Source organism: Burkholderia sp. LS-044 (assembly GCF_004803625.1).
In the GTDB taxonomy this organism is placed as follows: domain Bacteria; phylum Pseudomonadota; class Gammaproteobacteria; order Burkholderiales; family Burkholderiaceae; genus Burkholderia; species Burkholderia cepacia.
Map to the genome: position 1 here is coordinate 394,389 of NZ_SSWO01000004.1, position 56,066 is coordinate 450,454.

Consider the following 56,066-nt stretch of genomic DNA (forward strand, 5'->3'; position numbering starts at 1 on the left):
GCTGCACGAGGCCCGAGTCGAGCACGCGCGGCGTGACGTTCAGGAACAGCCAGCCGTCGCCGATGCCCTGCGCGACGAAATTGGCCGTATGCAGGCAGCGCGCGAGCCGGTCGAGCAGCAGCGCGTCGGCGTCGGCGCGCGTCTTGTCGAACAGGGCGGCGGGCGAGATCAGTGCGCCGTTCGCGTCGACGACGCGCAGCAGCGCCTCGTAACCGACGACCCGCTTGTGCGTGATCGACAGCACGGGCTGGAACACGCTGCGCAGCGTCGTGGTGCGATAGGTGGCGACCCAGCCGCCGGGCGTCGGCGTGAGACGGTCGAGCAGGGAGTCGAGCGAGAGGTCGCGGGCGGGCTTCATGTCAACGGAGCCCGGGGGCGAGCGGCGGGGCGGTAGCGCGCCGCCGCGCTGAAGCGGTCGCACGCGCCGGCGGACGCGAAAGGACGTGAGACATCGAGGCCGCCTTCTGCGGGTAAGTGTTCGGAGTGTAACGGGAATGGGGCCGCTCGCGTATCAGGGAAACTCCAGACGCACGCGGGTATGCGGCTGCCGCCGGCGCCGCCCGCATACGTGCCGCGCATGACCGCCGCGGCGCGAAGGGCGCCGCCGCCGCACGTGACAACCCGTCGGCATGGTGCGCACGATGAGGCGAGGCGGGAAATCCCGGCGGCCGGCAGGGCTGCGAGCGCATGTCGCCGTCAGACGAATGCCGGCGGCGCAGCGGCACCCTCCCCGGCGGCGCGGAGAACAGCCGGTACCCGGTCGGAAGGCATCACGGCCCGGCCGATGGCGATACGTGCACCCGGATGAATCGTCAGGTCGCTTCGCCGCTGCGCGGCCGGATCCCGGGAATCCGCTTGATCACGCCGGTCGCGAGCGCGGTGCCGACGAGCACGATCGCGCAGCCTTCGATCATCACGGCCGACACGTGTTCGCCGAGGAACAGCGCGCCCCACAGCAGGCCGAACACCGGAATCACGAACGTCACGGTGATGGCGCGGGCGGGGCCGACATGCGCGATCAGGTAGAAGTAGATGAAATACGCGATGCCCGTGCAGGCGACGCCGAGCGCGAGCACCGAGCCCCACGCGTGCGCGCTGACCGGCGCGGCCGGCCAGGTGGCGATCGCGAACGGCAGCAGCAGGACGGTCGAGCCGATCATGCTGCCGGTCGCGTTGACGAGCGGATCGACGCCGGTCAGCTTGCGCTTCGTGTAATTGGCCGCGATGCCGTACAGCAGCGTCGCGCCGAGTGCCGCGGCGGCGGCGAGCGCAGTCGCGGCGGCGCCCGTTTCGCCATGCGCATTCGCGATCTGGTTCCACACGAGCGTGAGCACGCCGGCGAACCCGATCACGAGGCCGAGCGCACGCGGCAGCGACAGCTTGTCCTTCAGCCACAGGTAGGCCACGAGCGCGCCCCAGAGCGGCGTCGTCGCGTTGATCACCGACGTCACGCCGGCCGACAGCGTCAGCTCGGCGAACGCGAACAGGCAGAACGGGATGCCCGAGTTCAGTGCGCCGACGACGAACAACGGCCACGCGTGACGGCGCAGCCGGGTGCCGAGATCGGCGGGTTGGAAGCGCGTCAGCGCGAAGCCGGCGAGAAACAGCGCGCCGATACCGACCCGCAACGCCATCAGCGGCGCCACGCCGAGATCGACGACGCCGATCCGGATAAACAGGAACGACGCACCCCACAGGGCGGCGAGCACGGTCAGCAGAAGGGCGTTCTTGGGCGACATCGAGTGTGTAGGGCGGGGAAGGGATGCGGGAATCTTACACCCCGTTACCAGGCCGTCGTTTCACGTTTCGATGAAATGGCAAGAAACGGGAATGTCGCCGGTTCCCGGCACGCGATGGCCGCGTGCCGGCGGTCGAGCCCGGTCAGTGATGGCGCCAGCCGCCGTGTCCGCCGTGTCCGCCGAAGCCGAAATTGAGCGATACCGCCGGTCCCCAATAGCCGCCCCATGCGGGCGCGTAGGCAGGTGCCGGATAGTAATAGGCGGGGCCCGGATCGACATAGACCGGGGCCGGTGCAGCCGTGTAATAGCCGCCGGGATAATAGCCGTACGGGTAGTAGCAGCCGGCGAGCGTCACGCAGGCGAGCGCCGCGGCGACGAGGGTCCTGTTCATGATGTCTCTCCGGCGGAGCCGGCAATCGGCAGATGCTTAAGCTTAGGCCGCGCGCCGATGACACGGTGTGCAAAACGGTAACGGATCATTTCCGCACGGCTGCCGGCTACGTTGCGGCGCCGCATGCGAAAACGGCGCTTCCGCACCGCGAAAACGCCGTCTGGCCGACTGTCGCGGCGCGTTGCGCCGCCTTTTACTTGCCGACCTGGTTGCCGATGATGCCGCCGGCCGCTGCGCCGCCGAGCGTCGACAGCGCGCTGCCGCCGATCGCCGCGCCGGCAACGCCGCCGACACCTGCACCGATTGCCGTATCGCGCTGGCGTCGTGACATCGAATCGCAGGCCGACAGGCTGGCCACCGTCGCGACGAGCAGAGCGCATACCCCAAAACGCCGAATCGAGTTCATGATCGTTGTCCTTGTGGTAGTGAACGGAGGTCGCGCGACCGCTGGCGACCGCGCATGACCCCAATCTACGCGCCGTCCCATGGCGCTGCTGTAAGGACTTGTTAAGGCTCGGGCGGTTTCGTAATCATTTGTTTCCCTCGCGCCGGCAGGCACGCGGTGTGCACACGCACAAAAAAGCCCGCTCGAAAGCGGGCTTGCGCAGCGCCGAAGCACGAGACGCGGCGGTCCGGGCGGACCGCCGCGCGTGCTTATTGACGGTGATAGATCTCGGCGCCGGTCTTGACGAACTCGACCGCCTTGACTTCCATCCCCTTCTTCAGCGCTTCGGTTTCCGACACGCCCTGCTGCGCCGCGAACTCGCGCACGTCCTGCGTGATCTTCATCGAGCAGAAGTGCGGGCCGCACATCGAGCAGAAGTGCGCGACCTTCGCGGAATCCTTCGGCAGCGTTTCGTCGTGGAATTCGCGCGCCTTGTCCGGATCGAGACCGATGTTGAACTGGTCTTCCCAGCGGAACTCGAAGCGCGCCTTCGACAGCGCGTTGTCGCGCACCTGCGCACCCGGGTGGCCCTTCGCGAGGTCGGCGGCGTGAGCGGCCAGCTTGTACGTGATGATGCCTTCCTTCACGTCGTCCTTGTTCGGCAGGCCGAGGTGTTCCTTTGGCGTCACGTAGCACAGCATCGCGGTGCCGAACCAGCCGATCATCGCGGCACCGATGCCGGACGTGATGTGGTCGTAGCCCGGCGCGATGTCGGTGGTCAGCGGCCCGAGCGTGTAGAACGGCGCTTCCTTGCACCAGTCGAGCTGGAGATCCATGTTCTCCTTGATCAGCTGCATCGGCACGTGGCCGGGGCCTTCGATCATCACCTGCACGTCGTGCTTCCACGCGATCTGCGTGAGCTCGCCGAGCGTCTTCAGCTCGCCGAGCTGCGCTTCGTCGTTCGCGTCGTAGATCGAGCCGGGGCGCAGGCCGTCGCCGAGCGAGAAGCTCACGTCGTACGCCTTCATGATCTCGCAGATCTCTTCGAAGTGTTCGTACAGGAAGCTTTCCTTGTGATGCGCGAGGCACCACTTCGCCATGATCGAGCCGCCGCGCGACACGATGCCCGTCATCCGGTTCGCGGTGAGCGGCACGTACTGCAGGCGCACGCCCGCGTGGATCGTGAAGTAATCGACGCCTTGCTCGGCCTGCTCGATCAGCGTGTCGCGGAAGATTTCCCAGGTCAGGTCCTCGGCCTTGCCGTTGACCTTTTCCAGCGCCTGGTAGATCGGCACCGTGCCGATCGGCACCGGGCTGTTGCGGATGATCCACTCGCGCGTTTCATGGATGTGCTTGCCGGTCGACAGGTCCATCACCGTGTCGCCGCCCCAGCGGATCGCCCACGTCATCTTGTCGACTTCCTCGCCGATCGACGACGTGACGGCCGAGTTGCCGATGTTCGCGTTGATCTTCACGAGGAAGTTGCGGCCGATGATCATCGGCTCGGATTCCGGGTGGTTGATGTTCGCGGGGATGATCGCGCGGCCGCATGCCACTTCCGAGCGCACGAATTCCGGCGTGATCTCGGCCGGCGCGTTCGCGCCGAAGGCCGCTGCGCCGAACGCCTGGCCCGGGTGCTGGCGGCCCATCATCGCGGCGAGCTTCGCGCCGTTCGGGCCGCTCGCCTTCAGGCTCTCGAGGTACTCGGCGCGGCGCTGGTTCTCGCGAATCGCGATGTATTCCATTTCCGGCGTGATGATGCCCTGGCGCGCGTAGTGCATCTGCGTGACGTTCTTGCCGGCCTGTGCGCGGCGCGGGTTGCGGTGCAGGCCCGGGAACCGCAGGTCGGCGGTGGCCGGGTCGGCCGCGCGCTCGAGGCCGTACTGGCTCGACAGGCCGCCGAGCACTTCGGTGTCGCCGCGTGCCTCGATCCAGCCCTGGCGCAGCGCGGCCAGGCCCGCGCGGATGTCGATCTTCGCGTCCGGATCGGTATAGGGGCCCGACGTGTCGTACACGTAGATCGGCGGATTCTTTTCGCCGCCGAAGCCGGTCGGCGTATCGGCCTGCGTGATTTCACGCATCGGCACGCGGATGTCGGGCTGCGAGCCGGTTACATAAACCTTGCGCGAATTGGGCAGCGGGGCGACAGCGGCGGCGTCGACGTGTGCGTCGGCGGACAGAAACTTCGGATTGGCGTTCATGCAATCTCCTGTATGAGCGCCGGACAGGCGCTTCGGCGCTTGCCCGGAGCCCTTGACGAATGTGGGGCTCGAGCTAAGCAGGAGACGAGGCTTGGTGAGGCGGCGGATTTCGTCAGAAGGATGGCGGCGAAATCCGTACGCTTCCCTGCGCTGGCATTATCCAGATCAGGTTCAAAGGGTATTTCTCACCCGCAATGCCGGTTGTTTGACCGCGCGCATTGCAGGACCCCCGCGTTAGCAGCGCACACGATACACTGGCTTCGCGGCGGTTTCAACCGGGAGAGAATCGGCTGCCCCGGTGCGGCCGCAGCATGGCGGGCGGTGCGATGGCCCGTCGAAATGGCAGCGCGCGTCGCCGCCGCATGGCCCCACGGCTTGGCCGGCCGGGGCGAAGCGGTGCAACATGGCGCGCTTTCGCGCAACCTCAAAAAAATTTTCGCAGCGGCTGTCATTTCCCGCGACGTCGTCCGTCTATTCGGCTCCTTAAACCCATGTGTTGGAGAGATGTCATGAAAAAAGTACTGATCGCCGCTTGCGTCGCCGCTATCGCCACGATTGCCACGGGCGCGTATGCGCAGAACGACGCGATGTCGCAGCCGGGTTCGTCGATGTCGAAGGACGCGATGGGCCACGACGCGATGGCCAAGGATGCGATGGGCCATGACGCGATGAAGAAGGACGGCATGAAGAAGCATGCGATGAAGAAAGACGCGATGAAGAAGGACGCGATGTCGCACGACGAGATGGGCAAGCCGTCGGGCGACAAGATGGCGCCGTCGAACTGACGGAGGCGGACGCGGCGCGGCCGGCGCGTGCGTCGCACGGCGGCCGCCCGCATCGCATCCTGTCTCGTCGACTCATTCCCGGAGTCTTCATCATGCAAACCGTTCCCGCTACCGGGCGCGCGACCGCCACGCCGCCCGCGCGCCCGATTCATCCGCTGTGGGTGCGCGCGAGCCACTGGCTCAATGCGCTCGCGGCGATCCTGATGGTGCTGTCCGGCTGGCGCATCTACGACGCGTCGCCGATCTATCCGCCGTTCGTGTTTCCGCACGGCATCACGCTGGGCGGCTGGCTCGGCGGCGCGCTGCAATGGCATTTCGCGGCAATGTGGCTGCTGGTCGGCAACGGGCTGTTCTACCTCGCGATGTCGATCGCGACGGGGCGCCTCGCGCGCAAGATGCTGCCGGTCACGCCGGCGTCGATATGGCGCGACGTGCGTGCCGCGCTGGGCGGACGGCTGTCGCACGACGACCTGAGCGTCTACAACGCGGTGCAGCGTGCCGCTTACCTGACCGCGATCGTCGATCTCGTCGTGCTGGTGCTGTCGGGGCTCACGATCTGGAAATCCGTGCAATTCCCGCTGCTGCGCGAATTGTTCGGCGGCTACGACAACGCGCGTGTCGTGCACTTCTGGGCGATGTCGCTGCTCGTCGCATTCGTTGTCGTTCACGTCGCGATGGCGCTGCTGGTGCCGCGCTCGCTGCTCGCGATGCTGCGCGGCCGCTGACCCGCGAGCCGCGGGCGAAGGAAATCATCATGTCGGAATCCGAATACAAGCGCGACGGTTCGCGCTGGACGCTCGACCGGAAGTCGCTCGAGCTGGACGTGCGTCGCGAGCTCGAGATGCCGTCGCGGCGCCTCTTCAACCGGCGCATCCTGACGCTCGGCGGCCTGACGATGCTGACCGGCTGCACGTTGAAGGACGACGCGTCGGTCAACACGTTCCTCGAGACGGTGTCGCGCATGAACGACCGCGTGCAGGCGTGGCTGTTCAGCGGCGAACGGCTCGCACCGACCTACACCGAAGCCGACATCACGCGACCGTTCCCGTTCAACGCGTATTACGGGATCGACGACGTGCCGCACGTCGATGCGTCGACGTACCGGCTCGTGCTGTCCGGCCGCGTGACGGGCAAGCGCGTGTGGACGCTCGACGAACTGTATGCGCTGCCGCACGCGGAGCAGATCACGCGACATATCTGCGTGGAAGGGTGGAGCGCGATCGGCCGCTGGGGCGGCACGCCGTTCGGCGCGTTTCTCGCACGGGCCGGCGCCGATACACGGGCGAAGTACGTGGGCTTCAAGTGCGCGGACGATTACTACGAGAGCATCGACATGCCGACCGCGCTGCATCCGCAGACGCTGCTCGCGTTCGACTACGACGGCCGCCGGCTGCCGCCGGAATTCGGCTTCCCGATGAAGCTGCGGATGCCGACCAAGCTCGGCTACAAGAACCCGAAGCACATCATGGAAATCTTCGTGACCGATACGTATCCGGGCGGCTATTGGGTCGATCAGGGGTACAACTGGTTCGGCGGATCGTGAGCGGTGCGCGGCATGCGGTGGCGGCGCGTGCCGCGATGCATCAGGCGGATTCACGCACCTGGAGGTCGACGCGCAGGCCGACAGCCGCCGCCATGTTGACGAGCGCGTCGAGCCCGAACAGGTTGATCTTGCCGCGCAGCAGGTCGGAGACGCGCGGCTGCGTGACCCCCAGCTGTTTCGCGGCCTGGGCCTGGCTGAGCTCGAGCTGCGCGATGCGCTGCTTGAGCGCGATCATCAGTTCGGAGCGCAGCTTCATGTTCTCGGCTTCGGCCGGCTGGCCTTCGATTGCGTCCCAGACGCTCTCGTAACGTTCGTTGGTCATCGTTTCCTCTCCATCATCAGCGCGCGATAGCGCCGGGCGGCCAGTTCGATATCGGCCCTGGTCGTACGCGCCGATTGCTTCCGGAAGCAGTGAAGCACGTAGACGGCGTCGGCGAAGGTCGCGACGTAAATGATCCGGAATGCACCACTCGCATCGCGCAGGCGAATTTCCCGCACGCCGACGCCGACGGTGCGCATCGGCTTCCAGTCGTCCGGCGCCAGGCCGCGTTGCACCTGGTCGATCTGGTGGCCGGCTTCGCGTCGCGCGGGCAGCGGAAAGCCGCGAAGATCGGCGAGGGCGCTGCCGACGAAAACAACCGGCTTCGGCGGAAGAATGGTCGGATTATACAAAATTTTGTATGGGTGGTGCGGGTTTTGAAGGAAGGTCGCGCAGGGCGCGCGGCGCGTGAGTCGACCGTCACGATAAGGGGGAAGCAGCGGCCGGCGTGCAGGACTGGCCGTTCGGCCGATGCCTGGTTCGGGCGCGCTGGATCGCCGTTGGCGGTGGGGGCGAGCCGGCACCGGCAGCGCATGCGCGCGGCGTATCAGGCCCCCGATTCACCCTTCCGCCGACCGTAAAATGTCGCGCGGAAACATCATTCGCGATCCTTTCAGACAGGTCCGATGATGCTTTCGAATCCTTGATGCCATAATGCCGAGCGTGCGCAGCCGAAGCGGTTGCGCGCATTTTTTTTGTCCCTCTGCCGCCGCCTGCCGGTTCTCTTTCGTCGCCGTTCGCACTGCCATGTCGTTCCGCACGTTCGCTCTGCCTTCCCGGTCCCGCCAGGACCGTTTGCCGGCATCGCCGGCGTCTTTCAGCGGAGCACGCGGCGCGACGTGCGGGCAGGCTGCGCGATGACGCCGCTCGACCGTCTCCTCGATTTCCTCGCCCGCTTCTCGTTCCGGATCCGCCTGCCGCAAAGCCGCGGCGGCCGCGTCGCGCTGGCGCTCGTGTTCATCTATTTCGTCTGGGGTTCGACCTACAGCGGCCTGCATTTCGCGCTGCAGTCGTTCCCGCCGCTGCTGCTGTCGGGGCTGCGCAACCTGCTCGGCGGGATCGGCCTGTTCATCTTCGCGCTGCGGCGCAAGCCCGAATGGCCGACGCCGCTCGAAATCCGCAATGCGGGGATCGTCGGCACGATGCTCGTCGCGCTGTCGTCCGGCACGATCGCGCTCGGGATCAGTTCGGTCAGCAGCGGCTCGGCCGCGGTGATGGTGGCCACGGTGCCGCTGTTCGCGACCGTGATCGCGGCGGTCGCCGGGCGGCCGGTCACGAAAGGCGAGTGGGCGGCCGTCGCGCTAGGGATGGTCGGCATCGTCGTGCTGAATTCGGGCGGCGCGGCCGCGCAGAATTCGGCGCTCGGCACGATCTGCGTGCTGGCCGGCGCACTGTTCTGGGCCGGCGGCGCGCATCTCGCGACGCGGCTCAAGCTTCCGTCCGACCTGTTCCTGTCCACGTCGCTGCAGATCGGCCTGGGCGGCATGATCTCGACGCTCGTTGCCTGGCTGATCGGCGAGCGCATCGAGCACGTGATGGTGGGGCCGGTGTTCGCGTTCCTGTACCTGATGGTGTTCTGCACGATGGCCGCGTACGTTGCGTACGGCTACCTGATCCGCCACACGAGCCCGATCATCGCGAGCAGCTGCATGTACGTGAACCCGATCGTCGCGGTCGCGCTCGGTGCGCTGCTGCTGGGCGAGCCGGTGACGATGGCGACCGTGGTCGCGACCGTCGCGATCCTCGGCAGCGTCGGGTTGTCGTTCGTGTTCGATCCGGCGCGCCGGCCCGCGGCGCGCGCGGCAGCCGCCGGTTCGGCGGCCGCGGCGGCCACGTCGGCGGCGGAGGCTGCGTCCGCACCCGAGCAGATCGCGTTGCCGGATGCGGCGCCGATCCTGGCGCCTTCCGCCGTTCCGCTGGCCGTGCCGACCCCGGCTGCCGTGATGGACCCCGCCGGGGTCGTGGATCCGGCGCCGGCGTTCGCGCCGCCGCCCGCCGCCGAGCCGGCAGCGCCCCGCACCGACGCGTGACGCTGCCGTGGCCGGTCGCGTTCAGTCGCGCCGGCCGCCGCGATGGTGGAACCAGCCCGCCAGCGCGGTGAACGCCAGCCCGGTCGCGCACAAGCCGATCCAGCCGAACGCGTGCCATGCGGCCACACCGGCCGACGAGCCGAGCGCGCCGCCGATGAAATAGCACACCATGTACACCGTGTTCACGCGGCTGCGCGCCTCGGGCTTCAGCGCATAGATGCGCGACTGGTTCGAGATCTGCGCGGCCTGTACGCCGACGTCCAGCACGATCACGCCGATCACGAGCCCGACTAGGCTCGAGCCCGACACCGCGAAGATCACGAACGACAGCGCGAGCAGCGCGATCGCGAGCGAGATGATCGCGCGCGGGCCGCGCTTGTCCGCGAAGCGGCCCGCGTAGGGCGCCGCGAGGGCGCCGGCCGCCCCGACGATCCCGAACAGGCCGGCTGCCTGCGGGCCGAGATGGAACGGCGCGCCGGCGAGCAGCAGCGTGAGCACGGGCCAGAACGCGCTGAATGCCGCGAACAGCGCGGCGCCCGTCAAAGACGCCTCGCGCAGCCCGCGCAGTTCGACTGCCAGATGCCACATCGAGCCGAGCAGCTTGCCGTACGACAGCGTCGACGTCGGCGAGCTGCGCGGCAGCCGCAGCACGATCACGGCGGCGAGCGCGACGAGCGCCGCGACCGACGCGGCGAACACCGCGCGCCAGCCGAAATATTCGGCGACGAAGCCGGCGGCCGTGCGCGCGAGCAGGATGCCGAGCAGCAGGCCGCTCATCACGGTGCCGACCGCGTGCCCGCGCTCGGCCGGCGGCGCGATCTCGGCGGCGAACGGCACGGCCTGCTGCGCGATCGTCGCGAGTACGCCGATCGCGAGGCTCGCGACGGCGAGCACGGCCAGCGACGGCGCGGCGGCCGCGACGATCAGTGCGACCGACAGGCCGGCGATCTGCATCAGGATCAGCCGGCGGCGGTCGAAGCGGTCGCCGAGCGGCGCGAGCAGGAACATGCCGGCCGCATAGCCGAGCTGCGTCGCGGTCGGCACCGCGCCGATCCACGAAGCGCCGTCGGGAAACGCGGAGCGGAAGCTGTCGAGCAGCGGCTGGTTGTAATAGATGTTCGCGACGGATACGCCCGCGATCGTCGCGAGCAGCAACAGCAGGCTGCGCGAATAGTGGGGCGAGGCGGCGTCGGTCGGATGGTCGGTGGGGGCGGTGGACATGGCTGCGCGGACGGAGTGGGGCGGCGCGGCGCGCGGCGCACGCGTCGGGTGCGCAGGCGCGCGGGGCGCCGGTCAAGGCTGCCGATCATACCGGAGCGGCGTGAATCCTGCCGGGCGCGCGGCGGACCGGCAAAGCCGGCAAAGTCGGCAAACCGGCAAACCGGCAAACCGGCAAACCGGCCGTCCGCCGCCCGTCATCGCGCGCGCTTCACCCCGTCAATCGACCAGCTCGCCCGTCGGCTCGTAGAACGGATAAGGCCCGGCGCCTTCATCGACGTACACGTGATGCGACGTCATCCCCGTATCGGGCGCATGGCGGTGGACCGCGAACGCCGGCGGCTCGAGCCGGAATGCGGACGGCGCGTCGGTTCGCAGGTCGAAGGCGACCTGATGCGCGGGCGACGGCACCGCGGACGCGAGCGTGCCGCCGAAGCGCGTGAACATCGTGCGATGCACGTGGCCGCACAGCACGCGCTCGACGTTCGGATGAGCGCGCAGCAACGCGTCGAGCTTCGCGGCGGCGGCGGGCGCGAGGCGCAGCTTGTCCATGTGGCCGATTCCCGCCGCGAACGGCGGGTGATGCAGCGCGACGATCACGGGCCGGTCGCGCGCGGCGTCGAGCTGCGCGGCGAGCCACGCGAGCCGTGCGTCGCACAGGTCGCCGTGGCTTGCGCCGGGCACCTGCGAATCGAGCGCGAGCACGCGCACCGCGCCGACGTCGAGCGCGTACTGCACGAATTCGCCATCCTGCAGCTCGGCGCGATCGGCAAACGCGCGGCGCAGCCCGGCGCGGTCGTCGTGATTGCCGATCATCAGGTAGTACGGAATCTCGAGCGCCGCGAGCAGCCCGCGCAGGTTGCCGTACTCTTCATCGTGGCCGAAGTCGGTGAGGTCGCCGGTGACGAGCACGGCATCGGGGCGCGGCACGAGCGCGTTCAGTCTGTCGATGCAGCGCGCGAGCGCGGCCGCCGTGTCGACGCGCCGGTACGCGAGCTGGCCCGGACGCTTGATGTGGAGATCGCTGATTTGAGCAAGCAGCATCGTCGTTCCTCGGAATCGTCTGGTTGTTGTCGTGGCGGCGTCGCGCGCCGCGGTGGGGGGCTGCATGAATGATGCCCGAACGATGGATTACGCACCGAGCGCGATCAGGCCTTCCGGTGCGATCGCGAGGCCGACCGCCGTACCGCGTGCGAGCGCGATGCGGCCCGGCACGTCGATCACGAGTGCATCGGGGGCCGCGTGCTCGATCGTGAGCCGCGTGCGTTCGCCGAGGAACGCGCACGCGCTGACCGCGCCGCGCAGCGGCGCATGCGCGGGATCGGCGAGTTGCGCATCCTCGGGGCGGAAGAACCATTCGTCGGCCGCGTGCGGCGTGGCGACCGCGCCGCCCGTGGTCACCAGCGTGCCGTCGCGCCACTGCCCGGCGAGCCGGTTCAGCGTGCCGATGAACTGCGCGACCGTGCGGTTCGCCGGGTGGTAGTAGATGTCGCGCGGCGTGCCGATCTGCTCGATGCGGCCCGCGCCCATCACGACGATCCGGTCGCCGAGCTCCATCGCTTCGGCCTGGTCGTGCGTCACGTAGACCGTCGTCACGCCGAGCTCGCGCAGCAGCGCATTCATCTCGCGACGCAGCACGTCGCGCAGCTTCGCGTCGAGCGCGGTCAGCGGCTCGTCGAGCAGCAGCACGCGCGGCCGCACCGCCAGCGCGCGGGCCAGCGCGACGCGCTGGCGCTGGCCGCCCGACAGCTGGTCGACCGGCTTGTCCGCATGCGCGTCGAGCCGCATCATCGCGAGCAGCTCGTCGACGCGCGCGCGCAGCGCGCGCGGCTCGGTCTTGCGGATCTTCAGCCCGTAGCCGACGTTGCCGCGCACCGTCAGGTTCGGAAACAGCGCGTAGTTCTGGAACACCATGCCGACCTGCCGGCGCTCGATCGGCAACGCGGTGACGTCGTCATGGCCGAATGCGATCGTGCCGCCGGCGTCCGGCGTGTCGAGGCCCGCGATCAGGCGCAGCGTCGTCGTCTTGCCGCAGCCCGACGGCCCGAGCAGCACGAGCGTTTCGCCCGCGCCGATCGACAGGTCGAGCGGTTCGAGCACGCGCGTGCCGCGGAAGGTCTTCGCGCAGCGGGTCAGGGTGATGGGAGTGGAATCGAGTTTCATGTCTGCGAGAAATTCAGCGCGGGCGCTTCTTGAGCGCACGCGTGCCGGATGGATCGACGCCGAGCCACTGCATCGCGACGAGCAGCGGCAGCGTCATCAGCAGGAACAGGATCGTGTACGCGCTGCCGACTTCGAGGCGCAGCGACGCATAGGTATCGGCGAGGCCGACCGGCAGCGTCTTGGTGTCGGGCGTGTGCAGCATCCACGTGAGGTTGAATTCGCCGATCGACAGCGTGAGCACCGCGAGCGCGCCCGCGACGATGCCGGGGCGCAGGTTCGGCAGCACGATCGTGACGAAGCGCGTGACGAACGATGCGCCGAGGCTGGCCGCACCTTCCTCGAGCGTGCGCAGGTCGGCACCGGCCGCGACGGCAGCCACCGCGCGCACCATGAACGGCAGCGTGAACACGACGTGGCCGGCGACGATGAACCACAGGCTCATCCGGAACGCGGTGAAGCCGCCGTAGACGACCAGCAGCGCGAGCGCCGACGCGAGGCCGGGCAGCGCGACGGGCAGCACCAGCGCCTCCTCGATCGCGCGTGCGACGCGGTGCTTGCTGCGCGCGAGCGCATAGCCGGCCGGCACGCCGACGACGAGCACGATTGCGAGCGTCGCGAACGCGACGTAGAGCGACAGCGCGACCGAGCCGTGATACTGCTGCCACACTTGTTCCAGCCAGCGCAGCGTGAGGCCGCTCGACAGGCCGCGAAAGTAGTTGACGGTGAGGCCCGCGAGCACCGACATCACGACGGGCACGATCAGGAACGCGCACAGCAGCAGCGTGACGCCCCATTGCAGCGCGGCGATCATGCGCGCGCCGGTGACGCGCGGCGCGCGGCGGGCGATGCCGTTCGCCTGCGCGGGAGCCGGTGCCGGCGAAGGTGCCGGCGAAGGCGACGGTGCGGAAGAGCCGGAAAGCGATTGCATGCGGGAATCCTCAGGCCGCGGCGGCGGTGTGGCCGGTGAAGCGGCGCGCGAGCGCGAGCACGGCCCAGGTGACGATGCCGAGCACGATCGACAGGCCGGCCGCCGTCGCGATGTTCGCGTTCAGCGTGAACTCGGTATAGATCGTCATCGGCAGCACGTTCAGGTCGGTGGCGAGCGTGAATGCGGTACCGAACGCGCCCATCGCGGTCGCGAAGCAGATCGCGCCGGCGGCGATCAGGCCCGGTGCGAGCGCCGGCAGCACGATGTCGACGAAGATGCGCCAAGGCGACGCGCCGAGCGAACGCGCGGCTTCCTCGAGCGACGCGTCGAGCTTCGATGCGGCCGCGATCACGGTGACGATCACGCGTGGAATCGAGAAGTACAGGTAGCCGACGAACAGCCCGGCGACCGAGTACGCGAACACCCATTTGTCGCCCGTGAGCTTCGCGGACAGCATGCCGATCAGCCCCTGCCGGCCGGCGAGCATGATCACCATGAAGCCGACCACGACGCCCGGGAACGCGAGCGGGAACGTGAGCAGCGCGAGCAGCACGCGCTTGCCCGTGAATTCACGGCGCGCGAGCAGGAGGCCCGAGACGGTCGACAGCGCGAGCGTCGCGAGCGTGACACCGGCGGAGAGCGCGACGGTCTCGCCGAGGCTTTTCATGTAGCGTGCATTGCCGAGCAGGGCCGCGTAGTGCGGGAAGAACGCGCCGTCGGCGGACACCCGGACGAGCGCCGCCATCGGCAGCAGCCAGAGCGCGGCGAACACCGCGAGCGCCGGCGCGACGAGCGCGACGCGCCAGCGCAGCGGGAAAGTCAAGTCGAGCATCGGTTGCGTCCTGGCGCTTACTGCATCACTTGCAGGTACTGCTGGCCGAATGCCTGCTGGCCGGCCGCCATCTTGCCGAAGTCGACCGATTTCGCGCGGGCGTATTCACTCGCCGGCAGGAACTTCGATGCGACGTCGGCGCCGAGCGCCTGTGCGCGCACCGGGCGCAGATACGCGTTGGCCCACAGCTTCTGGCCTTCGTCGGACAACACGAAGTCGAGCACCTTCCTGCCGTTCGCGTCGTGCGGTGCGCCCTTCACGAGACTCATCACGTACGGCACCGCGATCGTGCCTTCCTTCGGAATCACGAACTCGACGTTCGCGCTGTCCTTGTACTTCGCGCGATACGCATCGAAGTCGTAGTCGAGCAGGATCGGAATCTCGCCCGACAGCACGCGCGCATACGCGGTTTGCTTCGGCACGATCGGCGCGTTCGCCTTCAGCTTGCGGAACCAGTCGAGCGCCGGCTTGAAGTTGTCGAGGCTGCCGCCGAGCGCCTGGTTCACGGCGACCGCGCCCGCATAACCGACGAACGCGCTCGACGGGTCGAGATAGCCGACCATGCCCTTGTATTCCGGCTTCAGCAGGTCGGCCCACGAGCGCGGCACCGGCTTGCCGTCGAGCGCGTCCTTGTTCACGAAGAAGCCGAGCGTGCCCGAGTGGATCGCGAACCAGTAGCCTTGCGGGTCCTTCAGGTTCGCGGGGATGTCGTTCCAGTGCGCGGGCTTGTACGGCGCGATCACGCCCTTGTCCTTCGCCTGGAACGCCGACGACACGCCGAGGTAGACGACGTCGGCCACCGGGCTCTTCTGCTCGGCGATCAGCTGCGCGATCGACTGGCCCGAGTTCTTGTTGTCGAACGGCACGCGGATGCCGGTCTTCTGCTTGATCGCCGCGATCTGCGCGGCCCAGTCGGCCCATTCGGGCGGGCAGTTGTAGCAGATCGCCGTTTCGTCGGCGTGGGCGGCGGGCGCGCCGGCGACGAGCGCGGCGCAGGCTACGGGAGCTGCGAGCGCGCGCAGCAGCGAGGTCAGGCGAAAGGACACGGTAGGTCTCCGGGCGAGTGTGAGGCGCTGGGGTGAGGCGGTTAGGGGCGGTGCGCGCGTTCAGGCCTTGCGCAGTTGCAGGTCGGTGGCCGGCGGCGCGACGGTTGCGCCGTCGCGCACCACGTGCGGCAGGATCAGCGACGACCGTTCGATTGCCGTGCCGCCGATGCATTCGACGAGGCGTTGCCACGCGTGGCGGCCGATGTCGCGGTTCGGCGTCGCGATGCTCGCGAGCGGCGGCGCGAGCAATTCGCCGATCGCGATCCCGTCGAAGCCGAGCACCGACAGGTCGTCCGGGATCGAGAAGCCCGCGCGGCGCAGGCCGCGCATCACGACCATCGCGAGCAGGTCGTTGCTGCAGAAGAGGGCGGTCGGGCGCGTCGCGTGTGCGGTGAGATGCGCGAGCACCGCATCGGGCAGCTCGGGCGCGTTGAAGTCGACTTCGACCGGCGGCAGCGTGGCGACGCCGCTTTCCTCGAGTGCCTGCGCATAACCGAGATGGCGCTGGCGTGCGCGATCCGACGCGGCGAGCGAGCCGGCCAGCATCAGCACGCGGCGGTGACCGCGCGCGGTCAGCAGCCGCACGCCGTCATAGGCGGCGCTGCGGTTGTCGACCGATACCGACGGGCGGCGCTGCGTGTCGTTGTGCATCAGCACGTAATGCGGGCCTTCGTGGTCGAGCATGTCGAGCAGCGGGTGCGTGTCCGCGTCGGCGACGGTGAGGATCAGCCCTTCGACGCGCTGCTCGCGCAGCGTTTCGATCGCGTGACGCTCGCGCGCCGCGTCGTATTCGGTCGTCATCAGGATCAGCTTGAAGCCGGCCGCGGTCGCGAGCTCGTCGATGCCTTGCAGGCAGTCGGCGAACACGGGGTTCGACAGCGTCGGCACGACGACGCCGACGAGCCGCGTGCGCTCGCCGCGCAGTTGCCGGCCGAGCGGGCTCGGGCGGAATTGCAGCGTGTCGATCGCGGTGCGGATGGTCTGCAGCGTGGCGGGGCTGACGGTATGCGGTGCGTTGATCGCGCGCGAGACGGTGGCGATCGAGAAGCCCGCGAGGGCAGCGACGTCCTTGATGGTCGAGGTCATTAACTAGCGCGATGTAAACGTTTTCGGCAGGGAAATTATCGAAAACGTTTGTGACTTCGCGATGACGCAAGCGATGCCTGTTTCGCAAAAAAGCACGACACAAACATCGGACGGATTGGGGGCCGCCGGACGACGCGGGTTCGATTGTATCGGGGATGTTGCGGCGCGGGAGAAAATCGCGGGCGGCGCTGTTACGGCGTCGATTGCACGGGATGAATCGGTGCGGCGCCGGGAGATGTCGCCATGCGGCGGTGCAGAATAAGGGAACGCATGCGCAAGCAATGGTAGAATCGCGTCCGCCCTCTTGCCGGGGTGATGAAATTGGTAAACATAGCGGACTTAAAAGATTGAGTGCCCGGCCGGAAACGGTCGGTGCAGAACCCTTCAAATTCGGCGAAACCCCTGATGCGCGCATCGAGGCAACGCCGAGCCAAGCCTCGCGGCATCCGCGAGGAAGGTGTAGAGACTAGACGGGGGGCGCCTAAGGCGCATGGGCAGCAGGCACGCCCGCGCGCGACGGTGAAGGCATAGTCCAGCGCACGAACGGCATCGCATCCGCGACGCCGGCTTTGAAAGAAGCAGTGTGACGAAAATCCGCCGCCTTAACTGGCTTGCCGGTTCGAGTCCGGTCCCCGGCACCACGATCGCTTTCAGCGCGATTCGATGACGGTACGAAAGCCCGCGAGAAGCCATGCGCTCGCGGGTTTTTTGTTTTTGGTGCGTCCGGACGCGCGTGAGCGTGGAACGTTGCCGTTGTCGCGCTGCCTTTGTCCGGTCGTTCGACCCGCGCGACTTCGCCTTGCGGTTCGTCTGCGTCCAGCGGCCCTTCGAGGCAGCGAATACGACGCCGTGTGATACTGGCCGCGCACGTCGTACTGAACGCCGTTACCGTCATCGGCACGTGTGATGCGCCGATGGAATCCAACGCAGTTTGCATCCCGCAAGACCGCCCGTCATGACCGATTCGACCCACCACTATTACGAACCGTCGCAAGGCCACGGCCTTGCACATGATCCCTTGAACGCGATCGTGGGCCCGCGCCCGATCGGCTGGATCTCGTCGCGCGGCAGCGACGGTACGGTCAACCTCGCGCCCTACAGCTTCTTCAACGCATTCAACTACCGTCCGCCGATCATCGGTTTTTCGAGCGTCGCCGCGAAGGACAGCCTGCGCAACGTGCAGGAGACCGGCGAGTTCGTATGGAACCTCGCGACGCGCGAGCTCGCCGAGCGGATGAACCAGACGTGTGCCGCGGTGCCGTACGACGTGAACGAGTTCGAGCTGGGCGGCCTGACCGCCGTGCCGTCGCGTCTGGTCGACGTGCCGCGCGTGGCGGAAAGCGGGGTCAACTTCGAATGCAAGGTGACCGACGTGATTCGCCTGCGCGATCACCAGGGCGTGGAAACGCCGGCGTCGCTGGTGCTCGGCGAGGTCGTCGCCGTTCATATCCGCCAGGATCTGCTGAAGGACGGCCTCTTCGACACGTTCGGCGCCGGCATCATTCTGCGCGCGGGCGGCCCGTCGGCCTACGTGCACGTCAAGCCCGACAGCCGGTTCGACCTGTTTCGCCCCGACGCATGATCCGTCGCACGCCGCAACGATCGCCAAGGGCGCGCTGACACGCCCGAACGGATGACAAAAGACCCCGTGGATCTCCAGGATTTCGCGGGGTCTTTTGCTTCGTGTCGTCATGCAGCCCGGGTGTGCCGATCCGTCCGGCGCCGATGCCCCGGCGCTGCGCGCCGGGTACCGCAGCGCCGCAAACGCATCATGGGTTTACCCCGCCTGCCGTGCCGATGGCGCGCCGACGCCCGTCATGGCAAATCTGCTCACCGCGATCGAGCGGCTTGGGCATCGACGTCCGTCGCCGCAGGGCATAAATTTTGAAGGTTGACGTGCTTATCCGCCCGTCAGCCCACGCGCAGGCCGGCAACCGGTCGCGCGTTCCCAAACAGCGTGAGACACAATCGAGCGTGGAGACGACACGATGAGCCTGTCAGAGCCATTGCGTCTGCATGTGCCGGAGCCCACCGGGCGCCCGGGCTGCAAGACGGACTTTTCCTATCTGCATCTATCGCCGGCCGGTGCGGTTCGCCGCCCGCCGATCGACGTTGCCGCGGCGGACACTGCCGATCTCGCCCGCAGCCTCGTGCGCGTGCTCGACGACAGCGGCAAGGCGGTCGGCCCGTGGGCACCGGATCTCGACGACGCGCGGCTGATCGCCGGCCTGCGCGCGATGCTCAAGACCCGTATTTTCGACGCGCGCATGATGATCGCGCAGCGCCAGAAGAAGATCTCCTTCTACATGCTGAGCCTCGGCGAAGAGGCGATCGGCACCGCGCATGCGATGGCGCTGCGCGACGGCGACATGTGCTTCCCGACCTACCGCCAGCAGAGCATCCTGATCGCGCGCGACGTGCCGCTCGAGCGCATGATCTGCCAGCTGATGTCGAACGAGGGCGACCCGCTCAAGGGCCGCCAGCTCCCCGTGATGTACTCGGACCGCGACGCGGGCTTCTTCTCCATTTCCGGCAACCTTGCGACGCAGTTCATCCAGGCGGTCGGCTGGGCGATGGCGTCGGCGATCAAGGGCGACACGAAGATCGCGTCCGCGTGGATCGGCGACGGCGCGACGGCCGAATCCGACTTCCACACCGCGCTCACGTTCGCGCATGTGTACCGCGCGCCGGTCGTGCTGAACGTCGTCAACAACCAGTGGGCGATCTCGACGTTCCAGGCGATCGCGGGCGGTGAGGGCACGACGTTCGCGGGGCGCGGCGTCGGCTGCGGGATCGCGTCGCTGCGCGTCGACGGCAACGACTTCCTCGCGATCTACGCGGCGTCGAGCTGGGCGGCCGAACGTGCGCGCCGCAATCTCGGCCCGACGCTGATCGAGTGGGTGACCTACCGTGCGGGCGCGCATTCGACGTCGGACGATCCGACCAAGTACCGGCCGAGCGACGACTGGTCCCATTTCCCGCTCGGCGATCCTGTCGAACGCTTCAAGCGCCACCTGATCGTCAAGGGCATCTGGTCGGACAGCGCGCACGAGGCGTTGACGGCCGAGCTCGAGGCCGAGGTGATCGCCGCGCAGAAGGAAGCGGAGAAATTCGGCACGCTGGCCGACGACCGGATTCCGTCACCGGCCTCGATGTTCGACGACGTCTACAAGGAGCTGCCCGCGCACCTGCGCCGTCAGCGCCAGGAACTGGGAGCATGATCATGGCGCAACACGAGACAGGCACGGCAACGCAGCCGATGACGATGATCCAGGCGCTGCGCTCGGCGATGGACGTGATGCTCGGGCGCGACAGCGACGTGGTCGTGTTCGGGCAGGACGTCGGCTATTTCGGCGGCGTGTTCCGCTGTACCGAAGGATTGCAGAACAAATACGGGAAGTCGCGCGTGTTCGATGCGCCGATCTCCGAAAGCGGGATCGTCGGCGCGGCGGTGGGGATGGGCGCATACGGGCTGCGCCCGGTGTGCGAGATCCAGTTTGCCGATTATTTCTACCCGGCATCCGACCAGATCGTGTCGGAAGGCGCGCGGCTGCGCTATCGCTCCGCCGGCCAGTTCACCGCACCGATGACGATCCGCATGCCCTGCGGCGGCGGCATCTACGGCGGCCAGACGCACAGCCAGAGCCCGGAGGCGATGTTCACGCAGGTGTGCGGGCTGCGCACGGTGATGCCGTCGAATCCGTACGACGCGAAAGGGCTGCTGATCGCGTCGATCGAGAACGACGATCCGGTGATCTTCCTCGAGCCGAAGCGGCTGTACAACGGGCCGTTCGACGGCCATCACGACCGGCCCGTCACGTCGTGGCTCAAGCATCCGTCGAGCGCGGTGCCCGAGGGCTACTACACGGTGCCGCTCGATACGGCCGCCGTGGTGCGTCCCGGCAACGACGTGACGGTGCTGACCTACGGCACGACGGTGCACGTGTCGCTCGCCGCGGCCGAGGAGACGGGCATCGATGCGGAGGTGATCGACCTGCGCACGCTGTGGCCGCTCGACCTCGACACGGTCGTCGCATCGGTGCGCAAGACCGGGCGCTGCGTCGTGGTGCACGAGGCGACGCGCACCTGCGGTTACGGGGCGGAACTGGTGTCGCTGGTCCAGGAACATTGCTTCTACCACCTCGAGGCGCCGGTTGAGCGCACGACGGGCTGGGACACGCCGTATCCGCATGCGCAGGAGTGGGCGTACTTTCCGGGCCCGACCCGGGTCGGTGAAGCGTTGCGACGCGTGATGGAGGCGTGAGATGGGGATTCATGTCATCAAGATGCCGGATATCGGCGAAGGGATTGCCGAGGTCGAACTGGTGGCCTGGCACGTGGAAGTCGGGCAGACGATCAAGGAAGACCAGCCGCTCGCCGATGTGATGACCGACAAGGCGGCGGTCGAGATTCCGTCGCCGGTGACGGGCAAGGTGATCGAACTCGGCGGCCGGATCGGCGAGATGATGGCGGTCGGCAGCGAGCTGATCCGCCTCGAGGTCGAAGGTGCCGGCAACCTGAAGGCCGGCGCACCGGTGCGGGAATCAAAGGTAGAAACCGCACCGGTCGCGGCCGCGCCGTCGACGACGGTGGCCGACGCGCCGGCAGAATCGCCCGCCAGGCCGGCGACGAAGCACGCGCCTGCGGAGCCGCGTCACGCGAAGCAGGCCGAACGCAAGGAGCACGTGGAGCCGCCGCGCGCGGCACTCGCGCCGGGTGAACGGCCGCTCGCGTCGCCGGCCGTGCGCCAGCGCGCATGGGACATGGGCATCGAGCTGCGTTATGTGCGCGGCACGGGGGAAGCCGGACGGATCCTGCACGCGGATCTCGATGCGTATGCGGGCAGCGGCGGCGGTGCGGCGCGCGGCGCCCGCGGATCGCGGGCGCACGGCTACGACGAACGCAACGATGAAACCGAGGTGCCGGTCATCGGCTTGCGGCGCGCGATCGCGCGCAAGATGCAGGAAGCGAAGCGCCGCATTCCGCACTTCAGCTACGTCGAGGAGATCGACGTCACCGAGCTCGAATCGTTGCGTACGGATTTGAACCGCCGCTACGGCGACACGCGCGGCAAGCTCACGCCGCTGCCGCTGCTGATCCGCGCGATGGTGATCGCGTTGCGCGACTTTCCGCAGATCAACGCGCGTTTCGACGACGAAGCGGGGGTCGTCACGCGCTACGGCGCGGTGCACATGGGCGTCGCGACGCAGACGGACAGCGGCCTCACGGTGCCGGTGCTGCGTCACGCGGAAGCGAAGGACGTGTGGTCGATTTCCGCCGAGATCGCGCGGCTCGCCGACGCGGTGCGCACGAACCGCGCGCAGCGCGACGAACTGAGCGGCTCGACGATCACGATTTCGAGCCTCGGCGCGCTCGGCGGCATCGTGTCGACGCCGGTCATCAATCATCCCGAGGTCGGCATCGTCGGCGTGAACCGGATCGTCGAGCGGCCGATGATCCGCGACGGCGCGGTCGTCGCACGCAAGATGATGAACCTGTCGTCGTCGTTCGACCATCGTGTCGTCGACGGCGCGGACGCGGCGGAATTCATCCAGGCGGTGCGCGCGGTGCTCGAACGCCCGGCACTGCTGTTCGTGGAGTGAGCGCAATGAAGAACGAACACACCACGCTACTGGTGATCGGCGGCGGCCCGGGCGGCTACGTCGCCGCGATTCGCGCCGGCCAGCTCGGCATTCCGACCGTGCTCGTCGAGCGCGACCGCCTCGGCGGCACGTGCCTGAACATCGGCTGCATTCCGTCGAAGGCGCTGATCCACGTGGCCGACGCATTCGAACAGGCGCGCGGCCATGCAGGCGAGGGCGCGCTCGGGATTCGCGTGCGCACGCCCGAGATCGACATCGCGAAAAGCGTCGCATGGAAGGACGGTATCGTTGACCGGCTGACGCGCGGCGTCGGCGCGCTGCTCAAGAAGAACGGCGTGCGCGTGTTGCACGGCGACGCACAGGTGGTCGACGGCAAGACCGTCGACGTCGTCGCCGGCGGCCACACGACGCGGATCAGCTGCGAGCACCTGCTGCTCGCGACCGGTTCCGAACCGGTCGCGCTGCCGTCGATGCCGTTCGGCGGGCATGTCGTGTCGTCCACCGAGGCGCTGTCGCCCACGACCCTGCCGAAGCGGCTGGTCGTGGTCGGGGCCGGGTACATCGGGCTCGAACTCGGGATCGTCTATCGCAAGCTCGGCGTCGACGTGAGTGTCGTCGAAGCGGCGGAGCGCGTGTTGCCCGCGTACGATGCCGAACTCGCGCGGCCGGTTGCCGATTCGCTCGCGCGGCTCGGCGTGCGGCTGCTGCTCGGCCACAAGGTGCTCGGCCTCGCGGAGCACGGCGCGGTGCGCGTGCAGGCCGCCGACGGCGCGGAGCAGACGCTGCCGGCCGATCGCGTGCTGGTTGCGGTTGGCCGCCGGCCGCGCGTCGACGGTTTCGGGCTCGAGTCGTTGCCGCTCGATCGCAACGGCCGCGCGCTGTGGATCGACGACGAATGCCGGACGTCGATGCGCAACGTCTGGGCGATCGGCGACGTCGCCGGCGAGCCGATGCTCGCGCATCGCGCGATGGCGCAGGGCGAGATGGTGGCCGAGCTGATCGCCGGAAAGCGCCGCAAGTTCATGCCCGCGTCGATCCCGGCCGTGTGCTTCACCGATCCGGAGATCGTCACGGCCGGCTGGTCGCCGGACGACGCGCGGGCGGCCGGTGTCGATTGCGTGAGCGCGTCGTTCCCGTTCGCGGCGAACGGGCGCGCGATGACGCTGCAGGCGACCGACGGCTTCGTGCGCGTGGTCGCGCGGCGCGACAACCACCTGATCGTCGGCTGGCAAGCGGTCGGGCGCGGCGTGTCGGAGCTGGCCGCGGCGTTCTCGCAGTCGCTGGAGATGGGTGCGCGGCTGGAGGACATCGGCGGCACGATCCATGCGCATCCGACGCTGGGTGAAGCACTGCAGGAGGCCGCGCTGCGTGCGCTCGGGCATGCGTTGCATGTCTGACGGGCTGGCGTGACAGGGAGCCGCCGGTGCGCAGCGTGCGCACCGGCGGCTTTTCGTCTGAGGCGCCGGCTTCCGCGCTAGCGCTTGCGCCGTTCGTCATGACGGTGCGCGCAGGTCGACGTGTGGCGCCGTCACGTCGTGACAGAACGCATCGATCGCATCGACCATCTGCGGCAGCCCGGGCTGCTCGGGCGGATAACGGCTCGCGTTCTCCGGCATCGTCACCTGGGCGGCTGTCGATCAAGGAAATCACGCAGGAACCGGGATTCGGCGACATGTCGTTGCTCTCGCAGGCATACGAGCGCTGGAGCGTGTCGCGACACGAGACGGCCGGGTCGTAGCGTACGCCGGCATCTTGTTCGAAAGACGGCGAAAAATGAATGTTCTCTTTTTCATTGGCCGCGTCATTTGTCGTATCAATGTCGAAAAAATATCAATATCGAGCGTTTTGATGCGGTAAAAATCTCGAATGTACGCGGAACTGAAGCGTCGACGAAGCCTAGCGGTAGTCGTGCCGCGTCAAGTCAGAGACAGGAAATAAGCACGGCCTGTAACTTTTCGAGATGTTGGGCGCTTGTCGGTGCCGAGTCGGCCGACGATCATGTGGGAAGCCGGAAACCGGGGCGTTCCCGCTCCGCCAACGCAGGCTCCACACGGAAGAACCGGACATGAAATTGCTGCTCGTCGGCGCGACCGGACTCGTCGGGCGTCACGTCCTCGAAGTCGCGCTCGCCGATGCGCGGGTCGATCAGGTGATCGTCCTCGCGCGCCGCCCGTTGTCGCCGCACCCGAAGATGCGCGCGCTCGAGGTCGATTTCGATCATCTGCCCGACGCGGCCGACTGGTGGCATGCCGATGCCGTGATCTGCACGCTCGGCACCACGATGCGGGCCGCCGGCTCGAAGGCGGCGTTCCGGCGCGTCGACCACGACTATCCGCTCGCGGTCGCGCGGCTCGCGCACCGCCACGGCACCCCGGCCTACGTCCTGAATTCCGCACTCGGTGCGGACCCGGCATCGAGCATCTTCTACAACCGCGTGAAGGGCGAGGTCGAGCAGGCGCTCGCCGGCGTCGGGTTCGCGTCGCTCACGTATGTGCGGCCCGGGCTGATCGGCGGCAGCCGCGACGAATTCAGGCTCGGCGAGCGGCTGCTGGTGTTCGCGTTGAACGCGGCCCGCCCCGTGTTGCCGGCGAAGTGGCGAGTGAATCCCGCGTCGCGGATTGCCCGCGCGCTGCTCGACGCGGCGATCGACGCGCGGCCGGGCGTGCAGGTCATCGCGTCCGACCGGCTCGCCTGACGCGCAACGGGCGGCGCGCGCAGGTCACGGGCCCGCGAAGCCGTCGAGCTCGCCGAACTGTTCGGCGAGCGCCGCCGTGAACGCTTCCAGCGCTTCGCTGCCGTCGCAGTTGCGCGGCGTCGCGAGCTGGAATTCGACCGTATGGCTCAGCTTGCTCGCGAGCAGCCGGCGCATCTTCCCGGCGGCGACCCACGGTGCCGCGACATGGTCGGGCAGGAAGCCGACGTGCGCGCCGGACAGGATGAAGATCACGTCCGCGTCGACGTTTTCGGAGAACGCGGTCGGCTGCGCGTTGCGCAGCGCCGCACCCGACGTGTTCGTCTTGTAGAGCCGAGCGACGTTGCTCGCGCCCGCGATGTCGTTGACCGACACGTTCTTTTTCGCAAACAGTGGATGCCGGGCGCCGCAGTGCAGCGACTGGTGTTCGACGAACAGCGGCGTGTAGTGCAGGCCGGCCTGGTGGCCGGAAAAATAGCCGATCGCGAGCTGGAGTTCGCTTTTCAGCAGCCGGCGTTCCAACTCGTCGGGCGGTACCGCGACCATCTCGATCAGCACGTCCGGCGCTCGTTCTCGAAAGCGGCCGACGCTTGCCGCGATCGATTCGACGACGTCCGGTGCCAGTCGCTCGGACAGCCCGATACGCAGCTCGCCGAGCAACGTGCCCGACACGTGCTGCGTATCGCGTGTGAACACGTCCATCGCGTGCAGGAGCCGCCGCGTCGACTGCAGCACGCGTTCGCCCTTCGGCGTCAGCCGGAAGCCGCTCTTGCCGCGATCGCACAGCCGGAACCCGAGACGCGTCTCGAGCTTGGCCATCTGCGTGCTGATGGTCGAAGGCGCCATGCCGAGCGTGCCTTGCGCGGCGCTGAAGCCGCCGCTTTCGACGATCGTCAGAAAGAGCCGCAGCAGCTGCACATCCATGTCTCTCAATCGGGTCAGCATGACGATACGTCGCGTTTCGTGAAGTCGGCTTATATTAGTTCATATTTTTCGTCGGATGCCGGGGCGGCAGAATCGGGCACGAGGTCGCCAGCCGCGCGGCCGTCCCCCTTCAGACAGGAAGCCGACGATGAGCCAGAACGATTTCGCATTCACGCGCGACAGCCTCTACGGCACGCAGGCCGAGCCGACCTTCGCGGGCGCGACGAGCTTCATGCGCCGGCGTTTCAGCCGCGATCTCGATGGCGTCGACCTCGCGATCACGGGCGTGCCGTTCGATTCCGCCGCATCGCACCGGCCCGGCACGCGCTTCGGCCCGCGCGGGTTGCGGATCGCGTCGACGGGCATCGCGTGGGAGCGCCCGTGGCCGTGGTTGTTCGATCCGTTCGACGTGCTGGCCGCGGTCGACTACGGCGATTGCGCGTTCGATCTCGGGCAGCCCGAATCGGTGCCGGGCGCGATCGAGCGGCATGCCGACGGAATCCTCGCGCGCGGCTGCGCGATGCTGACGCTCGGCGGCGATCACTTCATCACGTATCCGCTGCTGAAGGCGCACGCGAAAGTGCACGGGCCGCTGTCGCTCGTGCATTTCGATGCGCACACCGACACGTGGCCCGATCGCGACGTCAAGCGCATCGATCACGGGACGATGTTCTATCACGCAGCGCGGGAAGGATGGGTCGTGCCCGGACGGTCGGCCCAGGTCGGCATCCGGACGACCAACGACGCGCCGATGGGCTTCGACATCCAGGATGCGCGCCACGTGCATGTGTCGACGCCCGCCGCGATCGCCGCGCGCATTCGCGACCGGGTCGGCGATCATCCCGTGTACCTGACGTTCGACATCGACTGCCTCGATCCCGCGTTCGCGCCGGGCACGGGTACGCCGGTTTCGGGCGGGCTGTCGAGCCATCAGGCGTTCGAGATCCTGCGTCACCTGGAGGGCATCAACCTGGTCGGCATGGACGTGGTCGAAGTGTCGCCGCCGTATGATCATGCGGAAATCACGTCGCTGGCCGGCGCGACGATCGCGCTGGAGCTGATCTGCCTGTATGCGTCGCGCCGGCGCACCACGGAAAAATCGAACGATGACTGAACTCACCTGGCGCGAGGCCGTTCCCGACGATGCGGCCGCGTGCATCGAACTGCGCGGCAAGACGCGCGAGAACGCATTCACCGACGCGCAGTTGCGCGACCTCGGCATCACCGTCGAAAGCTGGGGCGACGGCATCCGGGACGGCCTGGTCTCGGGCCGGGTCTGCTGCGCGAACGGGCGCATGGTCGGCTACTGCTTCGGCGACACCGGATCGGGCGAGATCGTCGTGCTCGCGATCCTGCCCGAGTACGAGGGGGCGGGGATCGGCAAGCGGCTGCTGCAGCAGGTGATCGACGCGTTCGTCGCGAACGGCTTCACGTCGCTGTTTCTCGGGTGCTCGACCGATCCGGCGTCGCGCTCGTACGGCTTCTACCGGCATCTGGGCTGGACGCCGACGGGCACGCTCGACGAAGCCGGCGACGAAATCCTGACGCTGCGGATCGCGCGGTACGCATGACGGCAAGCGGCGGAGGCGCCAGGCGCTTTGTCGATCCGTCGCTTCGTAAAACTGTTTCGTCATACCAAGCGATCGCGTGACCGCGGCGCCCGCGCTGACCTACGATGGAGACATCGCTTCCACCGTCCACCGAGCCGTGTGCACCCACTACCGCGCTCCCGATGAAGACCCGGGCATCAGCGAACTGAAGATCGGAATCGGCGACCTGTTCCGCCGCGACCCCTGGGCACCCGACGTGTATCCCGACTACGCGGCGCCGGTCGCGCGCGCCGACGGCGACGGCCTCGAGGTCGTCGCGGCCGTGTTCGGTTTCTGGCCGAAATTCATGCAGCCCGAGCGGGTCGACGAGCACGGTCGAAAAAGAAAGAAACTCGATACGGTGAACGCGCGGGCGGAAACGGTCGGCTCGTCGCGGCTCTACGGCACCGCGTGGCGCAACGGCCAGCGCTGCCTGATCCCGGTGCGCTGGATCGTCGAACCCTGTTACGAAACCGGTCGCAACGTGTGGCACCGGATCGGCGTCGCCGGCTGGCAACCGTGCTGCGTCGCCGGCATCTGGCGGCGCTACGAAGGCGCCGACGGCCGCGAGCGCGTGGGCATGGCGATGCTCACGGTCAACGCCGACGCCCATCCGCTGTTCGCACGGATGCATCGGCCCGGCGAAGAGAAGCGGGGCGTCGTGATCCTGCGCCGCGACGATTACGACGAGTGGCTGCACGTACGCGACATCGAGGCAGCCCGGCGCATGCTGACCGTGCTCCCGGCCGCCGACATGACGGCCGAACCCGATCAGGCGTCGCCCGCGCGCACCTGAGCTTTCATTATTCCGACGTTCTGCTTTCGACAAAACCGGCCGAAGCTGTGCCGATTGTTCGGACGATTTCGAAAATCGGCTGATACCGGGTAATCACCGATATCTCGCAAGTTGTATATACAAGATCATCCGCTGGCAATGTCGGCACACGTCGTGCCGCTTGCGCGCCAGCGCGCAAACCGTGCGTGCGTGGCGCATGCCGGCGATCCACGGCGCCCCGCACCCGCAGAGCCGAAAGGGCGGCTCGCAGCTTCCCGTCTTGTTCGAACCATTTGTGATCCTGAGTATTTTGGAGATTTGCCCGTGTCAACGAATCCCAGTGGAAAAGCCGGCGGCCTGATCGAAGTCCGATCGATCGACTTCATTCCCGACGCCGAGCGCCACGGCGGCCTGCTGAGCCAGTTCACCCTGTGGCTGTCGGCCAACCTGCAGATCACGGCCATCGTCACGGGCGCGCTCGCCGTCGTGCTCGGCGGCGACGTGTTCTGGTCGCTGGTCGCGCTGCTGCTCGGCCAGTTCGTCGGCGGCGCGGTGATGGCGCTGCATGGCGCGCAGGGGCCGCAGCTCGGGTTGCCGCAGATGATCTCGAGCCGCGTGCAGTTCGGCGTCTACGGCGCGATGATCCCGATCGTGCTCGTGTGCCTGATGTACATCGGTTTTTCCGCGAGCGGTTCGGTACTGGCCGGGCAGGCCGTCGCGCAGCTGCTGCACGTCGACGACGCGGCCGGCATCCTGCTGTTCGCGGCCGTGATCGTCGTGCTGACCGTGTTCGGTTATCGCGCGATCCATGCCGTCGGCCGGGTCGCGAGCGTGATCGGCATCGCCGCGTTCGTCTACATGTTCACGCAGCTGTTCGCGAACCACGACATCGGCGCGCTGCTCGCGAACCGGCATTTCTCGCTCGCGAGCTTCCTGCTCTCGATGTCGCTGTCCGCGTCGTGGCAGATCGCGTTCGGTCCGTACGTCGCCGACTACTCGCGTTACCTGCCGCGCTCGACGTCGTCGGTCGCGACGTTTCTCGCGGTCGGCCTGGGCTCGGTGATCGGCGCGCAGGCGGCGATGGTGTTCGGCGTGTTCGCGGCCGCACTGGCCGGCAGCCAGTTCGCGCACCATGAGGTGGCGTATATCGTCGGCCTCGGCTCGACCGGCGCCGTGGCCGCACTGCTGTACTTCAGCATCGCGTTCGGCAAGGTGACGGTGACGGCGCTCAACGCATACGGCAGCTTCATGTCGATGGCGACGATCGTCAGCGGCTTCCGCGGCAAGGGCGCCGTGTCGTCGAAGAGCCGCCTCGTCTACATCTTCGGGATGATCTGCGTCTCCACGCTCATCGCGCTCGCGGGCCGCCATTCGTTCCTGAAGGAATTCACCGCGTTCATCCTGTTCCTGCTCGCGTTCTTCACGCCGTGGAGCGCGATCAACCTGGTCGACTACTACTGCTTCACGCGCTCGCGCTACGACGTGCCGGCGCTGTCCGATCCGGACGGCCGCTACGGCCGCTGGAACGTGATGGCGATCACGATCTACGTCGTCGGCATCCTCGTGCAGTTGCCGTTCATGTCGACGCACATCTACACGGGCCCGCTCGTCGATGCGCTCGGCGGCACCGACATCTCGTGGATCCTCGGCCTGATCGTGCCGGCCGTGCTGTATTACGTGGGCGCGCGCGCGTCGCGCCGCAGCATTCCCGAACGCCTGATCCTGCCGCTCGAACGCGGCGAAGTTCACCACTGACGACACGTCACGCGCATCGGGCCGGCCGGCTGCCGGCCTGAATGCCGCGCGAGCCGGGCGCTGCCTGCGCCGGGTTCTTCCACACGTTTCCCTTTCGACGATGCCGGTGCGGCGCGGCTGCCGCGCGCGGTGTCGTTTCATTCTCAGGCCATTGAATAGTATGACCAAGAAAACGACAGCCCGCGGCAGCGACTCCCGGGCGCGGATGGTGCACGCCGGTCTTCGCGTGATGGTGGCGGCGGCGTGCGCCGCCGGATCGGGCGCGGCGCTCGCGCAGGACGGCGTCACGCTGTATGGCGTGATCGACGAGTTCGCGCAGTACGTGAACACGGGCAACGGCTATACGGCGGCGATCGGTTCGGGCGGGCAGTGGGGCAGCCGGTTCGGGCTGAAGGGCGGCGAGGATATCGGCGGAGGGCAGAAGATCGAGTTCGCGCTGGAGAACGGCTTCAACCCGAACGACGGCTCGCTGGCAAGTTCGGGCAGCCTGTTCAACCGGCAGGCGTGGGTCGGCATCGCGGGGCAGTGGGGCAAGGTGCGCGCGGGCCGCCAGAATTCGCCGCTGTTCAACGACCAGGGCGGGCAGGATGCGTTCGGCGGTGTCACGCAGGCGTCCGGCATGGACAACCTGACCGTGTTCGCGTTCCGCACCAGCAATACGCTGTCGTACCAGAGCCCGGAGATCGCCGGCTTCCAGGGCGGGCTGTACTTCGGGTTCGGCGATGCGGGCGGCGTGCGCTCGGCGGGCGCCAGCCGGCAGTTCGACCTGACTTACGAACACGGGCCATTCGGCGCGTTCGTCGCGGGCCAGTGGCTGAAGAACGCGATGGCGACCACGACCGATCGTACGATCATGGCCGGCGTGTCGTACGAGATCGGCAAGGCGACCGTGTACGGCGGTTTTTCCGCGGTGAAGTGGGCCGATCTCGGCATCGATTCGCGCGTGTACGGGCTGTCGGTCAAATACCAGTTCAATCCGGCGAACTACGTGGCGCTCGGCTACGCGTATCTGCACGACCAGTCGTCGCAAGGCAACAATGCGGACCAGCTCGGGCTGATGTACGAGTACGACCTGTCGAAGCGCACGAGCTTCTACGGCGCGCTGTCGTACCTGCGCAACCGCAACCAGGCCAGCTACACGCTCGCCGGTGCGGCGAACCCGGGCCTGCCGCTCGCGTATCCGGGCGCGAATGCGCGCGGCGTGCAGCTCGGCATCGTGCATCGCTTCTGACGTTGCCGACGCGCCGGGCCGGGTGCGCCCGGCGCTTTCCTCCGGCGCGCTCGCGCCGTTACTTCCCGAGCCGCTCTGCCAGCGAATGGCGCTGCATGCAGCGCTCCATCGCGTCGAGAAACGCGTGCTCGGCCGCGTTCATCTTGCGATCGCGATGCCACAGCAGGAACACGTCGACGTCGACGAGCCCTTCGTCGGGCGGCAGCCGCCACAGCCGCTGCTGGGCGATGTCGTCGCGCACGATGTGTTCGGGCAGGCAGCCGATCCCGTAACCCGCGAAGATCAGCCGCCGCACTTCCTCGAGGCTCGGCGACGATGCGACGATGCGCCCCGTGAAGCCCTTCTGGTCGCGAAACACGGTGAGCGGCGACAGGCTGTCGCCGATCTGGTCGCTCGTGAACGACACGAAATTCTCGGCGAGCAGATCGTCCATGCGCAGTTGTGTCTGCCCGAACAGCCGGTGATGGCGGCCGCAGTAGATCGCATAGCGCTGGCGCAGGAAGCAGCGCATCTCCAGCTTGTCGTGCGGCGTGCGGCACAGGCCGAGCCCGGCCGTGGCGGTTTTCTGCAGCAGCGAAGACAGGATGTCCGACGAGCGCATCACCTCGATCTGCAGGTCGATGCGCGGATACGCGCGATGGAATTCCGCGAGGAATTCGTCGTAGACGGGCGACTCGATGCGGCTCACCGTCAGCAGCCGGATCGAGCCGGTCAGGTCGGCCGTGCTGTCGTCGATTTCGGTTTCGAGGCGCGAGATGCCGCCGTAGATGTCGCTTGCGATCCGGTACACGGCTTCGCCCGCCGGCGTCGTCGCGAAGTGCGTGCCGCGCCGCTCGATCAGCTTGCGTTCGAGCGTGTCCTCGAGCCGCCGCAATGCCTGGCTCACGGCCGGCTGCGTCACGTGCAGGCGCGCGGCCGCGCGGCTCACGCTGCGCTCCTGCACGATGACGAGGTAGGTGCGCAACAGGTTCCAGTCGAGACGGTCGTTCAGGAACGGGGCGAGGTCGGGGCGCATCGGGTCTCCGGGCGAGGCGTCGGGTGGATATTAGTTGAATTTATACGGTGAATAATAACTTGAAATTTGACTAATGATTTGCGGTCGCCGATAAAGGAGGGGCGCCGCAGCGTGCGGCGCAAGGCCGCGACAGACGGCCGTCCACGATATTGCGCGTCGCGCCGCAGCGGCGCGCGTCAGGAGCCCGCATGACCCAGTCCCTTCCTTCCGCCCGCCAGCCGGGACGCGCCGCGACGGCCGCGTTCATCGGCACGATGATCGAGTGGTACGACTTCTACATCTACGCGACCGCCGCCGCGCTCGTGTTCGGCGAACTCTATTTCCCGTCGCATGACCGCTTCGTCAGCACGATGGCGTCGTTCGCGACCTTCGCGGTCGGCTTCTTCGCGCGGCCGCTCGGCGGCGTGATCTTCGGGCACCTCGGCGATCGCATCGGCCGCAAGAAGGCGCTGATGACGACGCTGATGATGATGGGCGTCGCGACCGTCTGCGTCGGGCTGCTGCCCGATTATTCGACGGTCGGCCTGCTCGCGCCGGTGCTGCTCGTCGCGCTGCGCGTGGTGCAGGGGATCGCGGTCGGCGGCGAATGGGGCGGCGCGGTGCTGATGGCGGGCGAGCATGCGCCGCAAGGGCGGCGCACGTTCTTCGCGTCGTTCGCGCAGCTCGGCAGCCCGGCCGGGCTGATCCTGTCGCTGATCGCGTTCCGCGCGGTCACGTCGATGGACAAGGCGGACTTCCTCGCGTGGGGCTGGCGCCTGCCGTTTCTCGCGAGTTCGGTGCTGCTCGTGGTCGGCATCCTGATCCGGCTCGGCGTGAACGAGTCGCCGGAATTCGCGCGCGTGAAGGAAACCAACCGCACGGTGAAGCTGCCGGTTGCGGAAGTGTTCCGCTCGGCGTCGGGGCTCGTGTTCCTCTGCATCGGCGCGAACACGATCGGCATCGCGGGCGTCTATTTCACGAACACGTTCATGATCGCGTACACGACGCAGTACGTCGGCGTCTCGCGATCGCTGATTCTCGACAGCCTGTTCGCGGTCGCGATCATCCAGTTCTTCGCGCAGCCGGTCGCCGCGTGGATCGCCGAGCGCATCGGCGGCGCGCGCTTCCTGAAACTCGCGGCGCTGCTCGCGATGCTGTCGCCGTATCCGATGTTCATGCTCGTGCAGGGCGGCACGTCCGCGTCGCTGATTGCCGGCATCACGCTCGCCGTGGTGTGCATGGCCGGCTTCTATTCGGTGATCGCGGGTTTCGTGAGCGACGTGTTTCCCGCGCACGTGCGCTATTCGGCGATCTCGCTGGCTTACCAGATTTGCGGCGCGATCGCGGGCGGGCTGACGCCGCTCGTCGGCACGTGGCTCGCGCATCGCTTCACGGGCCAGTGGTGGCCGCTCGCGGTGTTCTACACGTGCCTGGCCGGCATCTCGCTGCTCTCCATCGTCGCGATCGACGCACGCCGCGCAGCGCGGCCGGCCGCCGCCGAAGCGCTCGGCTCGCAGTGAACCTCAACGAACGAATTCATCCGGAGTGCACATGAAAGACCTGCTGGAAATCGACGGCGCCCGCTTGTGGCAGAGCCTGGCGGACATGGCGCGCGTCGGTGCGACGCATCGCGGCGGCGTGCGGCGCCTGGCGCTCACCGACGACGATCGTCGCGGGCGCGACCTGTTCGCGCAGTGGTGCCGCGACGCGGGGATGACGGTGAGCGTCGACGCGGTCGGCAACCTGTTCGCGCGGCGCGACGGCGTCGATGCGCAGGCCGCGCCGGTGCTGATCGGCAGCCATCTCGACACGCAGCCCGAAGGCGGCCGGTTCGACGGCGTTTATGGCGTGCTCGCCGCGCTCGAGCTCGTGCGCACGCTGAACGACGCAGGCATCGCGACCGGCAAGCCGCTGGAAATCGTGTCGTGGACCAACGAGGAGGGCGCGCGTTTCGCGCCGGCGATGCTCGGCTCGGCCGTGTTCACGGGCGCGTTGCCGCTCGACGATGCGCTCGCGAAGCAGGACGCCGACGGCATCACGCTCGGCGCGGCACTGGACGCCTGCGGTTATCGCGGCGCGCGCGCGACGGGCGGCGCGGTCGATGCGTACTTCGAAGCGCATATCGAACAGGGCCCGGTGCTGGAGGCCAACGGTACGACGATCGGTATCGTCACGGGCGGGCAGGCGATCCGCTGGCTCGACGTGACGGTGACGGGCGTAGCCGCGCATGCGGGCACGACACCGATGCCGTATCGCAAGGACGCGTATTTCGCGAGCGCGCAGATGGCGCTCGAACTCGAACGGATCGTCGCCGGTCATGCACCGCGCGGGCTCGCGACGATCGGGCAGGTCGGCATCCGCAACGCGTCGCGCAACACCATTGCCGGCGACGTGACGTTCACGGTCGACCTCCGTCATCACGACGATGCGCAAGTCGACGCGATGGAGCGCGAACTGCGCGATGCCTGCGCACGTGTCGCCGCGGCGCGCGGCGTGCAGGTCGCGATCGACACCTGCTGGCGCAGCCCGGCGACGCCGTTCGATCGCGACTGCGTCGAACTGGTCGCGCAGGCGGCTGCCGCGTTCGGCTATACGAACGAGCGGATCGTCAGCGGCGCCGGGCACGACGCGATCCTGCTCGCGCGCCGCGTTCCGACCGCGATGGTGTTCATCCCGTGCGTCGACGGCCTGTCGCACAACGAAGCCGAGGACGCGCTGCCCGCCGACGTGACGCGCGGCACGAACGTGCTCCTTCATGCGGTGCTCGCGCGCGCCGGCGTCGCGGCGAGCGTTGCCGTGGCGGCCGCCACGCAGGATGCGTGACAGCGCGAACCGATCGATCGACCGACAGAACAACCGACGAGGGCAAACGATGAACACCTATTTCCATCCCGAGCAGCTGCTGCACCATCCGCGCAGCTACCTGTCGCGCGGCCGGATGCGCGAGCCGCAGGAAGTGCCCGAGCGCGCGGCGCGGCTCGTTGCGGCCGTCCGGTCGCTCGACTTCGACGTGCGCGAGCCGGCCGATCGCGGCACCGCGCCGATCGCGGCCGTGCACGACATGAACTACCTGCGCTTTCTGGAAGAAGCGCACCGCGACTGGAAACGGATGCCCGACGACTGGGGCGACGAAGTGATGTCGAACGTATTCGTGCGGGATCCGAACCCGCTGCGCGGCGTGCTCGCGAAGGCCGCGCGCTATCTCGCCGACGGCAGTTGCCCGGTCGGTGCGAACACGTGGCGCGCCGCGTACTGGTCCGCGCAGAGTGCGCTTGCGGCTGCGGCCGACGTCAACGACGGCGCACGCGACGCGTACGCGCTGTGCCGGCCGCCCGGCCATCACGCGCGCCGCGACGCGGCCGGCGGCTTCTGCTACCTGAACAATGCGGCGATCGCCGCGCAGTCGCTGCTCGGCCGCCATCGCCGGGTCGCGATCCTCGACACCGACATGCATCACGGGCAGGGCGTGCAGGAGATCTTCTACGGCCGCGACGACGTGCTGTACGTGTCGATCCACGGCGACCCGACCAACTTCTACCCGGTCGTCGCGGGTTACGAGGAAGAGACGGGCACGGGCGCCGGCGACGGTTTCAACCTCAACCTGCCGATGCCGCACGGCGCGCCCGAGTCGGCGTTCTTCGAGCGGCTCGACGACGCGCTGCGCGCGCTCGCGCGGTTCCAGCCCGATGCGCTCGTGCTCGCGCTCGGCTTCGACATCTACAAGGACGATCCGCAATCGCAGGTTGCCGTCACGACCGGCGGTTTCGGCCGGCTCGGCGGGGCCATCGGCGCACTCGGGTTGCCGACGGTGATCGTGCAGGAAGGCGGCTATCACCTCGAAAGCCTCGACGCCAACGCGCGTGCGTTCTTCGGCGGGTTCGCCGCCGCGCGCTGACCGGCGCGGCGGGGTTCGACCGCGTGCGCGCGGATTGAGGTTTTCCGCGCGCATGCCGATAATTCGCGCATCTGCCTGGATGGATGCACGAAGGAGGGCCGCACGATGACAGCCGGCCAGATCACACGCGGTGCGATCGCGCTCGCCGTACTGGGCGCAGGGCCGCTCGCGAGCGCGGCGGAGCCGTCGATTCCGCTGCGAGTCAGTCTCGTCATTCCGGAAACGTGCACGATCGACGCCGGCGCGCCGCAGGCGGCTGCCGATGCCGGCATGCCGAGCGTCAGTTGCATGCACGGCACGCCGTTCGTGCTCAGCCACGCGGCGCTGCCCGATGCACGGTCGGCGCCGCGCAGCATCGGCGCGGGCGCGCCGCCCGCATGGACCGTCACGTTCTGAGCGGCGCGCCCGCCCGTTCACGCCGTTGAACGCTAGAAACTGATCGTCGCGGTGATCGTGTCGCTGTAGCTGCCGGGCGCGGGTGTGGCCTGCGCCGGCACCGCGCCGTACACGGTCACGACCTGCGACGTGCCCGTGCCGACACCCGTGACCGTCGCGCTGCCGCCCGTGCCGTCGCCCCATCCGATCGAGTGCGCGGCGTCCGTATACAGCCCGTAATCGATCGTCCCGCCACCACCGCTGCGCTTCATCTGGCGCGCCGTCACGTCGCCGCTGCTGCCGCTGCTCAGCGCGATTTTCCACGCGTCGCCGTTGGTGCATTGCGCGGTGATCGTCCCCGTTGCCGCGAGCGTGCCCGACAGGATGCTCGCGGTGCCGAAGTTCACGTTGGTCGCGTTGATGTTGCAGTTGTTGATGACGTCCGCCGTCGCGCCGAACGGGAAGGTGCCGCTCGACGTCGTCAGCGATGCGCAGGTCGGCGCGACGAGCAGGTAGAACCCGGTGTTGATCGACGTCGTGTTGCCGCCGAACTGCTGCGAATAGGTCGTGGTGCTGTTGCCGGTCGTCGGCACGGTCGGCTGGTTTCCGGTGATCTGTCCGTACACGGTGACCGTCGCGGACGCGCTCGTGCCGAGCGCGGGTTTGGCGAGCGTGACGGATGCCGGCGTCGTGCCGGAATACACCGAGCCCCACGCGACCGAATGTCCGCCGTCGAGATAGAGGTCGTACTGCATCGCGTTCGTGCCGTTGACGAGGCTGCGCGGGCTCGTGCCGCCGAGGTTCAGGCACACGAGCACGTTCGGCACCAGCGAGACGGTCGACCACGTGCAGGTGACGCTGACGGTGCCGGTCGCGGTGACCGGTGCGTTGGAGATCGGGCTGACCGATCCGAAACTGACCGTCGACGCCGTGGCCGTGCAGGACTCGGCCCGCGCGTGATGCGGCACGCCGCACCACGCGGCGAACGCGATGACGAGCAGCAGCGCGAGCCTCATGGCGCTGCCCGGCAGGTGAGGGGCCCGATGGTCGGCAGCGTGCCGTTGCCGGGCGCGGTGAACGCGAATTCCGTGATGCAGCGCTGCGTGCCGGAGTCGATCACGAGGTGGTTGTCCTCCTTCAGTCCGTCGATGAACGTGAGCCCGTCGTAGCCGACGATCGTATCCGCGCCGCTTTCGGCGTGATGCACGCGCGCGCCGGCCGGCAGCGGGCGGCCCTCGGCGTCGCGCAGGATCACCGACGCCGCGCGATAGCGCGACACGCCGAAGTGCGCGACGACACCCGATTGCGCCTGCGGCACGACCGTCATCGACGTGCGGGCGATCCGCGCATCGGCGGGCAGCTTCATCGAGTCGATCGCGATCTGGTTGTTCTGGTACGCGTTCAGGTCGGGCACGAGCAGGTGCCCCGCGCGGTCGGTCGTGCCGATCACGCGGTTCTCGTGCAGCACCGGAATGCCCGCGACGCCGTCGGTCGACACGAGCGCGAAGCCGTCGTCGATGCGGCGCGACACCTGCAGGCTGCTGTCCATGAACACGAGCGCGCCGCTCACGTCGAGCGACGCGCCGGTCTGGCGGTCGATGTGCTGCGCGGCCGCGATGACTTCGCCCGCGTGGCCGAGATACCGCAGTTGCGCCTGCCGGTAGGGCACCGCGCCCGTGCCGCCCGTCTGCACGCCCCAGCCCCAGCCGCCGCCGTAGTCGGGCGGGCGGCTCGCGTCGACGGTGTAGTTCGACTGGCCGCGCTGGCGGCCGACGGTCGTGTTGATCGACGTGTTGCGGCCGAGCCCGATGTTCAGCGACACGAACGCGCCGTTCGCACCCTGCTGCGCGAAGTCGCGGTACGCGCTCACGCTCAGCGACGCGAGATCGCCGAAGCCCAGCGTGTACGACACCGTGCCGATCCGCGTGCTCGGGCCTTGCGGCATCCGGAAGCCGATATAGCTGAGCGACAGGGTCTGGCGGTGCATGAACGGCAGTGCGAGCGTCGCCTGGTCGGTCGCCGCCGGCGCCGTCGCGCCGTCGCGCGAGGCCAGGTCGCCGTAGCGGCCGAACGCGCGGATCGTCTGCGCGTTGATCGAGAAGCGCGGCTCGATCAGCTGGTAGCCCACGCTCACCTGCGTGCCCGGAAAGCGGCCGGCGCTGCCCGCGACCGCGCCGCTCACGACGCCCGCGTAGCCGAGCCGCAGCAGCGCGCCGACGCCGGCGTTGAGCACGCTGCCGGTCGCTTCCGCATGCCCCTCGACGGTCAGCGCGTCGGTGACGCCGCGCCGCATCGAGCCGCTGACGGCCGGCCGCGCGTCGTAGTCGAACGACCGCAGCCCGTAGTTGCGGCGCAGGAAGCCGGCTTCGAACGAATAGCTCGACAGCCCGGCGGACAGCATGCGCGTATCGACGTAGAGCGGCACGGAGGTCGCGACGGTGCGGCCGAGCGCGTCGCGCGTGATGACGGTCGCCTGGCCGGCCCCCCTGATGCCCGGCACGTCATGGATGAGGAACGGGCCGCTCGGCACGTTGCCGGTGTACTGGCGCACGTTGTTGATGTAGAGGTCGACGGCCGACGGGACGGCGGCGGAGCCCGCGAGCGACGGGATCGGGAACGTGACGAGATCGGGGCGCAGCGCGAAGTTGCTGCGCCACTGGAAGCCGCCGATGCGCACCGAGCGCGTCCACGCGAGCGACCCCGAGATCGTGTCGCCGATCTGCGTCGTGCTCGGCCGCGCCGGGTCCGAGCGGCTCCATGACGTGTCGAAGCGCGTGTAGCGCCGCTGGCCGTTGTAGAAGGTCGCGGCGCCCGTGGTGTCGAACACGCCGCCCGGATCGAAGTAGCGCACGTCGGTGTAGAGCGAGTACTGCCGGTCGCCGATCGTCTGCGCGTACGCCTCGTAGTTGATCGCGACGCCGCGCGACGCGCTGGCCGCCTGCGTGGGCGGCAACGCACGGCTGTCGACCGCGTACGGCCGGCGCAGCGAGTCGGGCATCCGCAGGTCGACGCTCTGGCGTGCCGCGTCGTAGCGGTAGCGCAGGCCGGGAATCGCGTCGAGGTCGACCGTCGCCGCGTCGGCGAGGCCGAGCCGGTCGGTCGCGACGCCGATCGTGCGCAGGTCGGCGCCGCTCGCCGACAGGTGGCCGTCGCGTTCGCGGAAGTGCGCGAGCAGCGTCGTGTTTTCGCCGTTGACGCTGACTTCGAGGATCACGTCGTGCGTGCCGTCGGTCATCACGAGTACCGGGAGTTCGTCAGCGCGCACCGGGCCGAGCGCGAGCAGGCCGCCGGCCACGACGGCCGCGAGCACGGCGCGCGGCGAGCGGCGCGGCGTTCCGCGTCCGTTGGCCGGGGGCGTGCCGGCGCGTGGCGAAGGGGGAGAGGCCGGGCGGCGCACCGGCGGTCTAGCCCGGCGGCTCCACCGCGACGACCGCACTGGCCGGCTGCGAATTGACGGCCGCCCGTACCGTGACCTTGCCGCCGAGCGCGACGCCGGCCGGCAGCGGTACGCTCCACTGGCCGGTTCGGCCCGCGAGCGCGTAGCCGAGCAGCCCGCGCGTGAGCGGGTACGCGCGCCCGTCGCCGGTCACGAGTTCGACCGACGCGAGTTGCGCGCGCCGCGTGCCGCCGTTGTGCACGCGCAGCACCCAGCCGCCGTTGCTGCGCAGGAGCGCCCAGTCGAGCTGCGGCGCGCCGTTGGCGGCCGGCTCGACGAATACCGGAATCGAATAGCGCAGCCGGATCGACACGCCGTTGGCCGGTGCCTCGCCGGGCTGCGGCAACTCGTCGATCAGCAGCCGGTAGGTCTGTTCGGTACCGGCTGGCGTACGCGAAGCGCGCACGACGCGGATCAGCTGCTCGGACTGCTTGCCGACTTCGATCAGCGGCGGGCTGGCGAGCAGATCCTGGGTGGGCGTCAACGCATCCTGGCCATTGGCCTGATCCCAGCGGAACACGCGCACCTGCCCGTACACCGGGCGCTCGCCCGGATTGCGGAGCGTGATGCCGGTGGCCGTGTCGTCGGCGCCGAATTCGATCGTGACGGGGGAAATCTGCAGCGACGCGGCGTGCGCGGCGCCGGCCGCGCACAGCAGCGCGGCGAGCGTTCGACGTAATGCGGACATGGGAAGCAGCGCCGGTCAGAAGTAGGCGGTTGCGGTGATGGTCGTCTGATAAGTGTCCGGCTTCGGCGTGGCTTGCGTGGGCACCTGGCCGTAGACGGTGAAGGACTGTGCGGACCCCGTGCCGGTGCCGGCCACGGTGTCCGTGCCTTGCGTGTTGCCCCAGATCGTCGTCCGTCCGGCGTCCTGGTAGAGCTGGAAGCCGACCGTCGTCGTCGTGTTGCCGGTCGCCGTGCCGGCCATCAGCCGGCTCGCGACGGTCGACCCCGTGACTAGGCCCGCGTCGAGACCGACGTTGTACGGCGTCGTGTTGGTGCAGGTGACGCTCAAGGTCGTCTGCTGGTTGATCGCGGCGGACAGCACGCCGTTCGTGCCGAAGGCCAGCGGGTTCGCCGTGATCGCGCAGTTCGGTTGCAGCGTGAGCGTGACGTTGAAGGTGGCGGTCGACGTGCCGTTCGAATAGACGGCGGCGTCTGCGGCGGGTGTCGAAAGGCCGACTGACAGCGCGAGCGACAATGTGGTGGATACGATGGCGACTTTCACGCAGATCCCTCATCGATCGAATTTTCGTTGGATTTATGCCGCGCTTCGCAGGCCACGGTACCGCAAATGCTGATACGAACCCGCAATTCTTTCAATATTAAAATCGGCGCTGTTTCATTTTGTTACATCTGGATTGGGTGTTGAGTAAATAAACTCGTTAAGAATTTCTATTTGTGATTTCAATGTGCGAATTGAATGAAATATTTCCTGCGATGTAGCAAGCGCTTCATGAATCATGCCGGATTCGGCCGCGATTTTTTGCGTGAATCGGCGGGATGAATCACCTGTACGGAATGGTTGATTAATGAATCTGGCGGAATTGAGGGGGGGAAATGAATCATTCAAGTGGATTGGATTGGTTTCCGTAATTCGCAAGAGAATTTTATTCTTGTCGAAACGGGATTTACGGATATTCCGGATATCCGGACTGGAAGAATGAATGAAGTGGAATTGACGGTTGAAAACGAACGCGGCCGCATCGAGCGGCCGCGAACGTGTGTTGGTGCGGGGTGGTGATCCGGCATTCGTCGCCGGCGGACGGCGTGTCGCGATTACGAATTCGCGGCGGCCGGGGCGCGGCGCTGTTGCGCGATCTGCAGGAAGACGAGCGCGAGGCCGGCCGCGGCGATCAGCCCGCCGACGAGCGGCACGGCCGCATACCCGAAGCCCGCCGAAATCGCCGCGCCGCCGGCGGCCGCGCCGAGTGCGTTGCCGAGGTTGAATGCGCCGATGTTGACGGCCGACGCAAGGCCCGGTGCCTCGTGGGCCGCCCGCATCACGCGCATCTGCAGCGGCGGCACGACCGCGAACGTCGCGATGCCCCACACGAGCAGCGTGACGGCGGCGCCGGCATGCGTGCTGGCGAGTACCGGGAACGCGACCATCGTTGCGATCAGCAGCAGCAGGAAACCGATCAGCGTGCCGTCGAGCGAGCGGTCGGCCAGACGCCCGCCCGCGATGTTGCCGATCGAGAAGCCGACGCCGATCAGCACCAGCATCGCAGTCACGAAGCCGGGCGTGGCGCCGGTCAGGTGTTCGAGCGTCGGTGCGACATACGTGTAGAGCGTGAACATCGCGCCGGCGCCGAGCACGGTCGTCCCGAGCGCGCCGAGCACGACGGGGCGCGTCAGCACCGAGAGTTCGGCGCGCAGGTCGGGCATCTTGCCGGCTTCGCCCTTCGGCAGCGCGGCGAACAGCCCCGCGATCGCAACCAGGCCGAGGCCCGCGGTCGCCGCGAACGACATGCGCCAGCCGATGATCTGGCCGAGCCAGGTCGCGGCCGGCACGCCGCCGACGTTCGCGATCGTGAGACCCATGAACATCGTCGCGACCGCGCTGGCCTGCTTTTCGCGCGGCACGAGGCTGGCCGCGACCACCGAGCCGAGCCCGAAGAAGGCGCCGTGGTTGAGGCTCGTCACGAGGCGGGCGAGCAGCAGCGTCGTGTAGCCGGGCGCGAGCGCCGACAGCAGGTTGCCGATCGTGAAGATCGACATCAGCGCGATCAGCGCCGAGCGGCGCGACCAGCGCGCGAGCAGCAGCGTCATCAGCGGCGCGCCGACCATCACGCCGATCGCGTAAGCACTGATCAGCATGCCGGCTTGCGGAATCGACACGTGCACGCCTTCGGCGATCACCGGCAGCAGGCCCATCGGCGAGAACTCGGTCGTACCGATGCCGAATGCGCCGGCGGCGAGTGCCAGCAGCGGCAGCGCGGCGCCGCCGCCCGGGCGGGAAGGAGAGGAAGTCGTGGGGTTCACGCGATGTGCTCCTGTAATCGAGAAACAACGGCACGAGGCCATTGAGGACAGTGCGAAGTGTGCCTGCTTCACTTTTGCGGAAAAAGCCGTATCCGGACGAAATTATCTTGATTTCATTTCAACAATGCAGCGTACAGCGAAACCGGCAGACGGCGCGGGTGAACGAGCGGAGGGCTTTTGTGAAAGCGGGTTGTAAAGATGGGCAGGTGACGCTCGACCGGGACAGCGCGATCCGTGGGCGGTTCGACGCGGACGGATGCCCGTTTCGCCCTTTTTCGCCCGGTGGCCCGGAAGCCGTCCGCCGCCCGTCCGGCGGCGCGGATCCGGCGGGCCGGCGAGGTGGCGGTCATCGTCCGGCGCGAGCGTCGCGTCACCGCCGGAAACCCTTTTCAGACAAGGCGCGCAGGTAAAAAAAGCCCCGGCCACAGGGGGACCGTGACCGGGGCAGAAACGCATCCTCTCTTTGGCACGAGGGTGGGATGCGCGCGAAGTATATTTCGACGCATGACAATTCGAACCGGCGTTAAACGGCTGTTTTGGGTGTCAATTTAAAAACACCGGCGCTGCGGCGCCTTCCGTCGGCGTTTTGAAAGATGTTTAGCGCAAGCGATGCAGGTGATTAGTACGTCAGGCCAGTCGAGCCGGCGTTTTGACGGAGGGGCATCCGGTCGTGGATCGACGGGGCGAATTCGGCCGCCCGATCGTAGGCCGGGCGCGTCTTCGGTCGAATTGCGTCCGGTCAGTCCGCTTCGCCGGCCGCATCGCGCACGGCCGCCAGAAACCGCGCGACGACGGGCGACGGCGGCACGGCGGCGCCGTCGAACACGAACTCGATGTCGAAGCGGCTCGCGAGTTCGTCGAGCGCGACGAGCCGGACCGTATGCGGGCAGGTCGGCGACGCGCTTTCCGGCACGAACGCACAGCCCATTCCGGCCGCGACGAGGCCGATCAGCGTCGGGATGTCGCTGCCGACCTGCGCGATGCGCGGCGTGAAGCCGGCCTGCCGGCACTGCGCCATCAGGAACCGGTGATGCGCGGCGGAGCGCTGCGCGTCGAACCACACGAACGGCTCGTTCGCGACGTCGGCCAGCGTGCGCGGCGCGGTGAAGTGTCCGCCCGGCGGCGCGGGCATCGCGAGCACGAAGCGGTCGCTCAGCAATCGGACGCCGGACAGGTGCGGCGCCTCGTCGCGACGCCACGCCATGATGCCGCCGTCGAGCTGGCCGCGCACCAGCGCGTTCGCCTGTTCGGCCGACAGCATCGGCGCGATCGACAGCTTCACGTCCGGGCAGGCATCGCGAAACGCCCTGAGGACGTTCGCGACGACAGGCAACGGCAGGCAGTTCGGCAACGCGCCGAGCCGGAGTTCGCCCAGCTGGCCGGCCGCGCTGCGCAGCGCGCGCTCACGGCTGTCCTGCAATGTCGCGAGCAGGCCGGTTGCGTCCTGCAGGAAGCTCGTGCCGGCCGCCGTGAGCGTGACGCCCGTTGCACGGCGGACCAGCAGCGGCGTGCCGATTGCGTCCTCGAGTTCGCGGATCTGTCGCGACAGCGCGGGCTGGACGATGCCGGCCGCACGGGCGCCCGCCATCACGCTGCCGGCTTGTGCGACGGCGACGAAGTAGCGCAGGTGACGCAATTCGATCTGGCGCATGCGGTATCCGTTCCGGTTCGTTGATATACCTGTGAAGCATAGCAAGTGCCATGCGATGGTATTGGAAAGCATGGAGAGCCTGCCGTACGATGGCCGTCATCGCCGCTCGCCCTCGCGGGTCGCGTGCGCTTCTTCCGTGCGTTTCTTCCGTTCGCTCCGTTCCCATTGGTTCCGTCCCCATGCCGCTTCATATCCCGACTCCCTATATCCGCTCGCAAATCGCGTCCCGCCGGCTCGGCAGGACCATCCGGCTGAAGCTCGATGCGCTGCAGCCGTCGGGCTCGTTCAAGCTGCGCGGCATCGGTGCCGTCTGCGAAGCGCGGCACGCGGCCGGCGCGCGGCGGTTCGTGTCGTCGTCGGGCGGCAACGCGGGCATCGCGGTCGCCTATTGCGGCCGCGAACTCGGCGTGCCGGTGCGCGTCGTCGTGCCGGAAAGCGCATCGGCCCGCGCCCGCGAGCTGATCCGTGTCGAGGGCGCGGAGCTGATCGTGCACGGCCCGAGCTGGGCCGAGGCGAACGCGTTCGCGCAGTCGACGCTCGGCGAGCACGATGCGTTCGTGCACCCGTTCGACGACCGCGCGCTGTGGCAGGGCCACGCGACGATGATCGACGAGATGGCGGCTGCCGGCCCGAAGCCCGACGCGGTCGTGCTCGCGGTCGGTGGCGGCGGGCTGCTGTGCGGTGTGCTCGAAGGGCTGGCGCGCAACGGCTGGCACGACGTGCCGGTGGTCGCGGCCGAAACGGAAGGCGCCGACTGCTATGCGCGCTCGCTCGCGCAGGGGCGCCCGGTCGAATTGCCGGCGATCACGAGCATCGCGACGTCGCTTGGCGCGAAGCGGCCGTGCGACGCGGCAGTCGAATGGGCGACGCGGCACGAGATTCATCCGGTCGTCGTGTCCGACGCCGACGCGGTGGCCGCGTCGCTGCGCTTCGTCGACGAGCACCGGATCGTCGTCGAGCCCGCCTGCGGTGCCGCGCTGGCTGCGCTCGAGCGGCCGGTGCCCGTGCTCGCGTCGGCGACGGATATCGCCGTGATCGTCTGCGGCGGCGTGACGGCGACCGTCGAGCAGTTGCAGACGCTGCGCGCGACGTTGCGGTAGGCGGGGCGGCCGTCGAGCGCGGCGAACGTGGCGAATGCGTGCATTGGCCGCGTATTCCCGCTGCGAAGCGTCGGCGCAATGCCGGCTACGCAACGGACAGGCAGCCGGCAGCGTGGAAGTTCATGCGCGGAACGACGGGAAGGGTGCGTATCGTCGCGCTGCGCCGGTTACGGCCGGGCGCGGCGATACGGGTGGCCGGTCAGTTTGCGGCCGGTGCGCTCGCGCCGGACGGTGCGGACGAGGCGACAGGATTGGCCGCGGCAGGCGCGGGTGCCGAGCTCGAGGGCGCCGATGCCGATACGGGGGCAGATGCGGTGGGCACGTGCGCAGGTGCGGCCGGTGCCGGTGTCGGCGTCGTAGCGGCGGGTGGGGAAGCGGCGGGCGCCGATGCGGCGGCGGCGGGTGTCGATGCCGGACTGGAAGCGGAAACAGGCGCGGAAGCCTGCACGGGCGTTGAGGCCGGTGTGGATGCCGCCCCGGACGCCGTTGCAGGTGCCATCGCCGGTGCGGGCGTCGACGCGGCGGCCGGAGCCGGTGCCGCACCCGAACCCGCACCCGAACCCGAACCCGAACCCGAACCCGAACCCGAACCCGAACCCGACGCGGCCACCGGCGCGGCCACTGGCGCGGCAGCACGCATCGCCGCCGGCGCGACCACGGCCGGCACCGCGGCCGGCACCGCGTGCGCGCCCGATTCGGGCGCGACGGCCGGCAGCGAAAGCGGCACCGGCGCCGCGGGCGGCGTCGGCACGGCCGGGGTCGTCATCTTCATCGGCTCGCCCTGCGGCGTCGGCGCGGGTTCGGGCAGCGGTGTGACGGGTTCCTTCTCGGCGGCCTTGACGGTCGCGCGGTCGCGGCGGGCCGGGTCGATCTTCAGGAAATGCTCGACGAGATTGAAGAAGCGCTCATAGAACACGCCGGCGGGAATCGTCTCGCTGGCGGTCTTGACGAGCGCGTCGTCGCTCGACCCGATCGGCAGCGACAGCGAGCCGAACACGCTGAGCCCGACGCTGGCCGACGTATTCGACTTCTTCAGCGTGTAACGATCCTGCACCGCGTTGACGTACGCGATGCTCGACGAGCCGTCCGCGTTCGCGTCCGCGCACACGACGTGAAACTCGATCACGACGTGCATGTCGTTGTTCGGCTGGAAATTCTTGCTGCCGTCGACCGCATCGTTGCGCGACGACGACACCACATAACCCTGGCTCAGCAGCGCGCGCCGCGCGGCCTCGCAGGCCGCGTCGGATTTCGAATGGAACGTATGCGCATACGGGCTGCTCGTCGCGTCGAACTGTTCCTGCTGGTAGATCGGCTTGGGCGGCGACGAGCACGCCGCCAGCACGGTCGCGGCCGCGAGCGCGCACGAAACGGAAAACAGGCGAAATCGGTTGTGCATGGCGTCTTTCAGAAGGCTTGGCGAGAGGCCGCGCAACGGCGGTGCCTGGATGAAGCGCGCGGCAATCTCGTAAGGCCGGGGCGCCATTATAGTTTCGTTTGATGTCGCACTCGCTTCAGTCGGCCGGTGCGCCGCGCGCCGCGTCCAGCAATTGCGACGTCAGCGGATGGTGTTCGCCGCGCCGCGAGCGGATCGCATGGATCTCCTCGGTCACGTCGCCCGCGCGCCCGAGCCGCCGCAACCCGCGCAGCAGCGACGCATCGTTCGCGCCGAGTTCGCTCAGCGGAAACACGCCGAGGCCGCGCGCCGCGAACACGGCCATCAGCGCGCTGTCCTCGAATTCCCCGGCCACGCGGGGCACGATCCGCTCACCTTCCAGCCACAGGTCGAGGCGCGCGCGCAGCGCCGAGTGCGCGGTCGGCAGCAGCACGGGCAGCTCGGCGAGGCACTGCGGAAAGTGCTCCCGCGCGGCCGGCGTGACGAGCGCCGCGGGGCCGTACCAGTCGACCGGCGACGCGACGAGCCGCTCGCTCGTCACGCGCAGGTTCGAACCGGACGGCGCGCCCTGGCCGGCCAGCACGAGATCGAGATGATGCAGCGCGAGCTCCGCGAGCAGCGCATCGTGCTCGCCCTCGTGGCACAGCAGCCGCAGCGTGGGGGTATCCAGCACGGGTGCCAGGATCGCGTGCGCGGCGAGCTTGGAGATGCCGTCCGCGAGGCCGACCGCGAGCCGCACGGTCGGCTGGCTGGCCGCCGCGCGCACCTCGTCGGGGATCAGCCGTCCCATCTCGAAGATCGCCTCCGCGCGCGCAAACGCGGCCTGGCCGGCGTCGGTCATCGCGACGCTGCGCCCGGCCGGGCGCAGCAACTGGTGCCCGAGCGCTTTCTCGAGCTCGCGCACCTGCGCGCTGATGGTCTGCACGGCCATGTCGAGCCGCCCGGCCGCGCGCGCAAAGCCGCCTTCCTTCACGACGACCCAGAAGTAGTACAGATGTCGGAAATTGAGCATCGGATCGTAATTTCGTAAAAACCGAACCAAAAATCAGATTCTCTCTGATTTTTACGAAGTTCTGGGCGGCATATCATCGGGCTTTCCACTTTCGAATCGGCCCATTTCATGGACTACCTGCTGACGCTTGCCGCCGACCCTGCCGTCTGGGCGGCGCTTCTGACGCTCGTCGTGATGGAAGTCGTGCTCGGCATCGACAACCTGATCTTCATCTCGATCCTCAGCAACAAGCTGCCCGAAGCGCAGCGCGCCCGCACGCAGCGCCTCGGCATCGCGCTCGCGCTGGTGATGCGCCTCGCGCTGCTCGGCAGCGTCGCGTGGATCGCAAGCCTCACCGAACCGGTGTTCACGCTGTTCGACCACGCGTTCTCGTGGCGCGACATGATCCTGCTGTCGGGCGGCCTGTTCCTCGTGTGGAAGGCGACCACCGAGATCCATCACCACGTGTCGCACGACGGTGACGGCGCGGGCGGTACCGGCGGCGCCGCAGGCCTGACGATGTGGGCCGCGATCGGCCAGATCGTGATGCTCGACATCGTGTTCTCGATCGACAGCATCGTGACCGCGATCGGCATGACCGAACACGTGCCGATCATGTTCGTCGCGGTGATCGTCGCCGTCTCCGTGATGCTGTTCGCCGCGCAGCCGCTCGCACGCTTCATCGACCGCAACCCGACCATCGTGATGCTCGCGCTGTCGTTCCTGGTGGTGATCGGCATGACGCTGATCGCCGAAGGTTTCGGCTCGCATGTGCCGAAGGGTTACATCTACGCGGCGATGGCGTTCTCGGCGTTCGTCGAGGGCATGAACATGCTGGCGCGGCGCGCGAAGGCGAAGCGCGCGGCACGGACGGAAGGCCGCTGAGCGGCCGCGCGCGACGCCGGCTGCCGCTCAGGCGGCACCCGGCTCGCGCGTCTCATATGGAATCCAGACGAAATTCGCACGGAAAGGAGAAGCGCGATGAAATGCCCTGTCTGCAAGACGCCCGACCTGCTGATGGCCGAGCGCCAGTCGATCGAAATCGACTACTGTCCGACCTGCCGCGGCGTATGGCTCGATCGCGGCGAACTCGACAAGCTGATCGCGCGCGAGGCCGGCGACGCGCCGGTGCGTCGCGACGAGACGCCCGTGCGGCACGATGCGCAAGCGCCGCGCGGCCATGACGGCGGGTGGGGGCGCGACGGCCGCGCGCACGACGACCGGGACAGGCACGATGGCCGCTCGCACGGCGATCGTTACAAGCATGACGGCCAGCGTCGCCGGAAATCGGTGTTCGACCTGTTCGACTTCGACTGACTCCGCCGATGTCGCCATGTCATTGAAAAGCCCCGCCGGGCGCGTACCCGGCGGGGCTTTTCACACGTGCGGGACGACGGCACGCACCGGTGCTTACGCGTTGCCGGCCGTCACGTCGATGCGGCGCGGACGCGTTTCCTCGCGGCGCGGAATCGTCAGCGTCAGCACGCCGTCGCGCAGGTTCGCGTCGATCCTCGACGTGTCGAGGTCGGGGCTCAGCACGAAGCTGCGCGCATAGCGCGTCGCGCGGATTTCGGCATGCCGCACGCGGAGGTCGGCCGGCGTATCGAGGTGCGTGTCGGCCTCGATCGTCAGCGTGTTGTCGTGCACCTTCACGTCGAGGTTCTCGCGCGGCACGCCAGGCAGGTCGGCCCGCAGCGTGACGCCGAGGTGATTCTCGACGATGTCGACGGCCGGCGTGATCGCGGGCCGGCGCGCCGCTTCGGCGGCAACGGGGTGGACGGTGCTCGTTTGGCGTTCGGCCAGGGTCGGGTTCGCAGTCATGTCGGTATCCTGAGAATTATTGAACGGTGATCGCGCGCGGCTTCGATGCCTCGCGCCGGCCGACGCGAATCAGCAGGCAGCCGTTTTCATAGCGGGCGCTGACCTGGTCGGGATCCGCGTCACGCGGCAGCTCGACGACGCGGCGGAACGCACCGTGAAAGCGCTCCTGCGCATAGGTGCGCAGGTCGTCGCCTTCTCCGCCTGGCGCCGGCTTGCGCTCGCCGCTGATGGTCAGCAGGTCCTTGTCGATCGACACGTCGAAGTCGGCCGCGGCCATGCCGGGCGCGAACGCGACGATCTCGATCGCGCCGTCGGTGGCGCCGACGTTGAGTGCGGGAAAGGCGCCGGGCCGCACCGCGCGAATGCCGGACGGACGATCGCCGAGCAGGCTCGCCACCTGCCGCTGCACGCGGGCGAATTCGTCGAACAGGTCGCTGCCGAAATGGATACCGCTCATGTGAGTCCTCCTGAACAGGGAACGCGGGAGACGCGACGGCGCGACGCCTGCGGCGGGCGCGACGCGGGGGCTCCACTGGGTCGAAACGGGGGCAGTGCGTGTTGTGGTGCGCTGCCCGACGACGCGTAATTAGTGGCCGCCGCAGCGCATTTCAAGAGGGGATCCACAATCTGCATCAATGCAGGCCCGTGCGGTTCGATGCGACAATCGCCGCGATCTATCTGCAGACCAACGACACGGGACAACCATGGACATTCGACGCATCGCGATCGTCGGCGCCGGCGTGATCGGCGCCAGCTGGGCCGCTTTCTATCTGACGCAGGGCTTCGACGTCGTCGCGACCGATCCGGCGCCGCAAGCCGACGCACGGCTGCGCGACGCACTGGCCGCGTTTCTCGGCGAGCGGGCCGCCGAGCTTTCCGCGCGGCTGTCGTTCGATGCCGATCTCGTGCGTGCGCTCGACGGCGTCGACTTCGTGCAGGAGAACGGCCCGGAGCGGCTCGACCTGAAGCGTGCGCTGTACCGGCAGATGGACGACGTGCTGCCCGCGCACGTGCCGATCGCGTCGAGTTCGTCGGGCCTGAAAATGTCGGACATCCAGACCGCGTGCGAAAAGCATCCGGAACGGTGCCTGATTGCGCATCCGTTCAATCCGCCGCACCTGATTCCGCTCGTCGAGCTGGTCGGCGGCGAGGCCACCGGCCAGGACGTGATCGCGCGCGTGAAGGCGTTCTACGATGCGCTCGGCAAGCAGACGATCGTCCTCAACAAGGAGGTGACCGGCCACGTCGCGAACCGGCTCGCGGCGGCGCTGTTCCGCGAGGTGTATCACCTCGTCGGCGAAGGCGTCGTGAGCGTTGCCGATGCGGACAAGGCCGTCGCATGGGGGCCCGGCCTGCGCTGGGGGCTGATGGGGCAGTGCCTGACCTATCACCTCGGTGGCGGCGCGGGCGGAATCGCGCACTTCCTCGAACACCTGTCGGGGCCGATCACGAGCTGGTGGGACGACCTCGGCACGCCCTCGTTCAACCCGGACGTCGATCGCAAGCTGAACGACGAATTGCGCGCGATCCAGGGCGAGCGCTCGATGCAGGAACTGGCGGCCGAACGCGACCGCCTGCTCGTCGAGCTGATCGACGCGCGGCGCCGCAGCTTCCTGCCGTGATCGCGCCTGGGCGGGGCGTTTCGGTCGGGCCGCGATCGGTCGGGCCGCGCTCCGCTACTGCTGCGCGGCCGTTTGCGGTGCCCGCGGCGTCTGGGCAAGCCACGACGGGCTCGCGGCCTGCACGAGTTCGCGGTTGCGCGCGCGCGTCGCGGCGCTCGGCGGGTAGTTGCCGTCGTTCGTCGGCAGTTCGCCGTCGAGATAGGCCTGCTTGAGCTGGGCGATGACTTCCGCGCGTGTCAGGCCCTGTTCGGGCGCGGCGGCATCGGTCTGGGCAAAGGCGGGGGACAGCAGGGCGGCGGCGGCGGTCGCGACGGCGAATCGCAAGACATTCATGGCGTGCTCCGATCAAGGGGACGGGACACCGGATGCGCGCGGCGGCTGCCGTGCGTTCCGATGGGGCCCATTGTCGTGAGCGGGTGCTGCGCGGACGATGACGCGTTCCGGGCAGAACTGTCAGTTGCGGGCGCGGCCGGCCGCGCATGCGTGCGTCGCGCCCGGTGCGGTTACAACTCCGACGCGGCCGTGATCAGCGTGGCTTCGAGCGCGAGCGTCGATCGCGACGCGGCCGCCGGCCGGTCGATCACGTACTCGAGTTCGCCGAGTTCGGGCAGCCCCGCGTCGAGCCGCGCGAGCCCGGCCGGGATCACGTAGCCCGCGAACGCGCTGACGCCGAGCCCCGCGCTCGCGGCGGCGCGCAACACCGCGACGCTGCTGCTGACTACCGCGATCCGGTACGGGCGCCCGACGGCTTCGAGCGATTCGAGCACGCGGCGGCGCGACACGCTCGGCTCCGGATGCATCGCGAGCGGCAACACGGCCTCGTGGCCGGTGATCCGCGAATCGGGGCCCGTGCACCAGTACAGCGGCTCGCTGCGGATCACGCGGCCGCGCCGGCTGCCCGCGATGCGCTTCGCGAACACGAGATCGTGCCGCCCTTCGTCGAGCGCGTCGAACAGGTCGCCCGACAGCCCGGTCGAGATCGCGAGCTCGACTTCCGGATTGCGCTGCACGAAGCTCGCGAGCGCGGCCGTCAGGTGCGCCGACGCGAAATCTTCCGACATCGCGAGCCGCACCTTGCCCGACAGCGGCGGCCCGCACACCGACGTGACGGCTTCGTCCATCAGTTCGAGGATGCGCACCGCGTAGCGGAACAGCGCGTCGCCGTGCTGCGACAGGTGCACGTTGCGCGTGTCGCGTTCGAACAGCGGCCGGTCGAGCAGCTCCTCGAGGCGGCGGATATGCTGGCTGACGGTCGATTGCGACAGGCTCACGCGCTCGGACGCGGCGGTGAAGCTGCCGGACTGGGCGACGGCGACGAAGCTGCGCAGCAGCTCGGGCGGTAACGGGCGCATTGCTAAATCCACTGAATCGGTTTCGACAACTTCATAAATGGCCGGATATTGCGGCGCTAGTATCGGATCACGCCTCGGTGCGTGCCCGTCACGGCGCACACCGGATGCGTAGCCCGCGTCGTGCCGGCGGCTGCATCGGTCAGTCTACGGCATCCGGCATCCGGCCCGAAACCGCATCATCCCATCGACCGCCCGAGAACGCGCCCGCATGACGGGCCGCCGGGCAGCGGCGCACCGCCGCAGGAGACGAGTCCGCGCACGGGATCGGCGTGCGGGGCCGGTTCCTGCATGCGTCCGGCGCCCGTCACGAAGAGACTGGAGACGACTCATGATCATCTACGGAACCGCGCTGCTGGCGTTCTGCCACCTGGCCGGCCTGTTCCTCGGCGACCTGCTCGGCAGCGCGATCGGCGTGAAGACCAATGTCGGCGGCGTCGGCATCGCAATGCTGCTGCTGATCTGCCTGCGCCTGTGGCTGCACCGGCGCGGCTGGCTGCCGAAGGAAACCGAGGCCGGCGTCGGTTTCTGGGGCGCGATGTACATCCCCGTCGTCGTCGCGATGGCCGCGAACCAGAACGTCGTCGCCGCGCTCAAGGGCGGCCCCGTCGCGTTGCTGGCCGCCGTCGGCGCGGTCGCGATCTGCGCATGCTGCATCGCGGTACTCGTGCGCACCGGGCGCGACGACACGGCCTTCGCGGCCGTGCCGCAATTCGAAGAACAGTGAAGGAGGCCGCCATGCTGCAGATGCTCGAAAAAGTCGTCGCCCACAACGGGCTCGTCGCGTCGTTCGCGCTGGTCGGCCTGATCATGTGGCTGTCGTCGATCGCGTCGCGCAAGCTCACGTTCGGCCGTGTGCACGGCTCGGCGATCGCGATCGTGATCGGCCTCGTGCTCGCCTACGTCGGCGGCGCATTCACCGGCGGCGAGAAAGGGCTGGCCGACGTCAAGCTGTTCGCCGGCGTCGGCCTGATGGGCGGCGCGATGCTGCGCGATTTCGCGATCGTCGCGACCGCGTTCGAAGTGCAGCCGACCGAGGCACGCAAGGCCGGGCTCGTCGGCGTCGTGTCGCTGCTGCTCGGCACCGTGCTGCCGTTCATCGTCGGTGCATGCATCGCGCGCGCGTTCGGCTACACCGATGCGGTCAGCATGACGACCATCGGCGCGGGCGCCGTCACCTACATCGTCGGCCCCGTGACGGGCGCGGCGATCGGCGCGAGTTCCGATGTGATCGCGCTCAGCATCGCGACGGGGCTCGTGAAGGCGATCATCGTGATGGTCGGCACGCCGGTCGCGGCCAACTTCATGGGCCTGAAGACGCCGCGTTCCGCGATGATCTTCGGTGGCCTGGCCGGCACCGTCAGCGGCGTGAGCGCGGGGCTCGCCGCGACCGACCGCCGGCTCGTCCCGTACGGCGCATTGGTCGCGACGTTCCATACGGGCGTCGGCTGCCTGCTCGGGCCGTCGGTGCTGTTCTTCACGACGCGCGCGCTGGTCGGCGCGTAGCGCGCTGCGATGCGGCCCAAGCGTGCGGGCCGCATCCATCGCGGCGTCCTCTGAGTCGCATTCGTCAACATCATCAATCGGCGGCGGCGCCAGGCTTAGAATGCCGCTGAACCATCGAAGCGGGAGAACTGTTCATGACGGGATGGAATCACGCGCGGCAGGCGCGCGATGCACGCCTCGCGGCCGGTGCGCGTTTCGCGCAGGGCAAGCGGGTCGATGCGCGCGACGCCGTCGCGTTGCTCGAAGCGGTGCTGCGGCCCGGCGACCGCGTGTGCCTCGAAGGCGACAACCAGAAGCAGGCCGACCTGCTCGCGACGGCGCTCGCCGATGTCGACAGCGCGAAGATTCACGACCTGCACATGGTGCAGTCGGGCGTCGTGCTGCCCGAGCATCTCGACGTGTTCGAGCGCGGCATCGCGAAGCGCCTCGACTTCGCGTATTCGGGCCCGCAGTCGCAGCGCATCGCGAAGCTGCTGTTCGGCGGCAAGATCGCGCTCGGCGCGGTGCACACCTATCTCGAGCTGTTCGCGCGCTACTTCATCGACCTCACGCCGCAGGTCGCGCTGATCGCCGCGGTCAGCGCCGACGCCGACGGCAACCTGTACACGGGCCCGAACACCGAAGACACGCCGACCGTCGTCGAGGCCACCGCGTTCAAGGACGGCATCGTGATCGCGCAGGTCGACCGCATCGTCGACAAGGTGCCGCGCGTCGACATTCCCGGCGACCGCGTGCACTTCGTCGTCGAGGCGGGCCGGCCGTTCTACGTCGAGCCGCTGTTCACGCGCGACCCGGCCGCGATCACCGAAACGCAGATCCTCACCGCGATGCTCGCGATCAAGGGCATCTACGAACCGTACGGCATCAAGCGCCTGAACCACGGGATCGGCTTCAACACGGCCGCGATCGAACTGCTGCTGCCGACCTACGGCGAGAAGCTCGGGCTGAAGGGCAAGGTCTGCTCGCACTGGGCGCTCAATCCGCACCCGACGCTGATTCCCGCGATCGAATCGGGCTGGGTCGAGCAGATCCACTGCTTCGGCTCGGAAGTCGGCATGGACGACTACATCCGCGCGCGTTCCGACATATGGTTCACGGGCTCCGACGGGTCGCTGCGCTCGAACCGCGCGTTCTGCCAGACGGCCGGCCTCTACGCGTGCGACATGTTCATCGGCTCGACGCTGCAGATCGACCTGTCGGGCCATTCGTCGACGGTCACCGCCGAGCGCATCGCCGGTTTCGGCGGCGCGCCGAACATGGGCAGCGACGCGCGCGGCCGGCGTCACCCGAGCGAGCCGTGGCTGAAGGCCGGCGCGGAAGCCGACCCCGATACGCCGGCGGCACTCAGGCGCGGCCGCAAGCTCGTCGTGCAGATCGGCGAGACGTTCGGCGACAAGAACGTGCCGATGTTCGTCGAGAAACTCGACGCGCTGAAGCTCGCCGACAAGCTGCAGCTCGACCTCGCGCCGATCATGGTCTACGGCGACGACGTCACGCACATCGTCACCGAGGAAGGAATTGCGAACCTGCTGATGTGTCGCGACAAGGACGAACGCGAGCACGCGATCCGCGGCGTCGCCGGTTATACGGAGATCGGCCGCGGCCGCGACCGGAAGATGGTCGAGCGGCTGCGCGAGCGCGGCGTGATCCGCCGTCCGGAGGATCTCGGCATCGATCCGCTCGACGCCGATCGCCGCTGGCTCGCCGCGC

At 68.4% G+C, this 56,066-nt stretch carries 55 protein-coding genes and 1 riboswitch (2 of these 56 cut by a window edge); of the genes, 26 read left to right on the forward strand and 29 right to left on the reverse strand.

Going from position 1 to position 56,066, the window contains the following annotated elements:
- The 5 genes from E9536_RS13235 to thiC all read right to left on the reverse strand — a co-directional run.
- Positions 1-358: the 5' portion of an EAL domain-containing protein gene (locus tag E9536_RS13235; RefSeq protein ID WP_027787944.1), read on the reverse strand. The gene continues 923 nt to the left of window position 1, outside the view; 358 of the gene's 1,281 nt are visible here — the first part of the coding sequence; its start codon is at positions 356-358; its stop codon lies off the left edge, out of view.
- Between the two features lie 454 nt (positions 359-812).
- Positions 813-1,739, reverse strand: a complete 927-nt coding sequence (locus E9536_RS13240; protein ID WP_060196147.1) for a DMT family transporter — start codon at positions 1,737-1,739, stop codon at positions 813-815.
- Positions 1,740-1,881: 142 nt separating this feature from the next.
- A complete protein-coding gene (locus tag E9536_RS13245; protein WP_136469956.1) occupies positions 1,882-2,130 on the reverse strand; it encodes a hypothetical protein in 249 nt (82 codons plus the stop codon).
- A 193-nt stretch (positions 2,131-2,323) separates the two neighbouring features.
- A complete protein-coding gene (locus E9536_RS13250; protein ID WP_021162063.1) occupies positions 2,324-2,536 on the reverse strand; it encodes a glycine zipper 2TM domain-containing protein in 213 nt (70 codons plus the stop codon).
- Between the two features lie 248 nt (positions 2,537-2,784).
- Positions 2,785-4,716: a phosphomethylpyrimidine synthase ThiC gene (gene thiC / locus E9536_RS13255; protein WP_048024440.1), complete on the reverse strand. Its 1,932-nt coding sequence runs from the start codon at positions 4,714-4,716 to the stop codon at positions 2,785-2,787.
- A gap of 124 nt (positions 4,717-4,840) precedes the next feature.
- Positions 4,841-4,957: riboswitch (TPP riboswitch) on the reverse strand.
- A 268-nt stretch (positions 4,958-5,225) separates the two neighbouring features.
- On the opposite strand from thiC, the gene E9536_RS13260 reads away from it, so the two are divergent.
- The 3 genes from E9536_RS13260 (at position 5,226) to E9536_RS13270 (ending at position 7,044) form a co-directional block, all read left to right on the forward strand.
- A complete protein-coding gene (locus E9536_RS13260; RefSeq protein ID WP_027787940.1) occupies positions 5,226-5,501 on the forward strand; it encodes a pentapeptide MXKDX repeat protein in 276 nt (91 codons plus the stop codon).
- Between the two features lie 92 nt (positions 5,502-5,593).
- Positions 5,594-6,226 (forward strand): cytochrome b/b6 domain-containing protein, encoded by a 633-nt coding sequence (locus E9536_RS13265; RefSeq protein ID WP_027787939.1) that lies wholly within the window; start codon positions 5,594-5,596, stop codon positions 6,224-6,226.
- 29 nt (positions 6,227-6,255) lie between these two features.
- Entirely contained in the window at positions 6,256-7,044 is a 789-nt protein-coding gene (locus tag E9536_RS13270; protein WP_021162060.1) for a molybdopterin-dependent oxidoreductase, read from the forward strand.
- Between the two features lie 40 nt (positions 7,045-7,084).
- Here E9536_RS13270 and E9536_RS13275 read toward each other — a convergent pair whose 3' ends face one another.
- Positions 7,085-7,366, reverse strand: coding sequence for an XRE family transcriptional regulator (locus E9536_RS13275; protein ID WP_021162059.1), 282 nt, complete (start codon positions 7,364-7,366; stop codon positions 7,085-7,087).
- Positions 7,363-7,716 carry a type II toxin-antitoxin system RelE/ParE family toxin gene (locus E9536_RS13280; RefSeq protein WP_136470029.1) on the reverse strand — a complete coding sequence of 118 codons (354 nt, stop codon included), beginning with the start codon at positions 7,714-7,716 and terminating at the stop codon, positions 7,363-7,365. Before E9536_RS13280 ends, E9536_RS13275 begins: the two co-directional genes overlap by 4 nt.
- A gap of 504 nt (positions 7,717-8,220) precedes the next feature.
- Here E9536_RS13280 and E9536_RS13290 point away from each other — a divergent pair.
- A complete protein-coding gene (locus tag E9536_RS13290; protein ID WP_136469957.1) occupies positions 8,221-9,393 on the forward strand; it encodes an EamA family transporter in 1,173 nt (390 codons plus the stop codon).
- 21 nt (positions 9,394-9,414) lie between these two features.
- Here E9536_RS13290 and E9536_RS13295 read toward each other — a convergent pair whose 3' ends face one another.
- The 7 genes from E9536_RS13295 to E9536_RS13330 all read right to left on the reverse strand — a co-directional run bounded on the left by E9536_RS13295 (position 9,415) and on the right by E9536_RS13330 (position 16,666).
- A complete protein-coding gene (locus E9536_RS13295; protein WP_136469958.1) occupies positions 9,415-10,614 on the reverse strand; it encodes an MFS transporter in 1,200 nt (399 codons plus the stop codon).
- A 216-nt stretch (positions 10,615-10,830) separates the two neighbouring features.
- Positions 10,831-11,655, reverse strand: a complete 825-nt coding sequence (locus tag E9536_RS13305; RefSeq protein WP_021159580.1) for a phosphodiesterase — start codon at positions 11,653-11,655, stop codon at positions 10,831-10,833.
- 87 nt (positions 11,656-11,742) lie between these two features.
- On the reverse strand, positions 11,743-12,774 hold the full coding sequence (locus tag E9536_RS13310; RefSeq protein ID WP_060173785.1) for an ABC transporter ATP-binding protein: 1,032 nt from the start codon (positions 12,772-12,774) through the stop codon (positions 11,743-11,745).
- A 13-nt stretch (positions 12,775-12,787) separates the two neighbouring features.
- Positions 12,788-13,702: an ABC transporter permease subunit gene (locus E9536_RS13315; RefSeq protein ID WP_136469960.1), complete on the reverse strand. Its 915-nt coding sequence runs from the start codon at positions 13,700-13,702 to the stop codon at positions 12,788-12,790.
- Positions 13,703-13,712: 10 nt separating this feature from the next.
- Complete coding sequence (locus E9536_RS13320; RefSeq protein WP_136469961.1) at positions 13,713-14,534, reverse strand: ABC transporter permease; 822 nt, start codon at positions 14,532-14,534, stop codon at positions 13,713-13,715.
- Positions 14,535-14,551: 17 nt separating this feature from the next.
- Positions 14,552-15,580 carry an ABC transporter substrate-binding protein gene (locus E9536_RS13325; RefSeq protein WP_119337779.1) on the reverse strand — a complete coding sequence of 343 codons (1,029 nt, stop codon included), beginning with the start codon at positions 15,578-15,580 and terminating at the stop codon, positions 14,552-14,554.
- Positions 15,581-15,640: 60 nt separating this feature from the next.
- A complete protein-coding gene (locus E9536_RS13330) occupies positions 15,641-16,666 on the reverse strand; it encodes a substrate-binding domain-containing protein (RefSeq protein WP_060371694.1) in 1,026 nt (341 codons plus the stop codon).
- A 955-nt stretch (positions 16,667-17,621) separates the two neighbouring features.
- Here E9536_RS13330 and E9536_RS13345 point away from each other — a divergent pair.
- From E9536_RS13345 to lpdA, 5 genes are all read left to right on the forward strand, one after another.
- Complete coding sequence (locus tag E9536_RS13345; protein WP_060086530.1) at positions 17,622-18,248, forward strand: flavin reductase family protein; 627 nt, start codon at positions 17,622-17,624, stop codon at positions 18,246-18,248.
- Positions 18,249-18,654: 406 nt separating this feature from the next.
- The gene (locus tag E9536_RS13350; RefSeq protein ID WP_027787930.1) at positions 18,655-19,887 is read left to right on the forward strand and encodes a 3-methyl-2-oxobutanoate dehydrogenase (2-methylpropanoyl-transferring) subunit alpha; all 1,233 of its coding nucleotides are present in this window, start codon (positions 18,655-18,657) and stop codon (positions 19,885-19,887) included.
- A 2-nt stretch (positions 19,888-19,889) separates the two neighbouring features.
- Positions 19,890-20,930, forward strand: a complete 1,041-nt coding sequence (locus E9536_RS13355; protein ID WP_136470030.1) for an alpha-ketoacid dehydrogenase subunit beta — start codon at positions 19,890-19,892, stop codon at positions 20,928-20,930.
- Between the two features lies 1 nt (position 20,931).
- Complete coding sequence (locus tag E9536_RS13360; RefSeq protein ID WP_136469962.1) at positions 20,932-22,269, forward strand: dihydrolipoamide acetyltransferase family protein; 1,338 nt, start codon at positions 20,932-20,934, stop codon at positions 22,267-22,269.
- Positions 22,270-22,274: 5 nt separating this feature from the next.
- On the forward strand, positions 22,275-23,666 hold the full coding sequence (gene lpdA, locus E9536_RS13365) for a dihydrolipoyl dehydrogenase (protein ID WP_027787927.1): 1,392 nt from the start codon (positions 22,275-22,277) through the stop codon (positions 23,664-23,666).
- Between the two features lie 96 nt (positions 23,667-23,762).
- Here lpdA and E9536_RS42540 read toward each other — a convergent pair whose 3' ends face one another.
- Entirely contained in the window at positions 23,763-23,891 is a 129-nt protein-coding gene (locus E9536_RS42540; protein WP_282186909.1) for a hypothetical protein, read from the reverse strand.
- A 443-nt stretch (positions 23,892-24,334) separates the two neighbouring features.
- Between E9536_RS42540 and E9536_RS13380 the strand changes: the two genes are divergently transcribed.
- Positions 24,335-24,964 carry an NAD(P)H-binding protein gene (locus E9536_RS13380; RefSeq protein WP_027787926.1) on the forward strand — a complete coding sequence of 210 codons (630 nt, stop codon included), beginning with the start codon at positions 24,335-24,337 and terminating at the stop codon, positions 24,962-24,964.
- A gap of 24 nt (positions 24,965-24,988) precedes the next feature.
- Here the strand turns inward: E9536_RS13380 and E9536_RS13385 are convergent, their stop codons facing one another.
- Complete coding sequence (locus E9536_RS13385) at positions 24,989-25,906, reverse strand: LysR family transcriptional regulator (RefSeq protein ID WP_136469963.1); 918 nt, start codon at positions 25,904-25,906, stop codon at positions 24,989-24,991.
- A gap of 127 nt (positions 25,907-26,033) precedes the next feature.
- Between E9536_RS13385 and speB the strand changes: the two genes are divergently transcribed.
- The 5 genes from speB to E9536_RS13415 all read left to right on the forward strand — a co-directional run bounded on the left by speB (position 26,034) and on the right by E9536_RS13415 (position 31,235).
- Positions 26,034-26,999, forward strand: coding sequence for an agmatinase (gene speB / locus E9536_RS13390; protein WP_136469964.1), 966 nt, complete (start codon positions 26,034-26,036; stop codon positions 26,997-26,999).
- Positions 26,992-27,456, forward strand: a complete 465-nt coding sequence (locus E9536_RS13395; RefSeq protein ID WP_136469965.1) for a GNAT family N-acetyltransferase — start codon at positions 26,992-26,994, stop codon at positions 27,454-27,456. Before speB ends, E9536_RS13395 begins: the two co-directional genes overlap by 8 nt.
- A gap of 136 nt (positions 27,457-27,592) precedes the next feature.
- The gene (locus E9536_RS13400; protein ID WP_124815684.1) at positions 27,593-28,270 is read left to right on the forward strand and encodes an SOS response-associated peptidase family protein; all 678 of its coding nucleotides are present in this window, start codon (positions 27,593-27,595) and stop codon (positions 28,268-28,270) included.
- Positions 28,271-28,573: 303 nt separating this feature from the next.
- A complete protein-coding gene (locus E9536_RS13410; RefSeq protein ID WP_027787921.1) occupies positions 28,574-30,004 on the forward strand; it encodes a cytosine permease in 1,431 nt (476 codons plus the stop codon).
- A gap of 160 nt (positions 30,005-30,164) precedes the next feature.
- The gene (locus E9536_RS13415; protein WP_136469966.1) at positions 30,165-31,235 is read left to right on the forward strand and encodes a porin; all 1,071 of its coding nucleotides are present in this window, start codon (positions 30,165-30,167) and stop codon (positions 31,233-31,235) included.
- A 58-nt stretch (positions 31,236-31,293) separates the two neighbouring features.
- Here the strand turns inward: E9536_RS13415 and E9536_RS13420 are convergent, their stop codons facing one another.
- Positions 31,294-32,250 carry a LysR family transcriptional regulator gene (locus E9536_RS13420; RefSeq protein ID WP_027787919.1) on the reverse strand — a complete coding sequence of 319 codons (957 nt, stop codon included), beginning with the start codon at positions 32,248-32,250 and terminating at the stop codon, positions 31,294-31,296.
- A gap of 188 nt (positions 32,251-32,438) precedes the next feature.
- Between E9536_RS13420 and E9536_RS13425 the strand changes: the two genes are divergently transcribed.
- The 4 genes from E9536_RS13425 (at position 32,439) to E9536_RS13440 (ending at position 36,520) form a co-directional block, all read left to right on the forward strand.
- Positions 32,439-33,749, forward strand: a complete 1,311-nt coding sequence (locus E9536_RS13425; RefSeq protein WP_136469967.1) for an MFS transporter — start codon at positions 32,439-32,441, stop codon at positions 33,747-33,749.
- A gap of 31 nt (positions 33,750-33,780) precedes the next feature.
- On the forward strand, positions 33,781-35,052 hold the full coding sequence (locus E9536_RS13430; protein WP_136469968.1) for a Zn-dependent hydrolase: 1,272 nt from the start codon (positions 33,781-33,783) through the stop codon (positions 35,050-35,052).
- 49 nt (positions 35,053-35,101) lie between these two features.
- A complete protein-coding gene (locus E9536_RS13435; protein WP_136469969.1) occupies positions 35,102-36,124 on the forward strand; it encodes a histone deacetylase family protein in 1,023 nt (340 codons plus the stop codon).
- Between the two features lie 105 nt (positions 36,125-36,229).
- Positions 36,230-36,520: a hypothetical protein gene (locus E9536_RS13440; RefSeq protein ID WP_124815552.1), complete on the forward strand. Its 291-nt coding sequence runs from the start codon at positions 36,230-36,232 to the stop codon at positions 36,518-36,520.
- A gap of 32 nt (positions 36,521-36,552) precedes the next feature.
- Here the strand turns inward: E9536_RS13440 and E9536_RS13445 are convergent, their stop codons facing one another.
- The 6 genes from E9536_RS13445 to E9536_RS13470 form a co-directional block, all read right to left on the reverse strand.
- Positions 36,553-37,515 (reverse strand): spore coat U domain-containing protein, encoded by a 963-nt coding sequence (locus E9536_RS13445; RefSeq protein ID WP_124815554.1) that lies wholly within the window; start codon positions 37,513-37,515, stop codon positions 36,553-36,555.
- A complete protein-coding gene (locus E9536_RS13450) occupies positions 37,512-39,809 on the reverse strand; it encodes a fimbria/pilus outer membrane usher protein (protein ID WP_240690280.1) in 2,298 nt (765 codons plus the stop codon). The genes E9536_RS13445 and E9536_RS13450 overlap by 4 nt, the downstream gene beginning before the upstream one ends.
- A 94-nt stretch (positions 39,810-39,903) precedes the next feature.
- Positions 39,904-40,623, reverse strand: coding sequence for a molecular chaperone (locus E9536_RS13455; protein WP_027787912.1), 720 nt, complete (start codon positions 40,621-40,623; stop codon positions 39,904-39,906).
- A 15-nt stretch (positions 40,624-40,638) separates the two neighbouring features.
- Positions 40,639-41,136 carry a spore coat U domain-containing protein gene (locus E9536_RS13460; RefSeq protein WP_027787911.1) on the reverse strand — a complete coding sequence of 166 codons (498 nt, stop codon included), beginning with the start codon at positions 41,134-41,136 and terminating at the stop codon, positions 40,639-40,641.
- 578 nt (positions 41,137-41,714) lie between these two features.
- On the reverse strand, positions 41,715-42,920 hold the full coding sequence (locus E9536_RS13465; protein ID WP_027787910.1) for an MFS transporter: 1,206 nt from the start codon (positions 42,918-42,920) through the stop codon (positions 41,715-41,717).
- A gap of 739 nt (positions 42,921-43,659) precedes the next feature.
- Positions 43,660-44,571, reverse strand: a complete 912-nt coding sequence (locus E9536_RS13470; RefSeq protein ID WP_136469970.1) for a LysR family transcriptional regulator — start codon at positions 44,569-44,571, stop codon at positions 43,660-43,662.
- 179 nt (positions 44,572-44,750) lie between these two features.
- Here E9536_RS13470 and E9536_RS13475 point away from each other — a divergent pair, with 179 nt between their 5' ends.
- Positions 44,751-45,671 (forward strand): pyridoxal-phosphate dependent enzyme, encoded by a 921-nt coding sequence (locus E9536_RS13475; RefSeq protein WP_119339059.1) that lies wholly within the window; start codon positions 44,751-44,753, stop codon positions 45,669-45,671.
- Between the two features lie 199 nt (positions 45,672-45,870).
- On the opposite strand, the gene E9536_RS13480 is transcribed toward E9536_RS13475, so the two are convergent.
- Both E9536_RS13480 and E9536_RS13485 read right to left on the reverse strand, forming a co-directional pair.
- On the reverse strand, positions 45,871-47,070 hold the full coding sequence (locus E9536_RS13480) for a DUF2242 domain-containing protein (protein WP_136469971.1): 1,200 nt from the start codon (positions 47,068-47,070) through the stop codon (positions 45,871-45,873).
- A 115-nt stretch (positions 47,071-47,185) separates the two neighbouring features.
- Positions 47,186-48,079: a LysR family transcriptional regulator gene (locus E9536_RS13485; RefSeq protein ID WP_027787906.1), complete on the reverse strand. Its 894-nt coding sequence runs from the start codon at positions 48,077-48,079 to the stop codon at positions 47,186-47,188.
- A 108-nt stretch (positions 48,080-48,187) separates the two neighbouring features.
- Here E9536_RS13485 and E9536_RS13490 point away from each other — a divergent pair, with 108 nt between their 5' ends.
- Positions 48,188-48,943, forward strand: a complete 756-nt coding sequence (locus tag E9536_RS13490) for a TerC family protein (RefSeq protein WP_136469972.1) — start codon at positions 48,188-48,190, stop codon at positions 48,941-48,943.
- 96 nt (positions 48,944-49,039) lie between these two features.
- The gene (locus E9536_RS13495) at positions 49,040-49,375 is read left to right on the forward strand and encodes a zf-TFIIB domain-containing protein (RefSeq protein WP_027787904.1); all 336 of its coding nucleotides are present in this window, start codon (positions 49,040-49,042) and stop codon (positions 49,373-49,375) included.
- Between the two features lie 93 nt (positions 49,376-49,468).
- Here the strand turns inward: E9536_RS13495 and E9536_RS13500 are convergent, their stop codons facing one another.
- Positions 49,469-49,879, reverse strand: coding sequence for an Hsp20/alpha crystallin family protein (locus tag E9536_RS13500; RefSeq protein ID WP_136469973.1), 411 nt, complete (start codon positions 49,877-49,879; stop codon positions 49,469-49,471).
- Positions 49,880-49,895: 16 nt separating this feature from the next.
- Positions 49,896-50,336 (reverse strand): Hsp20/alpha crystallin family protein, encoded by a 441-nt coding sequence (locus E9536_RS13505; protein ID WP_027787902.1) that lies wholly within the window; start codon positions 50,334-50,336, stop codon positions 49,896-49,898.
- 247 nt (positions 50,337-50,583) lie between these two features.
- Here E9536_RS13505 and E9536_RS13510 point away from each other — a divergent pair, with 247 nt between their 5' ends.
- Positions 50,584-51,501, forward strand: a complete 918-nt coding sequence (locus E9536_RS13510) for a 3-hydroxyacyl-CoA dehydrogenase NAD-binding domain-containing protein (protein WP_136469974.1) — start codon at positions 50,584-50,586, stop codon at positions 51,499-51,501.
- A 54-nt stretch (positions 51,502-51,555) separates the two neighbouring features.
- On the opposite strand, the gene E9536_RS13515 is transcribed toward E9536_RS13510, so the two are convergent.
- Together E9536_RS13515 and E9536_RS13520 are read right to left on the reverse strand one after the other, a co-directional pair.
- Complete coding sequence (locus E9536_RS13515) at positions 51,556-51,834, reverse strand: DUF4148 domain-containing protein (protein WP_059695563.1); 279 nt, start codon at positions 51,832-51,834, stop codon at positions 51,556-51,558.
- A gap of 170 nt (positions 51,835-52,004) precedes the next feature.
- Positions 52,005-52,853, reverse strand: a complete 849-nt coding sequence (locus E9536_RS13520) for a LysR substrate-binding domain-containing protein (protein WP_027787899.1) — start codon at positions 52,851-52,853, stop codon at positions 52,005-52,007.
- A gap of 328 nt (positions 52,854-53,181) precedes the next feature.
- Here E9536_RS13520 and madL point away from each other — a divergent pair, with 328 nt between their 5' ends.
- From madL to mdcA, 3 genes are all read left to right on the forward strand, one after another.
- Positions 53,182-53,577: a malonate transporter subunit MadL gene (gene madL / locus E9536_RS13525; protein ID WP_021162694.1), complete on the forward strand. Its 396-nt coding sequence runs from the start codon at positions 53,182-53,184 to the stop codon at positions 53,575-53,577.
- Between the two features lie 11 nt (positions 53,578-53,588).
- Complete coding sequence (gene madM, locus E9536_RS13530) at positions 53,589-54,356, forward strand: malonate transporter subunit MadM (protein ID WP_027787898.1); 768 nt, start codon at positions 53,589-53,591, stop codon at positions 54,354-54,356.
- Positions 54,357-54,490: 134 nt separating this feature from the next.
- A protein-coding gene (gene mdcA / locus E9536_RS13535; protein ID WP_027787897.1) for a malonate decarboxylase subunit alpha crosses the window boundary here: on the forward strand, positions 54,491-56,066 show its 5' portion. The gene runs 71 nt beyond the window's last position; 1,576 of the gene's 1,647 nt are visible here — the first part of the coding sequence; its start codon is at positions 54,491-54,493; its stop codon lies beyond the right edge, outside the window.

Bases quoted from the DNA above. Each gene is read 5' to 3' on its own strand.
- E9536_RS13240 (WP_060196147.1), bottom strand. From the start codon at position 1,739: ATGTCGCCCAAGAACGCCCTTCTGCTGACCGTGCTCGCCGCCCTGTGG.
- E9536_RS13245 (WP_136469956.1), bottom strand. From the start codon at position 2,130: ATGAACAGGACCCTCGTCGCCGCGGCGCTCGCCTGCGTGACGCTCGCC.
- E9536_RS13250 (WP_021162063.1), bottom strand. From the start codon at position 2,536: ATGAACTCGATTCGGCGTTTTGGGGTATGCGCTCTGCTCGTCGCGACG.
- thiC (WP_048024440.1), bottom strand. From the start codon at position 4,716: ATGAACGCCAATCCGAAGTTTCTGTCCGCCGACGCACACGTCGACGCC.
- E9536_RS13260 (WP_027787940.1), top strand. From the start codon at position 5,226: ATGAAAAAAGTACTGATCGCCGCTTGCGTCGCCGCTATCGCCACGATT.
- E9536_RS13265 (WP_027787939.1), top strand. From the start codon at position 5,594: ATGCAAACCGTTCCCGCTACCGGGCGCGCGACCGCCACGCCGCCCGCG.
- E9536_RS13270 (WP_021162060.1), top strand. From the start codon at position 6,256: ATGTCGGAATCCGAATACAAGCGCGACGGTTCGCGCTGGACGCTCGAC.
- E9536_RS13275 (WP_021162059.1), bottom strand. From the start codon at position 7,366: ATGACCAACGAACGTTACGAGAGCGTCTGGGACGCAATCGAAGGCCAG.
- E9536_RS13290 (WP_136469957.1), top strand. From the start codon at position 8,221: ATGACGCCGCTCGACCGTCTCCTCGATTTCCTCGCCCGCTTCTCGTTC.
- E9536_RS13295 (WP_136469958.1), bottom strand. From the start codon at position 10,614: ATGTCCACCGCCCCCACCGACCATCCGACCGACGCCGCCTCGCCCCAC.
- E9536_RS13305 (WP_021159580.1), bottom strand. From the start codon at position 11,655: ATGCTGCTTGCTCAAATCAGCGATCTCCACATCAAGCGTCCGGGCCAG.
- E9536_RS13310 (WP_060173785.1), bottom strand. From the start codon at position 12,774: ATGAAACTCGATTCCACTCCCATCACCCTGACCCGCTGCGCGAAGACC.
- E9536_RS13315 (WP_136469960.1), bottom strand. From the start codon at position 13,702: ATGCAATCGCTTTCCGGCTCTTCCGCACCGTCGCCTTCGCCGGCACCT.
- E9536_RS13320 (WP_136469961.1), bottom strand. From the start codon at position 14,534: ATGCTCGACTTGACTTTCCCGCTGCGCTGGCGCGTCGCGCTCGTCGCG.
- E9536_RS13330 (WP_060371694.1), bottom strand. From the start codon at position 16,666: ATGACCTCGACCATCAAGGACGTCGCTGCCCTCGCGGGCTTCTCGATC.
- E9536_RS13345 (WP_060086530.1), top strand. From the start codon at position 17,622: ATGACCGATTCGACCCACCACTATTACGAACCGTCGCAAGGCCACGGC.
- E9536_RS13350 (WP_027787930.1), top strand. From the start codon at position 18,655: ATGAGCCTGTCAGAGCCATTGCGTCTGCATGTGCCGGAGCCCACCGGG.
- E9536_RS13355 (WP_136470030.1), top strand. From the start codon at position 19,890: ATGGCGCAACACGAGACAGGCACGGCAACGCAGCCGATGACGATGATC.
- E9536_RS13360 (WP_136469962.1), top strand. From the start codon at position 20,932: ATGGGGATTCATGTCATCAAGATGCCGGATATCGGCGAAGGGATTGCC.
- lpdA (WP_027787927.1), top strand. From the start codon at position 22,275: ATGAAGAACGAACACACCACGCTACTGGTGATCGGCGGCGGCCCGGGC.
- E9536_RS13380 (WP_027787926.1), top strand. From the start codon at position 24,335: ATGAAATTGCTGCTCGTCGGCGCGACCGGACTCGTCGGGCGTCACGTC.
- E9536_RS13385 (WP_136469963.1), bottom strand. From the start codon at position 25,906: ATGCTGACCCGATTGAGAGACATGGATGTGCAGCTGCTGCGGCTCTTT.
- speB (WP_136469964.1), top strand. From the start codon at position 26,034: ATGAGCCAGAACGATTTCGCATTCACGCGCGACAGCCTCTACGGCACG.
- E9536_RS13395 (WP_136469965.1), top strand. From the start codon at position 26,992: ATGACTGAACTCACCTGGCGCGAGGCCGTTCCCGACGATGCGGCCGCG.
- E9536_RS13415 (WP_136469966.1), top strand. From the start codon at position 30,165: ATGACCAAGAAAACGACAGCCCGCGGCAGCGACTCCCGGGCGCGGATG.
- E9536_RS13420 (WP_027787919.1), bottom strand. From the start codon at position 32,250: ATGCGCCCCGACCTCGCCCCGTTCCTGAACGACCGTCTCGACTGGAAC.
- E9536_RS13425 (WP_136469967.1), top strand. From the start codon at position 32,439: ATGACCCAGTCCCTTCCTTCCGCCCGCCAGCCGGGACGCGCCGCGACG.
- E9536_RS13430 (WP_136469968.1), top strand. From the start codon at position 33,781: ATGAAAGACCTGCTGGAAATCGACGGCGCCCGCTTGTGGCAGAGCCTG.
- E9536_RS13435 (WP_136469969.1), top strand. From the start codon at position 35,102: ATGAACACCTATTTCCATCCCGAGCAGCTGCTGCACCATCCGCGCAGC.
- E9536_RS13440 (WP_124815552.1), top strand. From the start codon at position 36,230: ATGACAGCCGGCCAGATCACACGCGGTGCGATCGCGCTCGCCGTACTG.
- E9536_RS13445 (WP_124815554.1), bottom strand. From the start codon at position 37,515: ATGAGGCTCGCGCTGCTGCTCGTCATCGCGTTCGCCGCGTGGTGCGGC.
- E9536_RS13455 (WP_027787912.1), bottom strand. From the start codon at position 40,623: ATGTCCGCATTACGTCGAACGCTCGCCGCGCTGCTGTGCGCGGCCGGC.
- E9536_RS13470 (WP_136469970.1), bottom strand. From the start codon at position 44,571: ATGCGCCAGATCGAATTGCGTCACCTGCGCTACTTCGTCGCCGTCGCA.
- E9536_RS13475 (WP_119339059.1), top strand. From the start codon at position 44,751: ATGCCGCTTCATATCCCGACTCCCTATATCCGCTCGCAAATCGCGTCC.
- E9536_RS13480 (WP_136469971.1), bottom strand. From the start codon at position 47,070: ATGCACAACCGATTTCGCCTGTTTTCCGTTTCGTGCGCGCTCGCGGCC.
- E9536_RS13485 (WP_027787906.1), bottom strand. From the start codon at position 48,079: ATGCTCAATTTCCGACATCTGTACTACTTCTGGGTCGTCGTGAAGGAA.
- E9536_RS13490 (WP_136469972.1), top strand. From the start codon at position 48,188: ATGGACTACCTGCTGACGCTTGCCGCCGACCCTGCCGTCTGGGCGGCG.
- E9536_RS13495 (WP_027787904.1), top strand. From the start codon at position 49,040: ATGAAATGCCCTGTCTGCAAGACGCCCGACCTGCTGATGGCCGAGCGC.
- E9536_RS13500 (WP_136469973.1), bottom strand. From the start codon at position 49,879: ATGACTGCGAACCCGACCCTGGCCGAACGCCAAACGAGCACCGTCCAC.
- E9536_RS13505 (WP_027787902.1), bottom strand. From the start codon at position 50,336: ATGAGCGGTATCCATTTCGGCAGCGACCTGTTCGACGAATTCGCCCGC.
- E9536_RS13510 (WP_136469974.1), top strand. From the start codon at position 50,584: ATGGACATTCGACGCATCGCGATCGTCGGCGCCGGCGTGATCGGCGCC.
- E9536_RS13515 (WP_059695563.1), bottom strand. From the start codon at position 51,834: ATGAATGTCTTGCGATTCGCCGTCGCGACCGCCGCCGCCGCCCTGCTG.
- E9536_RS13520 (WP_027787899.1), bottom strand. From the start codon at position 52,853: ATGCGCCCGTTACCGCCCGAGCTGCTGCGCAGCTTCGTCGCCGTCGCC.
- madL (WP_021162694.1), top strand. From the start codon at position 53,182: ATGATCATCTACGGAACCGCGCTGCTGGCGTTCTGCCACCTGGCCGGC.
- madM (WP_027787898.1), top strand. From the start codon at position 53,589: ATGCTGCAGATGCTCGAAAAAGTCGTCGCCCACAACGGGCTCGTCGCG.